At 59.4% G+C, this 56213-nt stretch carries 56 protein-coding genes (1 of these 56 running past the window's edge); 17 read left to right on the top strand and 39 right to left on the bottom strand.

The genetic code is table 11. From position 1 onward, the window contains the following. Positions 1–46 precede the first annotated feature (46 nt). Positions 47–1672, bottom strand: a complete 1626-nt coding sequence (locus BJ917_RS27955) for a methyl-accepting chemotaxis protein (protein WP_121105633.1) — start codon at positions 1670–1672, stop codon at positions 47–49. Positions 1673–1920: 248 nt separating this feature from the next. Here BJ917_RS27955 and BJ917_RS27950 point away from each other — a divergent pair, with 248 nt between their 5' ends. Together BJ917_RS27950 and BJ917_RS27945 are read left to right on the top strand one after the other, a co-directional pair. Further along, complete coding sequence (locus BJ917_RS27950) at positions 1921–2337, top strand: OsmC family protein (protein ID WP_096509646.1); 417 nt, start codon at positions 1921–1923, stop codon at positions 2335–2337. A gap of 62 nt (positions 2338–2399) precedes the next feature. Continuing rightward, positions 2400–3287, top strand: coding sequence for a pirin family protein (locus BJ917_RS27945; protein WP_121105631.1), 888 nt, complete (start codon positions 2400–2402; stop codon positions 3285–3287). Between the two features lie 132 nt (positions 3288–3419). On the opposite strand, the gene BJ917_RS27940 is transcribed toward BJ917_RS27945, so the two are convergent. The 4 genes from BJ917_RS27940 to BJ917_RS27925 all read right to left on the bottom strand — a co-directional run bounded on the left by BJ917_RS27940 (position 3420) and on the right by BJ917_RS27925 (position 7126). Next, positions 3420–4148: a dienelactone hydrolase family protein gene (locus tag BJ917_RS27940; protein WP_096509644.1), complete on the bottom strand. Its 729-nt coding sequence runs from the start codon at positions 4146–4148 to the stop codon at positions 3420–3422. Between the two features lie 66 nt (positions 4149–4214). After that, the gene (gene htpG / locus BJ917_RS27935) at positions 4215–6119 is read right to left on the bottom strand and encodes a molecular chaperone HtpG (protein ID WP_096515238.1); all 1905 of its coding nucleotides are present in this window, start codon (positions 6117–6119) and stop codon (positions 4215–4217) included. A gap of 81 nt (positions 6120–6200) precedes the next feature. Next, entirely contained in the window at positions 6201–6653 is a 453-nt protein-coding gene (locus tag BJ917_RS27930; protein ID WP_096509643.1) for a PaaI family thioesterase, read from the bottom strand. Then, a complete protein-coding gene (locus BJ917_RS27925; RefSeq protein ID WP_096509642.1) occupies positions 6650–7126 on the bottom strand; it encodes a PaaI family thioesterase in 477 nt (158 codons plus the stop codon). The genes BJ917_RS27930 and BJ917_RS27925 overlap by 4 nt, the downstream gene beginning before the upstream one ends. A gap of 162 nt (positions 7127–7288) precedes the next feature. Here BJ917_RS27925 and BJ917_RS27920 point away from each other — a divergent pair, with 162 nt between their 5' ends. Then, a complete protein-coding gene (locus BJ917_RS27920; RefSeq protein WP_096509641.1) occupies positions 7289–7525 on the top strand; it encodes a hypothetical protein in 237 nt (78 codons plus the stop codon). A gap of 79 nt (positions 7526–7604) precedes the next feature. Here BJ917_RS27920 and BJ917_RS27915 read toward each other — a convergent pair whose 3' ends face one another. From BJ917_RS27915 to sdhC, 12 genes are all read right to left on the bottom strand, one after another. After that, entirely contained in the window at positions 7605–8006 is a 402-nt protein-coding gene (locus BJ917_RS27915) for an MAPEG family protein (protein WP_096509640.1), read from the bottom strand. Beyond that, positions 8006–8743: a DUF599 domain-containing protein gene (locus tag BJ917_RS27910; RefSeq protein ID WP_096509639.1), complete on the bottom strand. Its 738-nt coding sequence runs from the start codon at positions 8741–8743 to the stop codon at positions 8006–8008. Before BJ917_RS27910 ends, BJ917_RS27915 begins: the two co-directional genes overlap by 1 nt. 270 nt (positions 8744–9013) lie before the next feature. Further along, a complete protein-coding gene (gene brnQ, locus BJ917_RS27905) occupies positions 9014–10327 on the bottom strand; it encodes a branched-chain amino acid transport system II carrier protein (protein WP_096509638.1) in 1314 nt (437 codons plus the stop codon). 429 nt (positions 10328–10756) lie between these two features. Beyond that, complete coding sequence (sucD, locus tag BJ917_RS27900) at positions 10757–11638, bottom strand: succinate--CoA ligase subunit alpha (protein WP_017127973.1); 882 nt, start codon at positions 11636–11638, stop codon at positions 10757–10759. After that, the gene (gene sucC, locus BJ917_RS27895) at positions 11638–12804 is read right to left on the bottom strand and encodes an ADP-forming succinate--CoA ligase subunit beta (RefSeq protein WP_007919879.1); all 1167 of its coding nucleotides are present in this window, start codon (positions 12802–12804) and stop codon (positions 11638–11640) included. The genes sucD and sucC overlap by 1 nt, the downstream gene beginning before the upstream one ends. A gap of 196 nt (positions 12805–13000) precedes the next feature. Continuing rightward, entirely contained in the window at positions 13001–14437 is a 1437-nt protein-coding gene (gene lpdA / locus BJ917_RS27890) for a dihydrolipoyl dehydrogenase (protein ID WP_096509637.1), read from the bottom strand. Between the two features lie 98 nt (positions 14438–14535). Further along, positions 14536–15756, bottom strand: coding sequence for a 2-oxoglutarate dehydrogenase complex dihydrolipoyllysine-residue succinyltransferase (gene odhB / locus BJ917_RS27885; RefSeq protein WP_096509636.1), 1221 nt, complete (start codon positions 15754–15756; stop codon positions 14536–14538). A gap of 42 nt (positions 15757–15798) precedes the next feature. Then, positions 15799–18630, bottom strand: coding sequence for a 2-oxoglutarate dehydrogenase E1 component (locus BJ917_RS27880; RefSeq protein WP_096509635.1), 2832 nt, complete (start codon positions 18628–18630; stop codon positions 15799–15801). Positions 18631–18891: 261 nt separating this feature from the next. Continuing rightward, positions 18892–19596, bottom strand: coding sequence for a succinate dehydrogenase iron-sulfur subunit (locus BJ917_RS27875; protein ID WP_007959035.1), 705 nt, complete (start codon positions 19594–19596; stop codon positions 18892–18894). Positions 19597–19607: 11 nt separating this feature from the next. Next, positions 19608–21380, bottom strand: a complete 1773-nt coding sequence (gene sdhA, locus BJ917_RS27870) for a succinate dehydrogenase flavoprotein subunit (RefSeq protein WP_096509634.1) — start codon at positions 21378–21380, stop codon at positions 19608–19610. A gap of 3 nt (positions 21381–21383) precedes the next feature. Further along, complete coding sequence (gene sdhD / locus BJ917_RS27865; RefSeq protein ID WP_007977503.1) at positions 21384–21752, bottom strand: succinate dehydrogenase, hydrophobic membrane anchor protein; 369 nt, start codon at positions 21750–21752, stop codon at positions 21384–21386. Then, entirely contained in the window at positions 21746–22120 is a 375-nt protein-coding gene (gene sdhC / locus BJ917_RS27860) for a succinate dehydrogenase, cytochrome b556 subunit (RefSeq protein ID WP_033052382.1), read from the bottom strand. The genes sdhD and sdhC overlap by 7 nt, the downstream gene beginning before the upstream one ends. A gap of 364 nt (positions 22121–22484) precedes the next feature. Between sdhC and gltA the strand changes: the two genes are divergently transcribed. Next, positions 22485–23774 (top strand): citrate synthase, encoded by a 1290-nt coding sequence (gltA, locus tag BJ917_RS27855; RefSeq protein ID WP_007977501.1) that lies wholly within the window; start codon positions 22485–22487, stop codon positions 23772–23774. 367 nt (positions 23775–24141) lie between these two features. Here gltA and BJ917_RS27850 read toward each other — a convergent pair whose 3' ends face one another. The 4 genes from BJ917_RS27850 to BJ917_RS27835 all read right to left on the bottom strand — a co-directional run bounded on the left by BJ917_RS27850 (position 24142) and on the right by BJ917_RS27835 (position 27468). Then, entirely contained in the window at positions 24142–25800 is a 1659-nt protein-coding gene (locus BJ917_RS27850) for a cation acetate symporter (protein WP_121105629.1), read from the bottom strand. Beyond that, positions 25797–26108 carry a DUF485 domain-containing protein gene (locus BJ917_RS27845; protein ID WP_096509632.1) on the bottom strand — a complete coding sequence of 104 codons (312 nt, stop codon included), beginning with the start codon at positions 26106–26108 and terminating at the stop codon, positions 25797–25799. Before BJ917_RS27845 ends, BJ917_RS27850 begins: the two co-directional genes overlap by 4 nt. Before the next feature lie 240 nt (positions 26109–26348). After that, a complete protein-coding gene (locus BJ917_RS27840) occupies positions 26349–27200 on the bottom strand; it encodes a glycine betaine ABC transporter substrate-binding protein (protein ID WP_096509631.1) in 852 nt (283 codons plus the stop codon). 106 nt (positions 27201–27306) lie between these two features. Continuing rightward, positions 27307–27468, bottom strand: a complete 162-nt coding sequence (locus tag BJ917_RS27835; RefSeq protein ID WP_254007487.1) for a hypothetical protein — start codon at positions 27466–27468, stop codon at positions 27307–27309. Positions 27469–27502: 34 nt separating this feature from the next. On the opposite strand from BJ917_RS27835, the gene BJ917_RS27830 reads away from it, so the two are divergent. Beyond that, the gene (locus BJ917_RS27830; RefSeq protein ID WP_121105627.1) at positions 27503–29098 is read left to right on the top strand and encodes a beta (1-6) glucans synthase; all 1596 of its coding nucleotides are present in this window, start codon (positions 27503–27505) and stop codon (positions 29096–29098) included. Positions 29099–29222: 124 nt separating this feature from the next. Here the strand turns inward: BJ917_RS27830 and BJ917_RS27825 are convergent, their stop codons facing one another. Further along, positions 29223–29591, bottom strand: coding sequence for a hypothetical protein (locus BJ917_RS27825; protein ID WP_121105625.1), 369 nt, complete (start codon positions 29589–29591; stop codon positions 29223–29225). Between the two features lie 226 nt (positions 29592–29817). Here BJ917_RS27825 and BJ917_RS27820 point away from each other — a divergent pair, with 226 nt between their 5' ends. Both BJ917_RS27820 and BJ917_RS27815 read left to right on the top strand, forming a co-directional pair. Then, the gene (locus BJ917_RS27820; protein WP_096509628.1) at positions 29818–31116 is read left to right on the top strand and encodes a serine/threonine protein kinase; all 1299 of its coding nucleotides are present in this window, start codon (positions 29818–29820) and stop codon (positions 31114–31116) included. After that, positions 31109–31897: a VacJ family lipoprotein gene (locus BJ917_RS27815; RefSeq protein WP_121105623.1), complete on the top strand. Its 789-nt coding sequence runs from the start codon at positions 31109–31111 to the stop codon at positions 31895–31897. Before BJ917_RS27820 ends, BJ917_RS27815 begins: the two co-directional genes overlap by 8 nt. Positions 31898–32025: 128 nt before the next feature. Here the strand turns inward: BJ917_RS27815 and BJ917_RS27810 are convergent, their stop codons facing one another. Next, positions 32026–32940 (bottom strand): DUF808 domain-containing protein, encoded by a 915-nt coding sequence (locus tag BJ917_RS27810; RefSeq protein WP_096509626.1) that lies wholly within the window; start codon positions 32938–32940, stop codon positions 32026–32028. Between the two features lie 134 nt (positions 32941–33074). Between BJ917_RS27810 and BJ917_RS27805 the strand changes: the two genes are divergently transcribed. Further along, entirely contained in the window at positions 33075–33680 is a 606-nt protein-coding gene (locus BJ917_RS27805) for a TetR/AcrR family transcriptional regulator (RefSeq protein ID WP_096509625.1), read from the top strand. Positions 33681–33811: 131 nt separating this feature from the next. On the opposite strand, the gene BJ917_RS27800 is transcribed toward BJ917_RS27805, so the two are convergent. Both BJ917_RS27800 and BJ917_RS27795 read right to left on the bottom strand, forming a co-directional pair. Beyond that, positions 33812–34270: a transposase gene (locus BJ917_RS27800; protein ID WP_121105621.1), complete on the bottom strand. Its 459-nt coding sequence runs from the start codon at positions 34268–34270 to the stop codon at positions 33812–33814. A 210-nt stretch (positions 34271–34480) separates the two neighbouring features. Beyond that, on the bottom strand, positions 34481–34921 hold the full coding sequence (locus BJ917_RS27795) for a heme-binding protein (protein WP_096509623.1): 441 nt from the start codon (positions 34919–34921) through the stop codon (positions 34481–34483). Between the two features lie 267 nt (positions 34922–35188). On the opposite strand from BJ917_RS27795, the gene gcl reads away from it, so the two are divergent. The 8 genes from gcl (at position 35189) to BJ917_RS27750 (ending at position 44922) form a co-directional block, all read left to right on the top strand. Beyond that, positions 35189–36964, top strand: a complete 1776-nt coding sequence (gene gcl / locus BJ917_RS27790; protein WP_121105619.1) for a glyoxylate carboligase — start codon at positions 35189–35191, stop codon at positions 36962–36964. Positions 36965–37101: 137 nt separating this feature from the next. Then, positions 37102–37884, top strand: a complete 783-nt coding sequence (gene hyi / locus BJ917_RS27780; protein WP_096509620.1) for a hydroxypyruvate isomerase — start codon at positions 37102–37104, stop codon at positions 37882–37884. Positions 37885–38052: 168 nt separating this feature from the next. Then, entirely contained in the window at positions 38053–38946 is an 894-nt protein-coding gene (locus BJ917_RS27775; protein ID WP_096509619.1) for a 2-hydroxy-3-oxopropionate reductase, read from the top strand. Between the two features lie 157 nt (positions 38947–39103). After that, complete coding sequence (locus BJ917_RS27770; protein ID WP_121105617.1) at positions 39104–40384, top strand: glycerate kinase; 1281 nt, start codon at positions 39104–39106, stop codon at positions 40382–40384. Beyond that, entirely contained in the window at positions 40374–41789 is a 1416-nt protein-coding gene (gene pyk, locus BJ917_RS27765; protein WP_121105615.1) for a pyruvate kinase, read from the top strand. Before BJ917_RS27770 ends, pyk begins: the two co-directional genes overlap by 11 nt. Before the next feature lie 149 nt (positions 41790–41938). Beyond that, positions 41939–42853 (top strand): urea transporter, encoded by a 915-nt coding sequence (locus BJ917_RS27760; protein ID WP_121105613.1) that lies wholly within the window; start codon positions 41939–41941, stop codon positions 42851–42853. A gap of 21 nt (positions 42854–42874) precedes the next feature. Continuing rightward, entirely contained in the window at positions 42875–43699 is an 825-nt protein-coding gene (locus tag BJ917_RS27755) for an ion transporter (RefSeq protein ID WP_096509615.1), read from the top strand. A 227-nt stretch (positions 43700–43926) separates the two neighbouring features. Then, positions 43927–44922, top strand: coding sequence for a sulfate ABC transporter substrate-binding protein (locus BJ917_RS27750; protein WP_096509614.1), 996 nt, complete (start codon positions 43927–43929; stop codon positions 44920–44922). 167 nt (positions 44923–45089) lie between these two features. Here BJ917_RS27750 and BJ917_RS27745 read toward each other — a convergent pair whose 3' ends face one another. Further along, positions 45090–45533 carry a hypothetical protein gene (locus tag BJ917_RS27745; protein WP_096509613.1) on the bottom strand — a complete coding sequence of 148 codons (444 nt, stop codon included), beginning with the start codon at positions 45531–45533 and terminating at the stop codon, positions 45090–45092. Positions 45534–45639: 106 nt separating this feature from the next. Then, positions 45640–46269: a hypothetical protein gene (locus BJ917_RS27740; protein ID WP_121105611.1), complete on the bottom strand. Its 630-nt coding sequence runs from the start codon at positions 46267–46269 to the stop codon at positions 45640–45642. A 235-nt stretch (positions 46270–46504) separates the two neighbouring features. Between BJ917_RS27740 and BJ917_RS27735 the strand changes: the two genes are divergently transcribed. Further along, entirely contained in the window at positions 46505–47710 is a 1206-nt protein-coding gene (locus tag BJ917_RS27735) for an MFS transporter (protein WP_121105609.1), read from the top strand. A 98-nt stretch (positions 47711–47808) separates the two neighbouring features. On the opposite strand, the gene BJ917_RS27730 is transcribed toward BJ917_RS27735, so the two are convergent. The 12 genes from BJ917_RS27730 to phnF form a co-directional block, all read right to left on the bottom strand. Next, positions 47809–48213: a type II toxin-antitoxin system HicB family antitoxin gene (locus tag BJ917_RS27730; protein ID WP_121105607.1), complete on the bottom strand. Its 405-nt coding sequence runs from the start codon at positions 48211–48213 to the stop codon at positions 47809–47811. Then, a complete protein-coding gene (locus BJ917_RS27725; RefSeq protein WP_121105673.1) occupies positions 48213–48425 on the bottom strand; it encodes a type II toxin-antitoxin system HicA family toxin in 213 nt (70 codons plus the stop codon). Before BJ917_RS27725 ends, BJ917_RS27730 begins: the two co-directional genes overlap by 1 nt. 236 nt (positions 48426–48661) lie before the next feature. Further along, positions 48662–49411 (bottom strand): phosphonate metabolism protein PhnP, encoded by a 750-nt coding sequence (gene phnP, locus BJ917_RS27720; RefSeq protein ID WP_121105605.1) that lies wholly within the window; start codon positions 49409–49411, stop codon positions 48662–48664. Continuing rightward, on the bottom strand, positions 49402–49968 hold the full coding sequence (gene phnN, locus BJ917_RS27715) for a phosphonate metabolism protein/1,5-bisphosphokinase (PRPP-forming) PhnN (protein ID WP_121105603.1): 567 nt from the start codon (positions 49966–49968) through the stop codon (positions 49402–49404). The genes phnP and phnN overlap by 10 nt, the downstream gene beginning before the upstream one ends. Next, complete coding sequence (locus tag BJ917_RS27710; protein ID WP_096509607.1) at positions 49968–51113, bottom strand: alpha-D-ribose 1-methylphosphonate 5-triphosphate diphosphatase; 1146 nt, start codon at positions 51111–51113, stop codon at positions 49968–49970. Before BJ917_RS27710 ends, phnN begins: the two co-directional genes overlap by 1 nt. Then, positions 51103–51822: a phosphonate C-P lyase system protein PhnL gene (gene phnL / locus BJ917_RS27705; RefSeq protein ID WP_096509606.1), complete on the bottom strand. Its 720-nt coding sequence runs from the start codon at positions 51820–51822 to the stop codon at positions 51103–51105. The genes BJ917_RS27710 and phnL overlap by 11 nt, the downstream gene beginning before the upstream one ends. Beyond that, the gene (gene phnK / locus BJ917_RS27700) at positions 51822–52628 is read right to left on the bottom strand and encodes a phosphonate C-P lyase system protein PhnK (protein ID WP_096509605.1); all 807 of its coding nucleotides are present in this window, start codon (positions 52626–52628) and stop codon (positions 51822–51824) included. Before phnK ends, phnL begins: the two co-directional genes overlap by 1 nt. Beyond that, on the bottom strand, positions 52625–53497 hold the full coding sequence (locus BJ917_RS27695) for an alpha-D-ribose 1-methylphosphonate 5-phosphate C-P-lyase PhnJ (protein WP_096509604.1): 873 nt from the start codon (positions 53495–53497) through the stop codon (positions 52625–52627). The genes phnK and BJ917_RS27695 overlap by 4 nt, the downstream gene beginning before the upstream one ends. Further along, a complete protein-coding gene (locus BJ917_RS27690; RefSeq protein WP_121105601.1) occupies positions 53490–54566 on the bottom strand; it encodes a carbon-phosphorus lyase complex subunit PhnI in 1077 nt (358 codons plus the stop codon). Before BJ917_RS27690 ends, BJ917_RS27695 begins: the two co-directional genes overlap by 8 nt. Continuing rightward, a complete protein-coding gene (gene phnH, locus BJ917_RS27685) occupies positions 54566–55156 on the bottom strand; it encodes a phosphonate C-P lyase system protein PhnH (RefSeq protein WP_121105599.1) in 591 nt (196 codons plus the stop codon). Before phnH ends, BJ917_RS27690 begins: the two co-directional genes overlap by 1 nt. Continuing rightward, on the bottom strand, positions 55156–55602 hold the full coding sequence (phnG, locus tag BJ917_RS27680) for a phosphonate C-P lyase system protein PhnG (protein WP_121105597.1): 447 nt from the start codon (positions 55600–55602) through the stop codon (positions 55156–55158). The genes phnH and phnG overlap by 1 nt, the downstream gene beginning before the upstream one ends. 14 nt (positions 55603–55616) lie before the next feature. Continuing rightward, positions 55617–56213: the 3' portion of a phosphonate metabolism transcriptional regulator PhnF gene (phnF, locus tag BJ917_RS27675; RefSeq protein ID WP_121105595.1), read on the bottom strand. 108 nt of this gene lie beyond the right edge of the window; the window shows 597 of its 705 coding nt (coding positions 109–705); its start codon lies off the right edge, out of view; it ends in the stop codon at positions 55617–55619.

The raw sequence follows: 56213 nt of genomic DNA, 5'->3' as shown, positions 1-56213 counted from the left end.
CCCGCCAATGCGGGGCTTTTTTTGTCCGGGATTCGGCTATCGATCCCTAGACCGAAAACCGCGCCACCAGGGTGTTCAGATCCACCGCCAACCGTGACAGCTCCTGGCTCGCTGCACTGGTCTGATTCGCCCCGGCCGAGCTTTGCAACGCCAGGTCGCGGATATTCGCCAGGTTGCGGTCCACTTCCCGCGCCACCGCCGCCTGTTCCTCCGAGGCACTGGCGATCACGGTGTTGCGCTCATTGATCAGGGTGAATGCCGACGCGATGTCTTCCAGTGCAATGCCCGCGGCCTTTGCCACTTCAAGGGTCGAGCGCGCCCTGGCATTGCTGTGCTGCATCGAGCTGACCGCCGAATCGGTGCCTTGCTGGATTCCAGTGATCATCTGCTCGATTTCCCGGGTTGATTGCTGAGTACGGTGCGCCAAGGCCCGCACCTCGTCGGCCACCACCGCGAACCCGCGCCCGGCATCCCCGGCCCGGGCCGCTTCAATGGCCGCGTTCAGGGCCAGCAAGTTGGTTTGCTCGGCAATCGAGCGAATCACGTCCAGGACTTTGCCGATGCTGTACACCTTCTGCGCCAGGTCTTCGACCTGCGAAGCGTTGGCGGTGACATCATCGGCCAGCATCTCGATAGACAACACGGTCTGGTGCACCTGCTCACGGCCATGCTGAGCAATGCGATCGGACTCGCGGGACGCTTCGGAGGTGGCCACGGCATTGCTTGCCACTTCCTCCACCGCCGCCGTCATCTGATTGACTGCCGTGGCGGCCTGATCGATTTCCAGGCTCTGCTGATGCAGGCCACGGGTGGCATCCTCGGTGACGCAGCTGAGTTCCTCCGAAGCAGAGGCCAATTGGCTGGATGACTCGGAAATACGCTGGATCGTTTCGCGCAGGTTCAGTTGCATACTCTTGAGCGAGTGCAACAGCCGCGCCGGCTCGTCGTCGCCGGTGACGCTGATGTCACCGGTCAGATCGCCACCAGCGACCACTTCGGCGACCTTCACTGATTGCGAAAGCGGCACCACGATACTGCGGGTCAACAATAAGGCCAGGCCAACGGTGGCAATCGCCGCCAGGCCGATCATTACCCCGACCCAGATCCGCGACTGGTTGAATACCTGGCGCCCCGCTTCGCTCGCCAGATTGGCGTTGTGCTTGTTCAAGCCGACCAGTTCCTTGAGCGTGAAGGTGATTTCATCGGCCAGCGGATTCATTTCACCGTTGAGAATGGCCGCTGCGTCCTCCACCCGTCCCTGGGCAGACCCCGCCATTACCTGACTCTGGAACTGCAGATACTTCTGCTCGGCGGTCTTGAAGCGATCGAACAAAATCCGCTCTTCAGGCAACACGATCAGCTTGTCATAGCGTTGCTGAGCATCGTTGAGAACGGCCTTCAAATCGTTGAGTTTACTGACGTTCTGAGCCAACGCCTGTGGATCGCGATTGATCAGCAAGCGCATGGTCAAGGCCCGCAGCCGCAACATGTCCTGACTCATATCACCGACCGCCATGACGCTGGGCAGCCAGTTGTCATCGACCTCATCGGCCTGTGCCCGCATATTCGACATCTGCAGTAGAGCGAACACCCCCAGCCCAAAAACCATCAATGCCAACAGGCCAAAACCCAGACTCGCACGCGGCGCAATATTGAGACTTCTTATACTCATTACTCTGGTTCCTTCCAAATGCGCTGCCTCAGGCAGCTGGTCTTTTAGACGATATCGGACTGTTGAAAATTTGCGTAAGACGAAAAGATGATATCAAAACGCTTCTACTGTATCGGTCAAAAGCGGTAACGATTCAGCGAAAAACCGGTACCACCCCGGATATCCGGAACATGTTTGCGCAGGAATGCTCTATACCTTCACGTTCCTTTTTGATCGAATGACCATTCCTGTCGCCCGCGAGGTTTCCCATGACTGTTACCGTCAACACCGTGTCCGCCGAAGGTTTTCGTCACACCGTGCAAATCGATGACCACGAACTCTTTGCCGACGTGCCCACCACTGCTGGCGGTGAAGGCTCGGCGCCGGAACCCCACGATTACTTCGATGCGGCGCTGGGTGCCTGCAAAGCCCTGACCCTGAAGCTGTATGCCAGGAAGAAGGACATCCCGCTGACCGGTGTCGGCGTCGAGGTCAAACGCGATAACAGCGAAGAGCAAAAAGGCAAATACGCGCTGCACGTCAAATTGACCCTCAAAGGTGTACTCACCGACGCTCAGCGTGAAGAACTGCACCGCGTGGCCGATCGCTGCCCGATTCACAAACTGATGACCACCAGCGAAGTCAGCATCGAAACCCATCTATCCGAAGGCGCGTTCAGCCAATAGCGGCAAGGGCTGTGCAAGCGGGTTATGCTCGAATGCATCACCCGCTCAGCCTGGAACGCACCATGAACACTCCGCTCGTGATCCGCCCCCGTGCCGAAGATGTCGAAGGCCAGCCCATCCTGCGTCCGTTGCCATCCGCCAAATGCCGCAATGTCGGGCCCTTCGTGTTTTTCGACCACATGCTGGAGACCCGCTACAGCGCGGGAGATGGCATGAACATTCGCCAACATCCGCACATTGGCCTGTCCACCCTCACCTACCTCTTTGAAGGCCAGCTCCAGCACAAGGACAGCCTCGGTTCGGATCAGGTGGTCAATGCCGGGGATGTCAGCTGGATGACCGCCGGCAGCGCCATCGCCCACGTCGAACGCACGCCCGAAGCCCTGAAAGAACGCGGTTTCACGATGCACGGCCTGCAGATCTGGCTGGCCTCGCCCAAGGACCGCGAACACGGTCCTGGCCATTACAGCCACCATCCCGCGTCTACGCTCCCGACCAGTGAAAACCTTGGCGTGAAAATCCGCATGATTGCCGGTTCAGGCTTTTGCCTGGAATCGCCGGTGCCCGTGCTTTCTCCCACGCTGTATGCCGAATTGCACCTGCAAACGGCGGCGACACTGCTGATTCCCACCGAGCATGAAGAACGTGCGCTGTACGTGTTAAGCGGTGAAGTGCAACTGGAGGGCGAACCGATAGAACCACACGCATTGGTGGTGCTGCCGGCCGGGGAAGAAATGACGTTGTTCGCCGAGAGCGATTGTCATGCCGTGTTGTTCGGCGGAGCACCGCTGGACGGTCCGCGGCGGATCAACTGGAACTTCGTGGCGAGCGACCCGGCGTTGATCGACGAAGCACGGCGACGCTGGGCGGCCGGGGACTGGCCAACGGTGCCGGGGGAAGTCGATCGGATTGAATTGCCAAAACACCGAAGCGAGCCCACTCCGTTGTAATGATCCTCGGTGTGAGTCACACCGCCATCGCGAGCAGGCCCGCTCCCACAGGGAAATGCATTCCATTGTGGGAGCGAGCCTGCTCGCGAAGAGGCCGGCACTCACACCGACCATGCCGGGGCAAAAAAGCAATCAGCCCTTGAACACTTCATCCAGCAGGTTATGCATCGAAGTGAACGCCCGCGCAGCGACCTTCGCGTCGTACATCATCATCCCCGGCACCTTGGCATGCGGGTCGGTGAACGAGTGGAAAGCCCCGCCGTAGCTGAGCAACTGCCAATCCACACCCGCGGCATTCATTTCATCTTCAAAAGCCGGCAATTGCTCTTTCGGCACCAATGGATCGGATGCTCCGTGCAATACCAGCACCTTGCCCTTGATGTTCTTCGCATCGGCCGGATTCGGGGTATCGAGGGTGCCATGGAACGAGACGGCGGCTTTCACCGGAGCACCGGTACGGGCGAGTTCCAGCGCGCAGCAACCACCAAAGCAGAAACCGAAGGTCGCCAGTTTCGACGTATCGACCGGCGCCTCACCTTGCTTCTGCAATTGCTCGAACGCCACCTGCATGCGCTTGCGCAGCAATGCACGGTCGTTCTTCAGCGGCATCATCGCCGCGCCCGCCTCATCGTTGTTCGTTGGACGAACCGATTGGCCGTAGAGGTCCGCGATCAGCACCACATAGCCCTTGGCCGCTACTGATTTGGCGATGTCCTCGGCACCGGCGCCGACGCCCATCCAGTTGGGTGCCATCAACAGTCCCGGGCGCGCACCTTTTTGGTCGGCATCGAAAGCCAAGCGGCTTTCGTAAGCCTGACCGTCAATCTGGTAGGCCACGGAACGTACAGTGATTTGGCTCATTTCTGACTCCTGATTTTCAACACCAGAATGAAAAAACCCGCCGAAGCGGGTTTTTCTACAACGCAGTTAAACCGACAGTTCAACCAACAGCTTGTTCAGACGACGCACATACGCCGCCGGGTCCTTCAAGCTGTCGCCGGCCGCCAGGGCCGCCTGATCGAAGAGGATGTGCGACAGGTCGCCAAAGCGCTCGTCGCTCTGCTCGTTGTCGAGCTTCTCGATCAGCGGGTGAGCCGGGTTGAATTCGAAAATCGGCTTCGAATCCGGCACCTTCTGGCCGCTGGCTTCCAGGATCTGACGCATTTGCAGGCCCAGGTCCTGCTCGCCGATGGCCAGGATCGCCGGAGAATCGGTCAGGCGATGGGAAACCCGTACTTCAGCAACGGATTCGCCCAGCGCTGTCTTGAGGCGCTCGACTAGACCTTCCTTGGACTTGGCGACTTCTTCCGCGGCTTTCTTGTCCTCTTCCGAGTCCAGGTTGCCCAGGTCCAGGTCACCGCGCGCCACATCGACAAAGCTCTTGCCGTCGAATTCGCTGAGGTAGCTCATCAGCCACTCGTCGATACGATCGGTCAGCAGCAGCACTTCGATGCCTTTCTTGCGGAAGACTTCCAGGTGCGGGCTGTTTTTAACCTGGGCGTAGGTTTCGCCGGTCAGGTAGTAAATCTTGTCCTGACCTTCCTTGGCGCGAGCCAGGTAGTCGGCCAGACCAACAACCTGCTCACCCTCGTCACCGTTGGTGGAGGCGAAACGCAGCAGGCCGGCAATTTTTTCCTTGTTGGCGAAGTCTTCTGCCGGGCCTTCTTTCATGACCTGACCGAAGTTCTTCCAGAAGCCCTTGTATTGCTCAGGCTCGTTCTTCGCCAGTTTTTCCAACATGTCCAGTACGCGCTTGGTCAGCGCCGACTTCATGGAATCGATGATCGGGTCTTTCTGCAGGATTTCCCGCGACACGTTCAGCGACAGATCGTTGGAGTCGACCACACCCTTGATGAAGCGCAGGTACAGCGGCAGGAACGATTCGGCCTGGTCCATGACGAACACACGCTGCACGTACAGCTTCAGACCTTTCGGCGCTTCACGCTGATACAGGTCGAAAGGTGCGCGGGCCGGCACATACAACAGCGAACTGTATTCCAGCTTGCCTTCAACCTTGTTGTGGCTCCAGCTCAGCGGGTTTTCGAAGTCGTGGGCGATGTGCTTGTAGAACTCCTGGTATTCCTCGTCCTTCACTTCAGTGCGAGGGCGAGTCCACAGGGCGCTGGCACGGTTGACGGTTTCCCATTCAACGGCCGGTTGCTCTTCGCCTTCGGCAGCGGCCACTTCTTTCGGCAACTCGATCGGCAAGGCGATGTGGTCGGAGTACTTCTTGATGATGTTGCGCAGGCGCCAGCCATCGGCGAACTCGTCTTCACCGGACTTCAGGTGCAGGACGATACGGGTGCCGCGCTCGACCTTGTCGATGGTGGCGACTTCGAACTCGCCCTCACCCTTGGAAGACCAATGCACGCCTTCGCTGGCCGGGCTACCGGCACGACGGCTGAACACGTCGACTTTGTCAGCGACGATGAACGCGGAGTAGAAGCCCACACCGAACTGACCGATCAGGTGCGAGTCTTTCTTCTGGTCGCCCGACAGGTTTTTCATGAAGTCGGCAGTGCCGGACTTGGCGATGGTCCCCAGGTGGGTGATCACATCTTCGCGGCTCATGCCGATGCCGTTGTCTTCGAGCGTGACGGTCTTGGCGTCCTTGTCGAAGCTCACACGGATCTTCAGTTCGGCGCCACCTTCCAGCAATTCAGGCTTGGCCAGCGCTTCGAAACGTAATTTGTCTACAGCGTCAGAGGCGTTCGAGATCAGTTCGCGAAGGAAGATTTCCTTGTTGGAATACAGCGAATGGATCATGAGGTGCAGCAGCTGCTTTACCTCGGTCTGGAAGCCCAGGGTTTCCTTTTGAGTTTCCACACTCATGGTCATCAAACTCCAATCAGATGGCATAAGCCGCGACCAAGAGGGTCGGCGGCGGGTTGTCATCAGAGTTGGGGGCTGCGTTCAGGATTTCAAGGGCTCCTCGAGTTTGAAATGCGCCCGGGCCGTGGCAATCGGCTCACCTTCGGTGGTTTGCCATGCGGTAATTGCGACGTTAGCCACCCGGCGTCCCTGGCGGCACACCTGGCATCGGGCCCAGGTATCGCGGAATTGACCCGCCCGCAGATAGTCGAGGGAAAAATCGATAATCTTCGGCACGCTCGGCGAGCCGGTCGCAATCAGCAGGTGCATGGCGGCTGCCAGCTCCATGAAACCGGCAATCACGCCGCCATGGATGGCGGGCAATAGAGGGTTGCCAATGTTGTCCTTGTTGGCCGGCAGACGAAACAGCAACTCATCCCCCACCCGCGAGCATTCGACACCGATCAGTGTCGCGTAGGGAATCATCTGCAGCAGTGAAGCGTAGTCACCCAGCTCGTGGGCCTGTCGCAATTGTTCCTGAAACGTGTCAGTCATTTCGCCTCTCCGGCAATAGCGCCGCCAAAGCCCTTGGTGCCCTTGATGCCCTTGCCCATGCGCATGAAAGTACCCACCACATGGGCAATCGGTTGTTCGGGATCGTCCTGATAAGCAAAGCCCCGGGCGAAAATCACGTCGGTGGTCACGCGGTAGCACTGGGCGAAACCATAGACATCTTTATGGGGTTCGGCGGCGTGCATGTAGTCGATACGCAGGTCGAGGGTCGGGCAGACTTCGAATTCCGGCAGCACACAGAGGGTGGACATGCCGCAGGCGGTGTCCATCAGCGTGGTCAGCGCGCCACCATGAATGACACCGGTTTGCGGGTTACCAACGATCTGCGGGCTGTAAGGCAAAACCACGGTGAGCCCTTCACTGCTGGCACTGTGAACACGCAGGCCGAGGACCTGACAATGTCTCAGTGCGGAAAGAAATCGCGTTGCACGCTCGAAAACGAGACTTTCAGCCATTTGATAAAAACCTCTTGTTTAGTATTCCGACAGTGCAGTAAACAGCACTGAAAAAAGTTCCGCATTAGAACAAACTTATATATCTGAACGACTTATGGAACTTAACCCTGAGGGCTGTGCTCGAAAGGCCAGTAAGATATTTTCCATCAGGAGAAACACCCCATGCGTAAGACTTTAGCTATTGCCTTGATGTTGACCGCTTCCCTCGGTCTCGCTGCCTGCGATAAAAAATCCGAGGACAAAGCTCAAGAAGCCAACAAACATGCTGAGCAAGCTCAGCAAGACATGAGCAAAGCTCAGGATAAAGTGAACGACGCAGCGAAAGAAAACGCCGAAGCTGCCAAAGCTCAGGCTGAATCGAACGAAGCAGCGGCAAAAGAAGCCGCTCCTAAAAACTAAATCGGTTTTTAGTCAGATAAAGGAAAACCCGCCAAGTGCGGGTTTTCTTTTGCCTTCAGGTTTGTTGGCCATGTAGGCGTCACAACAAAATCGTTCGAAAAGTCGGACTGATCATCAGCAACAGCGAACAGATTAAACCCACTAGCCAAACCAGGCTGCGCTGCCAGGCCAGATCTTTCCAGTAACACACCAAGTAGATAACTCGCGTGATCACGAAGATGATCGCCAGCAAATCAATAAGCCATCCTGCCGTCTGCGTGGTATGCGCCATCAACACGCCCACCGCGAACAATATGAAGGCTTCGAAACAATTCTGATGTGCCGCCACTGCACGGGCACCCAACCCCGTAAGTTGCGCCTGCTGTTGGCGCGGCAGGTGATTGTCGTAACCGCCCTGCTCTTTCATGGCCGTGGTCACGGGCATGCGCGCCACGTAGATCAGCACGGCACTGATAAACACACACCAGAACGGAATACTCATCAAGCAGCCTCTTTGATCACCTCGGGCAATGGCGCCTCTGTAGGGGTATAGACCATCACGTCCAGAACGTCGGAATGGAACTCGCGGCGATACAGCACGAACACAACGCCGGCACTCATCAACATGAACAACCAGGGGCTGACGAACCAGGCCAGCATGGTCATGCCGAAGTAATAGGATCGCAGGCCGAAGTTGAACTGGTTGGCCGCCATGGAGATGACACGGGCAGCACGGGCAGCGAAGGCTTTGCGCTCCTGCTCGGACACATGGCGCTCGCCGATCATCGGCGCCGAGCCAACCAGGATGGCCGCGAAGTTGTATTGGCGCATGCACCAACTGAAGGTAAAGAACGCATAGACGAACACTAGCGCCAAACACAGCAATTTGATCTCCGACATCCCTTGGGACGCCTGCTGCACCATCGGAATATCCGCCAGCAACGACACCGCTCGCTCGGAGGCCCCGAGCACCGTGAGAATGCCGGCCAGAATAATCAGGGTACTGGAGGCAAAGAACGACGCATTGCGCTCCAGGTTGCCAATCACGCTGGCGTCGGCGATGCGGTTGTCGCGCAGCAGCATGCGGCGCATCCAGTCTTCGCGGTAAAGATGCAGAACGCTGGCCAGGCACGCAGTGTCACGGCCCTTCCACGTTGCATAGCGGGTATATCCGCCCCAGCAGATGACGAACCAGAGCGCGGCGAGGATGTGGATCAGATTGGCTTGGATGAACGACATGCAGGTCCTTTTGATGACTAGGAAAGGCAAAACTGTGGGAGCGAGCCTGCTCGCGATAGCACTGGATCAGACAACATGTATGTTGAATTTAAAGCCGCCTTCGCGAGCAGGTTCGCTCCCACATTGGATTTTCGCAATGCTTCGACGTTAGCTTAAGGAAAAAGACACTGCCTCACGCCCATAAAAAATGCCCCGTATCTATTGATACGGGGCATTTCCATTTTTTGTAGAGAGCAGCTCAAAAGCCCGCTTGTGGCAGGCCCGTGAAGCTTAAGCCAAAGCTTCGACGCGTTTGCCCAGCAAGCGATCGCAGACCACGGCGACCACCAGGGTCATGACCGATGGTACCAGCCACGCCAACCCCTGCTCGCTCAGCGGCAAGTGGGCCAGCTGCGCCGGCATCCAGTCCGCCAGGCCGGCACCCTTGAGGGCATCGATCAGACCGAAGATGAACGACACCAGCATCACCGGACCGACGATACGGCCTTGCTCATGCCAGAAGTCCTTGCAGAAGCTCAGGGCTACCAAGGCGATGCATGGCGGATAGATCGCGGTCAGTACCGGAATCGAGAACGCGATCAGCTTGGTGAGGCCCAGGTTGGAGACCAACAGGGAAAACGCCGCCAGGATGATCACCAAGGTCTTGTAGGACAGTGGCAGTACACGGCTGAAGTATTCGGCGCACGCGCAGGTCAGGCCAACAGCCGTCACCAGACACGCCAGAGAGATCAGTACCGCAAGGAATCCGCTGCCCAGGGAGCCGAACGTGTGCTGCACGTAGGCGTGCAACACCGCCGCGCCGTTGGTCGCACCGACGGCCACTTCATGGCTGCCCGAACCGAGACGGAACAGGCTGATATACACCAGCGCCAGGCCCACGCCGGCAATCAGGCCGGCAATGATCGCGTAACGGGTAATCAATGCTGGCGACTCGACGCCGCGGGAGCGGATCGCGTTGACGATGACAATGCCGAACACCAGCGCGCCGAGGGTATCCATGGTCAGGTAACCATTGATGAAGCCCTGGGAGAACGGTGCCGCCACGTATTCAGGCGTTGCCTGACCAATGTCGCCCGCCGGCAAGGCGAATGCCGCGATGCCAAGAACGGCCAGGGCGATAATCTTCAACGGTGCGAGGAAACGTCCTACGGTATCCAGCAGACGGCCCGGATAGAGCGAGATGAAGAACACCAGCAGGAAATACACCGAGCTGTAGAGAAACAGCGCCAACGGGCTTTCGCCGGTCAGCGGCGCCAGGCCCACTTCGAACGACACGGTAGCGGTACGCGGCGTGGCAAACAGCGGCCCCACGGCGAGGTAGCACGCGGCGGCCAGCAGGCCACCGGCCAGTTTGCCGATCGGGCTGCTCAACGCATCCATGGCACCACCGACCTTGGCCAGCGCGACAACGGTGATCACCGGTAATCCTACCGCCGTGACCAGAAAGCCCAGCGCCGCCATCCAGACGTTAGGCCCGGACTGCAAACCGACGATAGGCGGGAAGATGATATTGCCGGCCCCGACGAACAGGGCAAACGTCATAAAACCAAGTGCCAGGATGTCCTGACCTTTCAACACTTTCATTAAGGAAATACCACACTACTGAATCGGAATTTAGAGAGGGGTTTCCCTTATGGGTGAGGGAAATGCAGTCGGTCCGAATAGGACTGACCCGTTTAGCGCGAAGCTACCTTGTGGGCGGCAGACGCAAAAATGGCGGCTAGCCTAACGAATTTGTCTGACAAACGCACTGTTTGAGGGCGAACTATCCGATACGCGACATCTTTGTGTCGCGTTTTCGCATGTTCATGGATATTGCCTGTAAGTCCGCCATCGCGGGCAAGCCCGCTCCCACAGGTTTTGCGGGGTAGACAAAATTGTATGAACGCAACAAATCCTTGTGGGAGCGGGCTTGCCCGCGAAGAGGCCAGCACAGCGAACGCAAATCGCAGAAACGACAAAGGCCACCCGAAGGTGGCCTTTGTTTGGTAAAGCGTCAGCTAAGCGCGAGGCTTACTTGACAGCCCAACCCGTCAGCTCGGCCAGGGCCTTGCCGATGTCTGCCAGCGAACGCACGGTTTTAACGCCTGCGTCTTGCAGCGCAGCGAATTTCTCGTCTGCAGTGCCTTTGCCGCCAGAGATGATTGCGCCAGCATGGCCCATGCGCTTGCCCGGAGGAGCAGTCACACCAGCGATGTAGGAAACAACCGGCTTGGTCACGTGTGCCTTGATGTAGGCAGCCGCTTCTTCTTCAGCCGAACCGCCGATCTCACCGATCATCACGATCGCTTCGGTCTTCGGGTCTTCCTGGAACAGCTTCAGGATGTCGATGAAGTTCGAACCCGGGATCGGGTCACCACCGATGCCGACGCAAGTCGACTGACCGAAACCGGCGTCAGTAGTCTGCTTCACGGCTTCGTAGGTCAGGGTGCCGGAACGGGAAACGATACCGACCTTGCCTGGCAAGTGAATGTGACCTGGCATGATGCCGATCTTGCATTCGCCTGGAGTGATCACGCCTGGGCAGTTAGGGCCGATCAGGATAACACCCAGCTCGTCGCACTTAACTTTAGCGTCCAGCATGTCCAGGGTAGGAATGCCTTCGGTGATGCACACGATCAGCTTGATACCGCCGAAAGCAGCTTCCAGGATCGAGTCCTTGCAGAAAGGAGCCGGAACGTAGATCACGCTGGCGGTGGCGCCAGTGGCAGCTACGGCGTCTTTCACGGTGTTGAACACTGGCAGACCCAGGTGCTCGGTGCCGCCTTTACCAGGAGTTACACCACCAACCATCTTGGTGCCGTACTCGATGGCTTGCTGGGTGTGGAAACTACCTTGCGAACCGGTAATACCCTGGCAGATAACTTTGGTGTCTTTATTGATCAGGACGCTCATTATTTGCCCTCCGCAGCTTTGACAACTTGTTGAGCAGCGTCGGTCAGGCTGGTAGCAGCGATGATGTTCAAACCGCTTTCTGCCAGTACTTTAGCGCCCAGCTCAGCGTTGTTGCCTTCAAGGCGAACAACAACCGGGATTTTCACGCCGACTTCTTTCACTGCACCGATGATGCCTTCGGCAATCATGTCGCAACGAACGATGCCGCCGAAGATGTTAACCAGTACTGCAGCGACGTTGGTGTCGGACAGAATGATTTTGAAAGCTTCGGTAACGCGTTCTTTGGTAGCACCGCCGCCCACGTCGAGGAAGTTGGCTGGTTTGCCGCCATGCAGGTTGACGATGTCCATGGTACCCATGGCCAGGCCAGCACCGTTGACCATGCAACCGATGTTGCCTTCCAGCGCTACGTAGTTCAGTTCGAACTTGGCAGCGTGCGCTTCGCGCGGATCGTCTTGCGACGGATCGTGGAAAGTCTTCAGCTTAGGCTGACGGTACATGGCGTTGGCGTCGATGTTGATCTTGGCGTCCAGGCAGTGCAGATCGCCGTCAGCCTTGATCACCAGCGGGTTCACTTCCAGCAGGGCCAGGTCGTGATCCTTGAACAGCTTGGCCAGACCTACGAAGATCTTGGCGAACTGGGCAACTTGCTTGCCTTCCAGACCCAGCTGGAATGCCAGCTCGCGACCCTGGAATGGCTGAGCGCCAACCAGTGGATCGATAGTGGCCTTCAGAATTTTTTCTGGAGTGTCGTGAGCGATTTTCTCGATGTCCACGCCACCTTCGGTGGAAGCCATGAACACGATGCGACGGCTCGAACGGTCAACGACAGCGCCCAGGTACAGCTCTTTAGCGATATCAGTGCACGATTCAACCAGGATCTTGGTGACTGGCTGACCATTGGCGTCAGTCTGGTAAGTCACCAGACGCTTGCCCAGCCACTGCTGTGCGAAGGCTTTGGCGTCTTCTTTGCTGCGAACCAGCTTTACGCCGCCCGCTTTACCGCGACCACCGGCGTGGACCTGGGCTTTGACAACCCACTCGCTGCCGCCGATTTTGTCGCAAGCTTCTGCTGCTGCTTCCGGGGTGTCTACCGCGTAACCGGTGGATACTGGCAGGCCGTACTCAGCGAACAGCTGCTTACCCTGATACTCGTGAAGATTCATGCTTATTACCGTCTTCGTTAGGTACTGCGCATTCGGTGCTGCACTCATTCAAGTGCCGCACCACCTGTGACTGCTGCTTGCATAGCCTTTCCGGATACCCGGTGCAGCTATGCAAGGCTGCGTCCAGCGGATATTCCGCGGTGAGTCTTGCATGCAAGGCTCACGACGGGCCATTCCGCCGTGGTTTCTTATTGTCTTAACGCTTCTTGCGGTTGGCGATGTGGATGGCGCCGCCATTCACTGCCAAAGCAGCTTCGTGCAAGGCTTCAGACAGGGTCGGATGGGAGAAAACCATCATGCCCAGGTCTTCAGCGCTGGTGCCGAATTCCATACCGATTGCGCCCTGCTGAACCAGTTCGGCAGCGCTTGGGCCAATCACGTGGACGCCCAATACGCGGTCTGTCTTGGCATCTGCGATGACCTTGACGAAACCGCCGGTATCGTTGGCAGCCATGGCACGGCCAGAGGCTGCGAACGGGAAGGTGCCGACGTTAACTTCTACGCCTTCAGCTTTCAAGGCCTGCTCGGTTTTACCGACCCACGCGATTTCCGGGTGAGTATAAATAACCGAAGGGATCAGGTCATAGTTCATCTGGGCCTTGTGGCCCTTGATGCGCTCGACAACCATGATGCCTTCTTCCGACGCCTTGTGCGCCAGCATCATGCCGCGAACCACGTCACCGATGGCGAAAACGCCCGGTACGGTGGTGGCGCAGTGATCGTCAACGTGCACGAAACCGCGCTCGTCCAGGGTCACGCCGCTGTCGGCAGCCAGCAGATCAGTGGTCACCGGACGGCGACCAACGGCTACGATCAGCTTGTCGAAAGTAATGGTCTGTTCGCCGTTGGCGTCGGTGTAGTTCACAACGACTTCGTCGCCGTTCACTTTGGAACCGGTCACGCGAGCGCCCAGCTTGATGTCCAGACCCTGTTTGGTCAGGGTTTTCAGCGCTTCCTTGGAAACAGCGGTGTCCGCTGCCATCAGGAAAGTGTCCAGGGCTTCCAGGACAACCACTTCAGAGCCCAGACGCGACCATACCGAACCCAGTTCCAGACCGATCACGCCAGCACCGATTACGCCCAGACGTTTAGGTACGGTTTGGAATTCCAGTGCGCCAGTCGAATCAACGATGACTTTCTGATCAACCGGAGCCGGTGGAATGTCGATCGGACGCGAACCTGGAGCCAGGATGACGTTTTCAGCTTCGATGACTTCAACCGAACCGTCTGGCTTGGTGACTTCGACTTTCTTGCCGGCCAGCAGTTTGCCGTGGCCCTGGATCGAAGTGACGCCGTTGGCCTTGAACAGGGTGGCAACACCGCCGGTCAGGTTCTTGACGATGCCAGCCTTGCGGCCAACCATCGCAGCGACGTCCATTTTGACTTCGCCAGTCGAAATGCCGTGGACGTTGAAGCTCTCTTTCGCTTCCTTGTATTTCCAGGAGCTGTCCAGCAGCGCCTTGGATGGAATGCAGCCTACGTTCAGGCAGGTGCCGCCCAGGGCTTGCTTGCCTTCAGCATCGGTGTACTTCTCGATGCAGGCAGTGCTCAGACCGAGTTGCGCGGCCTTGATGGCAGCCACGTAGCCGCCAGGGCCCGCACCGATCACTACTACGTCAAATTTCTGCGACATTCAAAAAATCCTCTTTAGCGAAAAGCTTCAAGCCGCGAGCTGCAAGCCAGGCTGCGGGTTTTCCGACAGCCTGGGCTTGCAGCTCATGGCTGCTTCTATCAGATATCCAGCAACAGACGAGCCGGGTCTTCCAGCAGGTTCTTGATGGTCACCAGGAAGGTCACAGCTTCTTTGCCATCGATCAGGCGGTGATCGTAGGACAGTGCCAGGTACATCATCGGACGGATAACGACCTGGCCGTTGATTGCCATAGGACGCTGGATGATGTTGTGCATGCCCAGAATCGCAGCCTGCGGCGGGTTGACGATCGGGGTCGACATCATCGAACCGAAGGTGCCGCCGTTGGTGATGGTGAACGTACCGCCAGTCATCTCTTCCATCGACAGTTTGCCGTCACGGGCTTTCTTGCCGAACGTAGCGATGCCGCCTTCGATTTCAGCCAGGCTCATCAGCTCGGCGTTACGCAGAACCGGTACAACCAGGCCGCGGTCGCTGGAAACAGCAACACCGACGTCAGCGTAGCCGTGGTAAACGATGTCCGCACCGTCGATCGACGCGTTGACAGCCGGGAAGCGTTTCAGCGCTTCGGTGGCAGCCTTCACGAAGAACGACATGAAGCCCAGGCGCACGCCGTTGTGGGACTTCTCGAACAGGTCCTTGTACTTCGAACGCAGGGCCATGACTTCGGTCATGTCGACTTCGTTGAAAGTGGTCAGCATCGCCATGTTCGATTGAGCTTCAACCAGACGCTCGGCAACCTTGGCACGCAGACGGGTCATCGGAACGCGTTTTTCAACGCGGTCGCCGGCAGCGAATACCGGAGCAGCAGCGGCAGGAGCAGCAGCCTTGGCAGGCGCGGCAGCTGGAGCGGCTTTCTTGGCGGCAACAGCTGCAACCACGTCTTCCTTGGTCACACGACCACCTTTGCCGGTGCCGGCAACGGAAGCGATGTTGATGCCGTTTTCTTCAGCCAGCTTGCGAGCAGCCGGTGCAGCAACAGGATCGTCTTCGCCTTCGCCAGCAGGGGCAGCGGCTTGGGCAGCTGCGGCCGGAGCGGCAGCAGGAGCAGCGGCAGCGGCGCCGCCTTCAACGATCGAGCCCAGCACTTCGTCGGACAGAACGGTGTCGCCTTCGTTCTTGACGATAGCGCCCAGCACGCCGTCAGCAGTGGCCAGAACTTCCAGTACGACTTTGTCGGTTTCGATGTCGACGATCAGTTCGTCACGCTTGACGGCGTCGCCCGGTTTTTTGTGCCAGGTGGCAACGGTGCCATCGGCAACCGATTCCGGGAAAGTGGGGGCTTTGATCTCGATAGCCATTATCTGTGGTTCCTTAAATTCGGTTTCAGGTGCGCGAAGGCGTTAAACAGTAAAGGCGTCTTGCAGCAGTTTTTCCTGCTGCTCGGCGTGCATCGATGCGTAACCGCATGCAGGTGCAGCAGAAGCCTCACGGCCCGCGTACTCGAGTACGAGAGACTTGTTGAGGTTGCTGATGCTGCGACGCATGTGGTGTTGGCTGCTGTACCAGGCACCCTGGTTCATTGGCTCTTCCTGGCACCAGACGGCATGCTTGGCGTTGGTGTAAGGAGCCAGGACTTCGTTCAAGTCGTCCTCAGGGAATGGGTACAACTGCTCGAGACGCACGATGGCGATATCGTCACGGCCTTCGGCACGGCGTTTTTCCAGCAGGTCGTAGTAGACCTTGCCGCTACACAGAACAATGCGCTCGACCTTTTTCGGGTCCAGTGCATCGATTTCCGGGATGACGGTCTGGAACGAACCTTCTGCCAGATCTTCCAGAGTCGAGATAGCCAGCTTGTGACGCAGCAGCGACTTCGGAGTCAGGACTACCAGTGGCTTGCGCAGCGGGCGGATCACCTGACGGCGCAGCAAGTGGTAGATCTGAGCCGGCGTTGTCGGCATGCACACCTGAATGTTGTGCTCGGCGCACAGCTGCAGGTAACGCTCCAGACGAGCCGAGGAGTGCTCAGGACCCTGACCTTCATAACCGTGCGGCAGCAGCATGGTCAGACCGCACAGACGGCCCCACTTGTGCTCGCCACTGGTGATGAACTGGTCAATCACCACCTGGGCACCGTTGGCGAAGTCGCCGAACTGGGCTTCCCAGATAACCAGGGCATTCGGCGTGGTGGTCGAGTAACCGTACTCGAACGCCAGCACCGCCTCTTCGGACAGGAACGAGTCGTACAGGTCGAACCGTGGCTGACCGTCGTACAGGTTCTGCAGCGGGATGTAGGTGCCCGCGTCCTTTTGGTTGTGCAATACGGCATGACGGTGCGAGAACGTACCGCGGCCGATGTCCTGGCCGGTCATGCGGATCGGGTGACCTTCGAATGCCAGGGTCGCGTACGCCATGGTTTCGGCGTAACCCCAGTTGATCGGCAGGCCGCCGGCTTGCATCTTCTGACGGTCTTCGTAGATCTTGGCAACCTGGCGCTGAACCACGAAGCCTTCCGGAATTTCCAGCAGCTTGGCGGACAGTTCCTGCAAGGTTTTCAGGTCGAAGCGAGTGTCGTGACGCGCTGTCCAGGCGTGACCCAGGTACGGACGCCAGTCCACGAACAACTCTTTGTTCGGCTCTTTGACCAGGCTTTTCACTACGTGCAGACCGTTGTCCAGCGCGTTGCGGTATTCGTCGACTTTCGCCTGAACACGCTCTGCGTCCAGTACACCGCTCTGGGTCAGACGATCGGCATACAGCTCACGGGTGGTGCGCTGCTTGGTGATCTGCTGATACATCAGCGGCTGGGTGCCGCTCGGTTCGTCAGCCTCGTTGTGGCCGCGACGACGGTAGCAGACCAGATCGATCACCACGTCACGCTTGAACTGCATGCGGTAGTCGATGGCCAGTTGGGTCACGAACAATACGGCTTCCGGATCATCACCATTCACATGGAGGATCGGCGCCTGGATCATTTTCGCGACGTCGGTGGCGTACTCGGTGGAACGCGAGTCCAGCGGGTTGCTGATGGTGAAACCGACCTGGTTGTTGATCACGATGTGCACGGTACCGCCGGTCTTGAAACCGCGGGTCTGCGACATCTGGAAGGTTTCCATCACCACGCCTTGACCGGCGAATGCCGCGTCACCGTGGATGGAGATCGGCAGAACCTTCTCACCGGTAGGGTCGTTGCGACGATCCTGACGGGCGCGAACCGAACCTTCGACCACCGGGGAAACGATTTCCAGGTGGGACGGGTTGAACGCCATGGCCAGGTGAACTTCACCGCCGGCGGTCATCACGTTGGACGAGAAGCCCTGGTGGTACTTAACGTCACCGGAACCCAGCTCGACCTTCTTCTTGCCTTCGAACTCGTCGAACAGCTCGCGCGGGTTCTTGCCGAAGGTATTGACCAGCACGTTCAGACGGCCACGGTGGGCCATGCCGATAACGATTTCCTTGGTGCCGTAGGAACCGGAACGCTGGATCAGTTCGTCCAGCATCGGAATCAGGCTCTCGCCGCCTTCCAGGCCGAAACGCTTGGTGCCCGGGTATTTGGTCCCCAGGTATTTTTCCAGGCCTTCACCGGCAGTGACGCGCTCGAGCAGGTGGCTCTTGATGTCAGCGGAGTACGTCGGACGGCCACGCACGCTTTCCAGACGCTGCTGGAACCACTGGCGCTGCTGGGAATCGGTGATGTGCGTGAATTCAGCGCCGATGGTGCGGCAATATGTCTGCTGCAACGCTTCGTGAATTTCGCGTAGGCTCGCTTCCTCTTTGCCGATGAACAGGTCGCCGGCACGGAAGGTCGTATCAAGATCGGCATTGGTCAAGCCGTAATGATTGATCGACAGGTCTGCAGGTGCAGTACGCTGCCACAGCCCCAGCGGGTCAAGCTGGGCTGCCTGGTGGCCACGCATACGGTAGGCCTGGATCAATCGCAGCACTTCAACTTGCTTCTTCTCGTGCTCACTGCTCACGCTGCCGGCGGAAACCGGTTGGGCGCGGCGCTGGTTCTTTGCCAGCAAGACGAAATGATCGCGAATCGTGGAGTGCGAAACATCGGTGGCAGAGTTGCCGTCGGCAGGCAACTTCTGAAAGTAGGTGCGCCACTCTTCTGGCACAGCGTTAGGGTCGTGCAGGTAGAGCTCGTAGAGCTCTTCCACATAGGCAGCGTTACTACCGGATAGGTAGGCGCTGTTCCACATGCGCTGCATCACGCTTTCTTGCATGCTTGGTCACCCTCGGTTAGGGGAACACCATCGGTGTCGACACCGAGCAAACTTGCAGAAGTCCGAATGCAGCGACCAAAACAAGCCACTAGGATCACACTGATAGTCCGGGTACCAGCCCGGATGCCCCTGCTTGTCTCATTTCTTCAAAATAAGAGCCGCAGCCTTTTAAGCTGCTGCTCTGGTTATAGCTACGACGCGGGTTGAAGCCCGCGCCTTAGCCTCTACGTTTACAGCGGTACTGCATTTACAACAGCTGAATCACACGCCGCTCGAGAGCAACATGTTACGGATGTGACCGATGGCCTTAGTCGGGTTCAGGCCTTTCGGACATACGTTGACGCAGTTCATGATCCCGCGGCAGCGGAATACGCTGAACGGGTCATCCAGCGAAGCCAGACGCTCGGACGTCTTGGTGTCACGGCTGTCTGCCAGGAAGCGGTACGCTTGCAGCAGGGCAGCTGGACCCAGGAACTTGTCCGGGTTCCACCAGAAGGACGGGCAAGAGGTCGAGCAGCAAGCGCACAGGATGCACTCGTACAGACCGTCGAGCTTTTCACGCTCTTCTGGGGACTGCAGACGCTCGATGGCCGGAGCCGGCGTATCGTTCTGCAGGAATGGCTTAACCTTCTCGTATTGCTTGTAGAAGATGCTCATATCGACGACCAGGTCACGGATAACCGGCAAACCTGGCAGAGGGCGAACGATCAACTTGTTACCTTTTACAACAGCGGACAGCGGCGTGATGCACGCCAGGCCGTTCTTGCCGTTGATGTTCATGCCGTCGGAGCCACAAACGCCTTCACGGCAGGAGCGACGATAGGAGAAACCTTCGTCCTGCTCTTTGATCAGCGCGAGCACGTCCAGCACCATCAGGTCTTTACCACCGGTATCGACCTGGAATTCCTGCATGAACGGCGCAGCGTCCTGATCAGGGTTGTAGCGATAAACACTGACTTGCAACATGGCGGCCACCCTTAGTAAGTCCGAATCTTGGGTTCAAACGTCGGAACTGTCTTCGGCGAGAAGTTCACGGCACGCTTGGCAACGCGCTTCTCACCCGGGAAGAACAGGGTGTGGCACAGCCAGTTTTCGTCGTCACGGTCTTCGAAGTCTTCACGGGCGTGAGCACCGCGGGACTCTTTACGTACTTCGGCAGCGATGGCGGTAGCTTCAGCCACTTCCAGCAGGTTTTGCAGCTCAAGAGCCTCGATACGCGCAGTGTTGAACGCCTGCGACTTGTCGTTGATCTTGACGTTGGCGATGCGCTTGCGCAGATCGGCCAGCTGGGCAATACCCTTCTGCATGTATTCGCCGGTACGGAATACACCGAAGTAGTTCTGCATGCAGTTTTGCAGCTCGCGACGCAGGGAAGCGACGTCTTCGCCATCGGTACGGCTGTTCAGTGCGTTGAGGCGCGCCAGAGCAGCTTCGATATCAGCTTCGGTGGCGTCGTCGTAGTCGATACCGTCGGTCAGCGCTTTTTCCAGGTGCAGACCGGCCGCACGACCGAAGACCACCAGGTCGAGCAACGAGTTGCCGCCCAGACGGTTGGCACCGTGAACCGATACGCACGCCACTTCACCCACTGCGAACAGGCCAGGGATGATGGTGTCGACGCCGTCGGCGTCCTGAGTGATCGCCTGGCCATGGATGTTGGTGGCAACGCCGCCCATCATATAGTGGCAGGTCGGAACAACCGGAACCGGAGCAACAACCGGGTCAACGTGAGCAAACGTTTTCGACAGTTCGCAGATACCTGGCAGACGGCTGTGCAGCACTTCCTCGCCCAGGTGGTCGAGCTTGAGCATTACGTGGTCGCCGTTCGGACCGCAACCGTTGCCGGCGATGATCTCTTTAACCATCGAACGGGCAACAACGTCACGACCGGCCAGGTCTTTCGCGTTCGGAGCATAACGCTCCATGAAACGCTCGCCGTGCTTGTTGATCAGGTATCCACCTTCACCACGGCAACCTTCAGTTACCAGTACACCGGCACCGGCGATCCCGGTCGGGTGGAACTGCCACATTTCGATGTCTTGTACCGGTACGCCTGCACGCAGAGCCATGCCGACGCCGTCACCGGTGTTGATCAGGGCGTTGGTGGTCGAAGCGTAGATACGACCTGCACCGCCGGTTGCCAGAACGGTTGCCTTGGCGCGGATGTAGGTGGTTTCGCCGGTTTCGATGCAGATCGCGATCACACCGACGAACTCGCCTTGCCCGTTTTTCACCAGGTCGACAGCGTAGTACTCGTTCAGGAACGTGGTGCCGGCTTTCAGGTTGCCCTGATAAAGCGTGTGCAGCAGCGCGTGACCGGTACGGTCGGAAGCGGCGCAAGTACGGGCAGCCTGCCCGCCTTTACCGTAGTCCTTCGACTGACCGCCGAACGGACGCTGGTAGATACGGCCGGTTTCGGTACGCGAGAACGGCAGACCCATGTGGTCGAGCTCGAAAACAGCGGCCGGGCCTTCCTGACACATGTATTCGATAGCGTCCTGGTCACCGATATAGTCGGAACCCTTGACGGTATCGTACATGTGCCAGCGCCAGTCATCGTTCGGGTCGGCCGACGCGATGGCGCAGGTGATGCCGCCCTGTGCCGACACAGTGTGCGAACGGGTCGGGAACACCTTGGTGATCACGGCAGTCTTGTGGCCGCCTTGCGCCAGTTGCAGCGCAGCGCGCATGCCGGCGCCGCCGCCACCAATAATGATGGCGTCGAAAGAAATCGTTGGAATGTTAGCCATGAATCAGATACCCCAGAGAATCTGCACACCCCAGACGAAGTAAGCGAACATCGCGACGCCGCATACTGCCTGGAAAAGGAAACGTACTGCAGTCGCGGACTTGCCCAGCGCCATTGGCGTCAGGTAGTCGGTCGCGATGGTCCACATGCCGACCCAGGCGTGAGCGCCGAGGGCAACAAGGGCCAGCAGACTGAAGATACGCATCCCGTTGTGGGCGAACAGGCCATGCCACTGGTCGTAGCCAATGCCCGGGTTCGCTGCGAGGTATCCGATCAGGAAGATGAAATAAGCCGCGAGGACAACCGCAGACACACGCTGTGCCATCCAGTCATAGAGGCCCGAACGCGAAAGGTTCGTAACGCTGGTTACCATATCCAAACTCCTGCCAGAACGATCAACACCACGGAAACGGCGATGATAATTTTCGAGCCCAGGCGGCCGCCTTCCAGCGTCTCACCGATGCCCATGTCCATAATCAAGTGGCGCACACCGGCTACCAGGTGATACAGAAGAGCGGACAGGAGGCCCCATGCTACGAACTTGGCCAGAGGACTGGTCAAGGTTGCCTTCACGTCGGCAAAACCTTCCTCGGAACCCAGGGATTTGCCCAATGCATAAAGCATGAAGCCAAGGCCCAGGAAGAGGATGATGCCGGAAACACGGTGAAGAAACGACGTAACGCCGGTGATGGGGAGTTTGATGGTCCTTAGGTCTAGGTTTACAGGTCGTTGGCTTTTCACGGCTTTTTTTTCACACTGAAGAGCCCCTAACAATCAGGGCAAAGTTGTTGGGGAGTGCACTGGTCAGGTAACCACCACCCAGGGATGCGACCCCCAATGAAAGCAAGCCCAAAAGCCCTTGGCGGTCGGTCGCCGAGTATAGACAGTTAGGCTACTAATGACAACGCAAACACCTAGCCCTAATAGCTGATTGCACAACGCGTATAAAAGGCGTAAATGGCAGGCAATTTCGAGAAAAAAGTCGGGTTAAAGCCTTCTGGAGCAAGACTTTAGGCAAATTGACATTCGAATTTATCTCACTATAGTGGTGCGGGCCCTGCGTGGGGGGTCTGTCTGATGATTTCAAGCATAAATAGGAGGCCACATGGCTGACAAAAAAGCGCAGTTGATCATCGAGGGCGCAGCCCCCGTCGAGCTGCCCATTTTAACCGGCACCGTTGGTCCCGATGTTATCGATGTTCGGGGCTTGACGGCCACGGGCCGTTTCACCTTTGACCCTGGTTTCATGTCGACCGCCTCCTGCGAGTCGAAGATCACCTATATCGACGGCGACAACGGCATTCTGTTGCACCGCGGCTACCCGATCGAACAGCTGGCTGAAAAGTCGGACTACCTGGAAACCTGCTATCTGCTGCTCAACGGCGAATTGCCGACCGCAGAACAGAAGGCCCAGTTCGTCAGCACCGTCAAGAACCACACCATGGTTCACGAGCAGCTCAAGACCTTCTTCAACGGTTTCCGTCGCGATGCCCACCCGATGGCCGTCATGTGCGGCGTAGTCGGCGCCCTCTCGGCCTTCTACCACGACTCCCTGGACATCAATAACCCGCAGCATCGCGAAATCTCCGCGATCCGCCTGGTTGCCAAGATGCCGACCCTGGCAGCGATGGTTTACAAGTACTCCATGGGTCAACCCATGATGTACCCGCGCAACGACCTGTCGTACGCGGAAAACTTCCTGCACATGATGTTCAACACCCCGTGCGAGATCAAACCGATCAGCCCGGTGCTCGCCAAGGCCATGGACCGGATCTTCATCCTCCACGCCGACCACGAGCAGAACGCGTCGACTTCCACCGTGCGCCTGGCGGGTTCTTCGGGTGCCAACCCGTTCGCCTGTATCGCCGCGGGTATCGCTGCACTGTGGGGCCCTGCCCACGGCGGCGCCAACGAAGCCGTTCTGACCATGCTGGATGAAATCGGCGATGTCTCGAACATCGACAAGTTCATCGCCAAGGCCAAGGACAAGAACGATCCGTTCAAGCTGATGGGCTTCGGTCACCGCGTTTACAAAAACCGCGACCCACGCGCCACCGTCATGAAGCAGACCTGCGACGAAGTGTTGAAGGAACTGGGCATCCAGAACGATCCGCAACTCGAACTGGCCATGCGCCTGGAAGAGATCGCCCTGACCGACCCGTACTTCATCGAACGTTCCCTGTACCCGAACGTCGACTTCTACTCGGGGATCATCCTCAAGGCGATCGGCATTCCAACCAGCATGTTCACCGTGATCTTCGCCCTGGCGCGGACCGTCGGCTGGATCTCCCACTGGAAAGAAATGCTCTCCAGCCCGTACAAGATCGGCCGCCCGCGCCAGTTGTACACCGGCTACGAGTCGCGTGACATCACCAAGCTGGAAGACCGCAAGTAATACCTGCCTTGCGATAACGTCCTGGTTGTACCGAGAACGGCCTCTATATAAATAGAGGCCGTTTTTGTTTGTGCATTATTTGGTTGATGGATCTTCCCTGGCGTTCGGACCCTCTGTGGGAGCGAGCCCGCTCGCGAAGGCGCCAGATCAATCAACATTTATGCCGCATGACCCACCGCCTTCGCGAGCAGGCTCGCTCCCACAATGGGACCGGATCTATCCGTTAAGTACCGCCCAACCGTAACGCAACCATCGCGGCCAAGCCTTGCTCCGACAACAAATGCGCGATAACCGCCCACAAAAAATGCCCCGATCTTTCGACCGGGGCATTTGCTTGCCGCTTGAAACTTGTAGTTTGTAACAGCTCTTAGTGCGAAACCGCCCCACTCGCCCCCAGACCGGTCTGCGAGCGAACGAATTGCGGGAAGAACAGCGCCCGCTCATTGTCAGCCGCCGTCGACTTGTCGGTGATCGAGAAGAACCAGATTCCGATAAAGGCAATGATCATCGAGAACAGCGCCGGGTACTCATACGGGAAGATTGCCTTCTCGTGATGCAGGATCTGCACCCAGATGGTCGGGCCGAGCACCATCAGGCCCACAGCACTCACCAGGCCCATCCAGCCGCCAATCATCGCGCCGCGGGTGGTCAGCTTCTTCCAGTACATGGAAAGCAGCAGGACCGGGAAGTTGCAGCTCGCTGCGATGGAGAACGCCAAGCCCACCATGAACGCAATGTTCTGGCTTTCGAACAGGATGCCCAGCCCGATCGCCAGCACCGCCAGCGCGATCGTGGTGATTTTCGAAACGCGGATTTCATCCTTCTCGTTGGCCTTGCCCTTCTTGATCACGCTGGCATACAGGTCGTGAGACACCGCCGACGCACCGGCCAGGGTCAAACCGGCAACCACTGCCAGAATGGTCGCGAACGCCACTGCCGAAATGAAGCCCAGGAAAATACTGCCACCGACCGCATTGGCCAGGTGCACCGCCGCCATGTTGTTACCGCCCAGCAACGCGCCAGCAGCATCTTTAAAGGCCGGGTTGGTGCTGACCAGCAGGATTGCGCCGAAGCCGATGATGAAGGTCAGGATGTAGAAGTAGCCAATGAAGCCGGTCGCGTACAGCACGCTTTTACGAGCTTCTTTCGCGTCACTCACGGTGAAGAAGCGCATCAGGATATGTGGCAGGCCAGCGGTACCGAACATCAGTGCCAGACCGAGGGAGAACGCCGAGATCGGATCTTTCACCAAGCCGCCCGGGCTCATGATCGCTTCAGCCTTCGGGTGAACCTTGATGGCTTCGGAGAACAGTGTGTTGAAGTCGAAGTTGACGTGCTTCATCACCATCAGCGCCATGAAAGAAGCGCCGGACAGCAGCAGGACCGCCTTGATGATCTGCACCCAGGTGGTCGCCAGCATGCCGCCGAACAGCACGTAGAGGCACATCAGAATACCGACCAGGATCACCGCAACGTGGTAGTCGAGACCGAACAGCAGCTGGATCAGCTTGCCGGCGCCCACCATTTGCGCGATCAGGTAGAACGCCACCACCACCAGCGAACCGCAAGCGGACAGCGAACGGATCTGGGTTTGCCCCAGGCGGTATGACGCCACGTCGGCAAAGGTGTATTTACCCAGGTTACGCAGGCGCTCGGCGATCAGGAACAGAATGATCGGCCAGCCCACCAGGAAGCCGATCGAATAGATCAGGCCATCGTAGCCGGAGGTGAACACCAGCGCGGAAATACCCAGGAAGGACGCCGCGGACATATAGTCACCGGCAATCGCGAGACCGTTCTGGAAACCGGTGATCTTGCCGCCCGCCGCATAGTAGTCGGCTGCCGACTTGTTGCGCTTGGAGGCCCAGTAGGTAATGCAAAGGGTTGCACCGACGAACACCACGAACATCAGGATCGCGGCGACGTTGAGCGGTTGTTTGTGTACTTCGCCGGTCAGGGCATCAGCGGCCCAGGCGCCAGGTGCAAAGGTTGCGATGCTCAAAAGAGCCATTAGACGCCGGATCATTGCTGAGCCTCCTTGAGAATCGCATTGTTCAGGTCGTCGAATTCGCCGTTGGCACGTCGTACGTAAATACCGGTCAGGACGAAGGCCGAAACAATCAGCCCGACACCGATCGGTATGCCCCAGGTAATCGAAGACCCGGGGCTGATTTTCGCCCCCAGCACTTGCGGCCCGTAAGCAATAAGAAGGATGAATCCGGAGTAAAGCCCTAGCATGATCGCGGAAAGAATCCAGGCGAATCGTTCCCTCTTGCTAACCAGCTCCTTGAAGCGCGGGCTGTTTTGAATCGAGAGGTAAATGCTGTCGTTCATTGTTTTTATCCTCGCAGCACAGATTGAGTTGGAACGGTATCCACTCTATGCGGCTACGGGGTAGGTTCCAGACGACCTTAGTCTTAGAACCACATGGCGTTTTCGCCAATTTCAAGCATGTACAAAATAAATGTGGGAGCGAGCCTGCTCGCGATGGCTTTGTGTCAGCCGACATCTCTGTCAACTGGCAGGCCGCTTTCGCGAGCAGGCTCGCTCCCACAGGGAAAAGCGAGGTGACTGTTATTTAGTCCAGGCGGCTACACGCTCAGGGTGTTTGGCAACCCAATCCTTCGCCGCGGCGTCAGGCTTGGCACCGTCCTGAATGGCCAGCATGACCTGACCGATTTCGTCCTTGGATTCCCACTGGAAGTTTTTCAGGAACTTGGCCACTTCCGGTGCTTTGGCCTCCAGGCCTTTGCTGCCGATGCTGTTCACGGTTTCAGCCGCGCCGTACACGCCTTTCGGGTCTTCGAGGAAGCGCAGTTTCCACTTGGCGAACATCCAGTGCGGCACCCAACCGGTCACTGCGATGGATTCGTTTTTCTTCTCGGCACGGGTCAGCTCGGCGATCATGCCGGCACCGGAACTGGCCTTGAGTTGATAACCGGTCAGGTCGTAATCCTTGATGGCTTGATCGGTCTTGAGCATCACGCCTGAACCGGCGTCGATGCCAACGATGCGATCCTTGAAGCTGTCGTCGGTTTTCAGGTCCTCGATGGTCTTGGCTTTAACGTACTCCGGCACGATCAGGCCGATTTTCGCGTCCTTGAAGTTCGGGCCGTAATCGACGACCTGATCCTTGTTCTTCGTCCAGTATTCGCCGTGGGTCACTGGCAGCCAGGCCGACAGCATGGCGTCGAGTTTGCCGGTGGCCACGCCTTGCCACATGATCCCGGTAGCGACTGCTTGCAGCTTCACGTCGTAACCGAGTTTCTGTCTGATCACTTCTGCGGCCACGTTGGTCGTGGCGACGCTGTCCGACCAGCCGTCGACATAACCGATGGTCACTTCCTTGCCGGCGGCACTGGCCACGGTAGAACTGATCGCCAGCACCAAAGCGGCACCTGCGCCCAAGAGTCGTCGCATCTTCATCGTTACTTCCCCGAAAGTGCTGCGCTCGACGGATGCCGAGTCGCTTAAACGTATTGTTATGGTGCACAGCGCCCCCATCACGCCTCACCGCAAACTCTTTCGATCATCAGTGCGATTTATCAACGAGGGTACTGACGCCTTCGATAATCAACCTGACGCACATCGCGACCTGCTCTGCCAGCGACCTCAAGGCATCGAGAAACGACATCAGAACGCCATTAAACTGTTGTTCAACAACGGCACTGGCCGATCCGCCCGAACTTTGCATGTCAAAATCATGCGGGCCCCCAAGCACGGTGCAAATGCAGGTAACATGCGCCGCTTTGCTCCCAGACGGCCTGACCATGCCCGCGACATCCCGCTTTCCTTTTTTGGCTTATCTATTTTCCTGTCTGCTGGGGCTTTTTGCCCTTGGCGGCTTTTGGTATGGCATTGGCAAACCGGTGATCCTGCCGGACGCGGCCAGCGCGACGCACAAGCTGCAATGCGCCTCCTACACCCCGTTCGACAAGGACCAGTCTCCCTTCGATGTGCCGTTCAATTTGCGCCCCGAGCGCATGGACGCCGACCTCGCGCTGCTGGCCAAAAGCTTCGAATGCATCCGCACCTACTCCATGACCGGCCTCGGAGCCCTGCCCGATCTGGCACGCAAGCACGGGTTGAAGCTGATGATCGGCGCCTGGGTCAACAGCAATCCGGTAGACACCGAGAAAGAAGTCGACCTGCTGATCGCCTCGGCCAACGCCAACGCGGACGTGGTGAGCGCGGTGATCGTCGGCAACGAAACCCTGCTGCGCAAGGAAGTCACCGGCGCCCAGTTGGCCAGGCTGATCAACAAGGTCAAAAGCCAGGTCAAACAGCCCGTCACTTATGCCGACGTCTGGGAGTTCTGGCTCAAGCACCCGGAAATCGCGCCGGCTGTGGATTTCCTGACCATCCACTTGCTGCCGTACTGGGAGGATGATCCTTCGAACATCGACGCGGCCCTGCAACATGTGGCCGAAGTACGCCAGGTGTTCGGCAACAAGTTCGCGCCCAAGGACGTGATGATTGGTGAAACCGGCTGGCCGAGTGAAGGCCGCCAGCGCGAAACCGCCCTGCCTAGCCGGGTCAACGAAGCCAAATTCATTCGTGGTTTTGTCACCATGGCCGAGCAGCACGGCTGGCACTACAACCTGATCGAAGCTTTCGACCAACCGTGGAAACGCGCCAATGAAGGTGCTGTCGGGGGTTACTGGGGATTGTTCGATGCAGATCGCCAGGACAAGGGCGTGCTGGCCGGCCCCGTGTCCAACGTACCTTATTGGTCGCAGTGGCTGATGGTGGGCGCTTTGATCTTCCTCGGCACGCTGATCCTCGGCGGTCGTGTGCGCAGCACCCGAGCAGCGCTGGTTCTGCCGTTGCTGGGAGCACTGGCGGCTTGCTCGATTGGCGCCTGGGGCGATCTGGCACGGGTTACAACCCGCTTTACCAGCGAATGGTTGTGGGTCGCGTTGTTGACGGCGCTAAACCTGTTGGTACTGGCTCATGCCGCACTGACATTGAGCCCTCGCAACGGATGGCGTGGACGAGCCTTCAATGCCCTCGAACGTCGATCAGGCTGGTTGTTGGCGGTGGCAGGGTTTGCCGCGACGGTGACGATGCTGGAGCTGGTGTTCGACCCGCGCTATCGCAGCTTCCCGAGTGTGGCGTTCATCGTGCCGGCGCTGGTCTACCTGTGCCGCCCGGTGAGCGTGCCACGCCGGGAAATCGCCCTGCTGACCTTCATCATCGGCGCGGGCATTGCGCCGCAGTTGTTTCGTGAAGGTTTGGAGAACCAGCAGGCCTGGGGCTGGGCGCTGGTAAGTGTATTGATGGTGGCGGCGTTGTGGCGTTGCTTGCGGGTTCGCAAAACCTGATTTTCAGTGCGCCCGCCGGCCCCTTCGCGAGCAGGCTCGCTCCACAATAGATCTTCAGTGAGCACAGAAACTGTGCAGGACGCAGATCAAATGTGAGAGCGAGCCTGCTCGCGAAGACGGGCGATCAGGCGTTACGGGTAGCCCTGACCAACCGCAACCCCGCAATCACCACCGCAAATACCGCCAACGTCGTGTTGTACAACGCCAGCGCCGGGAACCCGAGCACCAGCGCCAGCACCGCCAGCCACCACCCTGCCCGCCCTGGCAGCACAAAGCCGATCACCGCCGTTGCCAACGCAGCCCAGCCCAAAACCGCAAAGTGAATCAACAGACCCAGGTTCGAACGGACCTGACATTCCCAGCGGTTCGCCTCATCCACGCAGATGCCCACCCACTGCGCATCTTCCATGAAGCCATAACGCGCGCCATAACTGGCGGCCAGCCATAACGGCAGCAAAACAAGCAGCAGAATCACCGGCAGACGACGGGACATGAAGCACTCCAATTAAGCGAAAACGGCGGTCAGCTTAATCGCCCGGCCACCTTAAGCAAGCGCTAACAACAGTTAACTGGCCATCCAAACGCTGCAAAGTGTATCGTCCAGCTACTATTACTTTCGAGTTCAGGCCAGTTTGGTGCCGATGCGTGGCACTTTGGCGCAAATCCAGTGGTCATAGCCTGCGAACTTCATTCGGCACCATCCTCTAAGGGATCCAGTCATGCTCCGTTCCTTGCGCTTCGCCGCCCTGTTTGGCGGCCTTATCTTGAGTGCGTCCGCGCTGGCGCGGGATATCGACGCCGCCAGTTATGGCTATCCGCTGACCAACCCGTTCGAGGCAACCATCGCCACGACGCCGCCGGATTTGCGCCCGGAACTGCCGCTGGACGACGACATCAATCAATCGGATCGCAGCGTCACGTTGCGGCCTGAGCGTCAATTCGACTTGCCCGACAACTTCTGGCCGGTGAAAAAACTCACCTATCGCATCGCCACCCAGGATAAAGCCGCACCGCTGATTTTCCTGATCGCCGGCACCGGTGCGCGCTATGACAGTAACTTGAACGAATACCTGAAAAAGCTTTACTACAAGGCCGGCTATCACGTGGTGCAGTTGTCATCGCCCACCAGCTTTGACTTCATGAGCGCCGCTTCGCGCTTTGCCACCCCCGGCATCACCAAGGACGACGCCGAAGACATGTACCGTGTGATGCAGGCGGTGCGGGCGCAAAATCCGAAACTGCCGGTCACCGACTACTACCTGACGGGCTACAGCCTCGGCGCACTGGATGCGGCATTCGTGGCGCACCTGGACGAAACCCGCCGCAGCTTCAATTTCAAGAAAGTGCTGCTGCTCAATCCTCCGGTCAATCTCTACACCTCGATCACCAACCTGGACAAGCTTGTACAAACGGAAGTCAAGGGCATCACCAATACGACCACCTTCTATGAGCTGGTGCTGAACAAACTGACCCGCTACTTCCAGCAGAAAGGCTACATCGACCTCAACGATGCGCTGCTCTACGACTTCCAGCAGTCCAAGCAGCACCTGAGCAACGAACAGATGGCCATGCTCATCGGCACCTCGTTCCGTTTCTCCGCCGCCGACATCGCCTTCACTTCGGACCTGATCAACCGCCGCGGCCTCATCACTCCACCGAAAACGCCTATCACCGAAGGCACCAGCCTCACGCCCTACCTCAAGCGTGCGTTGCAGTGCGACTTCGACTGCTACATCACCGAACAGGTGATCCCGATGTGGCGCGCCCGCACCGACGGCGGCAGCCTGCTGCAACTGATCGACCAGGTGAGTTTGTATGCGCTGAAGGACTACCTGCACGACAGCCCGAAAATCGCCGTCATGCACAACGCCGACGATGTGATCCTCGGCCCCGGGGACCTCGGTTTCCTGCGCAGGACGTTTGGCGATCGCCTGACCGTTTACCCGCTGGGCGGCCACTGCGGCAACCTTAACTACCGCGTCAACAGCGACGCCATGCTGGAGTTCTTCCGTGGCTAAATACCTCCTGCTTATCGCCGCGTTACTCTGTGCAACCGCCGCCAATGCCGACAACAGCAAAGCCAACGCCCCCGTGGTCGTCGACAGCGACGGCTTCAAGGAGCCACTGAGCAAACTCAAGTTCAACCCGGGGCTGGATCAGCGCGAGTTCGAACGCTCGACCCTCAGCGCACTGAACGTCTACGACCCGCTGGAACAGTGGAACCGCCGCGTTTACCACTTCAATTACCGCTTCGACCAATGGGTGTTCCTGCCAGTGGTCAATGGCTACCGTTACGTCACCCCGAGCTTCTTGCGCACGGGTGTCAGCAACTTCTTCAACAACCTGGGCGACGTGCCGAACCTGTTGAACAGCCTGCTGCAATTCAAGGGCCAGCGCTCGATGGAAATTACCGGGCGCCTGTTGCTCAACACCACCATCGGCATCGCCGGCCTGTGGGACCCGGCCACCGCCATGGGCCTGCCGCGCCAGAAGGAAGACTTCGGACAGACCCTGGGTTTCTATGGTGTTTCAGGGGGCGCCTACTTCGTATTGCCGATCCTCGGCCCGTCGAACCTGCGTGACACGGGCGGTCTGATCGTCGATTTCAGCGCCGAGTCGGCCATCAACTTCCTCAACGTTGCCAATGTCAGCGAAAACCATCCGGAAATCTGGATCCTGCGCGGCGTCGACAAGCGCTACCAGACCAGCTTCCGCTATGGCCAACTGAACTCGCCGTTCGAGTACGAGAAGGTGCGCTACGTCTACACCGAGTCGCGCAAGTTGCAGATTGCCGAGTAATTCCGGCGACCACAAACCACTGTGGGAGTGAGCCTGCTCGCGATGAGGTCATGTCAGTCACCATCAAGGTTGTCTGACACACCGCCATCGCGAGCAGGCTCGCTCCCACATTTGGACAGAGCCAGGTTTTAGCCCTTGAGCGCTTTCCAGATTTTGCTGACAGCCATCACCCCGACCAGCACCACCGCACCCGCCACAATCCCCGCCACCCCGTTAAGCAACGTCGGCACGATAAACCCGGCACCGCCCGCCCCTGCGCTGACACTTTCGATCCAGTGATGCACCACCGGCACACCGTGGGTCAGGATCCCGCCACCCACCAGGAACATCGCCGCCGTGCCGATCACTGACAAGCTTTTCATCAGATACGGTGCCGCACGCAAAATCCCGCCACCGATGCTCTTGGCCATCTGCCCGGGCTTCTGAGTCAGCCATAGCCCCAGATCATCGAGCTTGACGATGCCTGCCACCAACCCGTAAACGCCGACGGTCATGACGATGGCGATGCCCGACAGCACGACGACTTGCTGGGTCAGCGCAGCATCGGCCACGACGCCGAGAGTGATGGCGATGATTTCCGCCGAGAGAATGAAGTCAGTGCGGATCGCGCCCTTGATCTTGTCCTTTTCAAAGGCCACCAGATCCACCGCCGGGTCCGCCACCGCCTCGACGAGTTCGGCATGCTCAGCCTGATCCTCGGCCTTGCTGTGCAGAAACTTGTGGGCGAGCTTCTCGAACCCTTCGAAGCACAAATAAGCGCCTCCGACCATCAACAATGGCGTGACCAACCACGGAATGAATGCGCTGATGGCCAACGCCGACGGCACCAGGATCAGCTTGTTGATGAACGAACCCTTGGCAACCGCCCAGACCACCGGAATTTCCCGCTCGGCACGCACGCCGCTGACCTGCTGGGCATTGAGCGCCAGATCGTCGCCCAGCACTCCGGCGGTCTTCTTGGCGGCCATTTTGGTCATCAACGCCACATCGTCCAGCACAGCGGCAATGTCGTCGATCAGCACCAGCAAACTGCTTCCTGCCATGAATCGGGTTTCCTTCTTGAATGAATGGCGTGCAGCATAGCGCGGCCGGGCGCGGCACGGAGCATTCTTGAGCGCCGCCGGAGGCCGGTGCTACCATGCGCAACCGCCAGTACAGGCAAGGAACCACCTGGTTTATGAGCACAATCCGCGAGCGCAACAAACAACTGATCCTGCGTGCCGCCAGTGAAGAATTTGCCGACAAGGGCTTCGCTGCAACCAAAACCAGCGACATCGCCGCCAAGGCGGGATTGCCCAAGCCCAACGTCTACTACTACTTCAAATCCAAGGAAAACCTCTACCGCGAGGTCCTGGAAAGCATCATCGAGCCAATCCTGCAGGCCTCGACACCGTTCAACCCCGACGGCGTACCCAGCGAAGTTCTGAGTGGCTACATCCGCTCGAAAATCCGTATTTCCCGTGACCTGCCGTTTGCCTCCAAGGTGTTTGCCAGCGAAATCATGCATGGCGCCCCTCACCTGAGCGCCGATCTGGTCGAACAGCTGAATGGCCAGGCCAGGCACAACATCGATTGCATCCAGACCTGGATCGACCGCGGCCAGATCGCCCCCATCGACCCCAACCACCTGATGTTCAGCATCTGGGCCGCCACCCAGACCTACGCCGACTTCGACTGGCAAATCACCGCCATCACCGGCAAGGCCAGACTGGATGAAGTGGACTATGAAGCGGCGGCGCAGACGATCATCCGGCTGGTGCTCAAGGGGTGTGAACCGGATTGATAGACCGCAGTGTGCCCATCGCTGGCAAGCCAGCTCCCACAGGGATTTGTGTCGCTCACAAAATTTGAATTCAACACAGAAACCTGTGGGAGCTGGCTTGCCAGCGATGGGGGCAATTCGGTCCAAAGTTGTTAAAGCCAAACCGCATCCCACAATGGATAGTCGCCAAGCTTCTCCACCAAACCCGCCCGCAATGGATTGGCCACCACATACCGCGCCAATTTCACCAGATCTTCCTCTCTTCGCAGCGCCCGGTCGTGATAGCCCTGCTGCCATAGAGGCCCGCTCCTGCCCCTGCAATGGTTCACTTCTCGAGTAATCAGGGACTTGGTCTCGCGCATCAGTCTGCGCAAGGAACAGTTTTCCAGCTCGACGAGCCAGTGAAAATGATCAGGCATGACTACCCAGGCCAAAGAGTTCGCCAGCCCAAGATTTTGCGCCCGGCGAAATTGACCAACAACCAATCTGCCCAAAGCGAAATCCGCAAAGATCGGCTCGCGATCAAGAGTGTTGGTGGTCAGTAGATAGATTCGGTTGGGTTCGGCATAGCGGCCGGTTCGCAGACGATGTGATGCGGGTAAATTGGGCATTCCTTTGCCTCTCTCATGATGAATTCATGAAAAGGCTAGCCCCGGAAATTCTGAGCAGTGATACACACTTATAGCTGGATGTGTCTGGCAGATAGCAATCGCTGGCAAGCCAGCTCCCACAGGGTCTGTTGGTGTCCGCCAAATATGTGAACACCCCAGTCCTTGTGGGAGCTGGTTTACCAGCGATGACATTAGTTCAGGCGATTGAGATCAAGCCACAACCCCCGCATCCGCCCTCAACCCCAACGCCTCGATCGCATTGATCGCGCACTGCTCATCAACATCCGACAGATCCCCGCTGATCCCCACCGCCCCCAGCACGTTCCCACCCTGATCGCGAATGAGCACACCACCCGGTGCTGGCACGACGCTGCCCTGCCCCAGGCTGTTTAACGCGGCGATGAAGGCCGGGCGTTGTTGTGCGTCCAGGGCCAACAGGCGCGAGCCTTTGCCCAGCGCGATGGCGCCCCAGGCCTTGCCGATGGCGACCTGCGGGCGCAGCAGGCTGGCGCCGTCTTCACGTTGCAGGGTGATCAGATGCCCACCGGCATCCAGCACTGCGATGGTCAAGGGCGCCGCGGAAATCGCGCGCCCTGCGGTGATGGCCTCGTTGACCAGGTTGACTGCGACTTTCAAGGTTAAAGCGCTCATGGTGCCGTCCTCATTTTGTTTTTCGGAAAGCCGGTGGACTGCTCTTTGTGCCGCAGTCCGATGCAACAAATAGAACACAATGAATTATTTTTTTGTATACAATAATTATCGAAAAGCGCCACATGCGACGAAAAGCCACAGTAGATCGGGCTTCCGACGAATGAAACAACCGCTTGAGAAAATGGATTGACCTGCGCCGTCCGCCGTGAATACACTCTGCGCAAAGCCACTTGTATACAATTACAAAACGTAAAGAGGCACAAAACCATGAGCAAAATGAGAGCAATCGAAGCCGCCGTTCTGGTGATGCGCCGTGAAGGGGTTGATACCGCTTTTGGCATCCCGGGTGCTGCCATCAACCCGCTGTACTCCGCCCTGCAAAAGGTCGGCGGCATCGATCACGTCCTCGCTCGCCATGTTGAAGGCGCGTCGCACATGGCCGAGGGCTACACCCGCACCAAGGCCGGTAATATCGGCGTGTGCATCGGCACCTCCGGTCCTGCCGGTACCGACATGGTCACCGGCCTGTACAGCGCCTCGGCCGACTCGATCCCGATCCTTTGCATCACGGGGCAAGCACCCCGCGCTCGCATGCACAAGGAAGACTTCCAGGCCGTCGACATCACCAGCATCGTCAAGCCGGTGACCAAATGGGCGACCACTGTTCTGGAACCGGGCCAGGTGCCTTACGCGTTCCAGAAAGCGTTCTATGAAATGCGCTCCGGCCGTCCAGGTCCGGTGCTGATCGACCTGCCGTTCGACGTGCAGATGGCCGAAATCGAGTTCGACATCGACGCTTATCAGCCGCTGCCACTGGCCAAGCCGAGCGCGACCCGCGTTCAGGTGGAAAAAGCCCTGGCCATGCTGGATCAGGCCGAGCGTCCGTTACTGGTAGCCGGTGGTGGCATCATCAATGCCGACGCCAGTGACCTGCTGGTGGAATTCGCCGAGCTGACCGGCATCCCGGTCATTCCGACCCTGATGGGCTGGGGCACCATTCCTGACGATCACCCGCTGATGGTCGGCATGGTCGGCTTGCAGACTTCGCACCGCTACGGCAACGCGACCTTGCTCAAATCCGACGTGGTACTGGGTGTCGGTAACCGTTGGGCCAACCGCCACACCGGTTCGGTCGACGTCTACACCGAAGGCCGCAAGTTCATTCACGTTGATATCGAACCGACCCAGATCGGCCGCGTGTTCACCCCGGACCTGGGCATCGTTTCCGACGCCGCTGCCGCGCTGACCGTGTTCATCGAAGTCGCTCGTGAATGGCAAGCCGCCGGCAAACTGAAAAACCGTAGCGCCTGGCTGCAAGACTGCCAGCAGCGCAAGGCCAGCCTGCAGCGCAAGACCCACTTCGACAACGTGCCGGTCAAGCCGCAGCGGGTTTACGAAGAGATGAACCAGGTGTTCGGCAAGGACACTTGCTACGTCAGTACCATCGGTCTGTCGCAGATTGCCGGCGCGCAGTTCCTGCACGTCTACAAGCCGCGTCACTGGATCAACTGCGGCCAGGCCGGTCCGTTGGGCTGGACCATTCCGGCGGCGCTGGGTGTGGTCAAGGCCGACCCGACCCGCAAGGTTGTCGCACTGTCGGGCGACTATGACTTCCAGTTCATGATCGAAGAGTTGGCGGTGGGCGCGCAGTTCAAGCTGCCGTACATTCATGTGGTGGTGAACAACTCGTACCTGGGTCTGATTCGTCAGGCACAGCGCGGTTTCGAGATGGATTACTGCGTGCAGCTGTCCTTCGATAACCTGAACGCGCCGGAACTCAACGGTTATGGCGTCGATCACGTCGCGGTTGCCGAAGGCCTGGGCTGCAAGGCACTGCGTGTGTTCGAACCGTCTGAAATCGCCCCTGCCCTGCGCAAGGCCGAACAGATGATCGAGGAGTTCAAGGTTCCGGTGATCGTCGAAATTATCCTGGAGCGCGTGACCAACATTTCCATGGGCACCGAGATCAACGCCGTCAACGAATTCGAAGACCTGGCGCTGGTCGGCAACGACGCACCGACTGCGATTTCCTTGCTCGACTAACTGCACATTGCCCCCATTGTGGGAGCGAGCCTGCTCGCGAAAAGGCCGGCACATTCAGCATTGATGTTGCCTGGCACACCGCTTTCGCGAGCAGGCTCGCTCCCACAGAGGGCTTCACCGATTTACAGGAGACCACCATGCCGCGTTTCGCAGCCAACCTGTCCATGCTGTTCACCGAACAGGACTTTCTTGCCCGTTTCGAAGCGGCCGCCAAGGCCGGCTTCAGTGGTGTCGAATACCTGTTCCCCTACGATTTCAGCTCCGCCGAAATCAAAGCCAAGCTCGACGCCAACGGCCTGACCCAAGTGCTGTTCAACCTGCCGGCCGGTGACTGGGGCAAGGGTGAGCGCGGTATCGCCTGCCTGCCGGACCGGGTCGAAGAATTTCGTGCCGGTGTCGATCTGGCGATCGCTTACGCGCAAGTGCTGGGCAACACCCAGGTCAACTGCCTGGCCGGCATCCGCCCGCAAGGCGTCGACGATGCCATCGTGGAAAAAACCTTCATTGCCAACCTCAAGTACGCGGCCGACAAGCTGCAAGCGGCGGGTATCAAACTGGTGATGGAAGCGATCAACACCCGCGACATCCCGGGCTTCTACCTGAACAACACCGCGCAAGCCCTGTCGATTCGCGAACAGGTCGGCAGCGCCAACCTGTTCCTGCAATACGACATCTATCACATGCAAATCATGGAAGGCGACCTGGCCCGCACCATGGCCGCGCACCTGGGCGAGATCAACCACATCCAGTTGGCCGACAACCCTGGGCGCAACGAACCGGGCACCGGTGAAATCAACTACCGCTTCCTGTTCGAACACCTGGACCGTATCGGTTATCAGGGCTGGGTCGGTTGCGAATACAAGCCGCTGACCACCACCGAAGCAGGCCTGGGCTGGCTCAAAACCCATAACGCGATCTGAACGAACAATACAAAACCCTGTGGGAGCGGGCTTGCCCGCGATGGCGGCAGCACACAAAACAAATATGTTGCCTGACCCACCGCCATCGCTGGCAAGCCAGCTCCCACAATGAATCTGCTGAGTCTCTAAGACTGCATTGCAGCATCAGAATAAAAAGAGGATTTTCTCATGGCTAAAATCGGATTTATCGGCACCGGCATCATGGGCCACCCAATGGCGGCGAACCTGCAGAAAGCCGGTCACAGCCTGTTCCTGTCCGCGCACCACGACGCTGCGCCTGCCGACCTGATCGCCGCTGGCGCCGTCGCCCTGGCGAACCCGAAAGAAGTCGCGCAAGAAGCCGAATTCATCATCGTCATGGTCCCGGATACCCCGCAGGTCGATGACGTGCTGTTCCGCGCCGATGGCGTTGCCGCCGGCGTCAGTAAAGGCAAGGTCGTGATTGACATGAGCTCGATCTCGCCCACCGCCACCAAGGCCTTCGCCGCAAAAATCAACGAAAAAGGTGCGCAGTACCTTGACGCGCCGGTGTCCGGCGGTGAAGTCGGTGCCAAGGCCGCAACCCTGAGCATCATGGTCGGTGGCGATGCCGATGCCTTCGAACGCGCCCTGCCGCTGTTCCAGGCCATGGGCAAGAACATCACCCTGGTCGGTGGCAATGGCGACGGTCAGACCGCGAAAGTGGCGAACCAGATCATCGTTGCGCTGAACATCCAGGCCGTGGCCGAAGCCCTGCTGTTCGCTTCGAAGAACGGTGCCGATCCCGCCAAGGTGCGTGAAGCGCTGATGGGCGGTTTCGCTTCCTCGAAGATCCTCGAAGTACACGGCGAGCGCATGATCAAGGGCACCTTCGATCCGGGCTTCCGCATCAGCCTGCACCAGAAGGACCTGAACCTGGCCCTGCAAGGCGCCAAGGAGTTGAACATCAACCTGCCGAACACCGCCAACACCCAGCAAGTGTTCAGCACCTGTGCGGCCATCGGCGGCAGCAACTGGGACCATTCGGCGCTGATCAAGGGCCTGGAGCACATGGCGAACTTCTCGATTCGCGATAAGAAGTAAGTCCCTGCCCTCGCCCCTGTGGGAGCAAGGCTTGCCCGCGATTGCATCGCCTCGGTGCAGCAGAAACACCGCAGCGTCTGCATCGCGGGCAAGCCTTGCTCCCACAGGGGCTATGCAAGCCTCGACATCCCAATAACAAGAATTCCGGGAGCCCGCCATGTCGGTCGATCCGCAACAATTCCTGCGCGAGCTGTTCGCCACAGCCATCGACGCGGCCCATCCGCAGCAAGTCCTCGAAGCCCATCTGCCTGCCGATCGCAGCGGTCGGGTGATCGTCATCGGCGCCGGCAAGGCCGCGGCCGCCATGGCCCAGGTGGTCGAGCGTTGCTGGCAGGGTGAAGTGTCCGGTCTGGTGGTCACGCGCTACGGTCACGGCGCCCCCTGCGAAAAAATCGAAGTGGTCGAAGCCGCGCACCCAGTCCCCGATGCAGCCGGTCAAGCCGTCGCCAAACGGGTGTTCGAACTGGTCAGCAACTTGAGCGAAACCGACCGCGTGATCTTTCTGCTGTCCGGTGGCGGCTCGGCATTGCTGGCGTTGCCCGCAGTCGGCATCACCCTGGCCGACAAGCAGTCGATCAACAAAGCCCTGCTCAAGTCCGGCGCCACCATCGGTGAGATGAACTGCGTGCGCAAGCACCTCTCGGCGATCAAGGGTGGGCGCCTGGGCAAGGCCTGCTGGCCTGCCACCGTGTACACCTACGCGATTTCCGATGTACCGGGCGACCTCGCCACGGTCATCGCCTCCGGCCCCACCGTGGCCGACCCGAGCACTTCGGCCGAAGCGCTGGCGATTCTCAAGCGCTACCACATCGACGTACCCGCCTCCGTGCGCACCTGGTTGCAAAACCCGGAATCGGAAACCGTCAAACCCGGTGACCCGAGCCTGGCTCGCAGTCACTTCCAGTTGATCGCACGTCCGCAGCAATCCCTTGAAGCAGCGGCCGTGAAATGCCGTCAGGCCGGATTCAGCCCGCTGATTCTCGGCGACCTGGAAGGCGAATCCCGCGAAGTGGCGAAAGTCCACGCCGGCATCGCCCGTCAGGTGGTGCAGCACGGTCAGCCGTTGGCGGCGCCTTGCGTGATTCTCTCCGGCGGTGAAACCACGGTCACCGTGCGCGGCAACGGCCGGGGCGGACGCAATGCCGAGTTCCTGCTGAGCCTGACCGACAGCCTCAAGGGCCTGCCCGGCGTCTATGCGCTGGCCGGCGACACCGATGGCATCGACGGCTCCGAAGACAACGCCGGCGCCATCATGACCCCGGACAGCTACGCCCGTGCCGCCGCCCTCGGCTTGAGCGCCAGCGACGAGTTGGACAATAACAATGGCTACGGCTATTTCGAGGCGCTGGATGCACTGATCGTCACCGAGCCGACCCGCACCAACGTCAATGACTTCCGCGCCATCCTGATTCTCGAGAGCCCTAAATATGACGCCTGACAAAAAGGTCAAAATCCTCGCCACCCTGGGTCCGGCTATCAACGGTATCGACGACATCCGTGAGCTGGTGCAGGCCGGGGTCAATATCTTTCGCCTGAACTTCAGCCACGGCGATCACGCCGATCACGCCCAGCGCTATCAATGGATCCGTGAAGTCGAGCGCCAGTTGAATTATCCGCTGGGCATTCTGATGGACCTGCAAGGTCCGAAGCTGCGGGTTGGCAGGTTTGCCGAGGGCAAAGTGCAACTGGTCCGCGGTCAAGCCCTGCGCCTGGACCTGGATGTCACGCCGGGCGATGAACGCCGGGTCAACCTGCCGCACCCGGAGATCATTGCAGCGCTGGAGCCGGGCATGGACCTGCTGCTGGACGACGGCAAGTTGCGACTGAGGGTGGTCACCAAATACGCCGACGCCATCGACACCACGGTGCTCAACGGCGGCGAGCTGTCGGACCGTAAAGGGGTTAACGTGCCGCAAGCGGTGCTCGACCTGAGCCCGCTGACCGCCAAGGATCGCCGCGACCTGAACTTCGGTCTGGAACTGGGGGTGGACTGGGTGGCGCTGTCGTTCGTGCAGCGCCCGGACGACATCCGCGAAGCCCGTACACTGATCGGCGACAAAGCCTTTTTGATGGCCAAGATCGAGAAGCCGTCGGCCGTCGAACAACTGCGGGAAATCGCCGAGTTGAGCGACGCAATCATGGTCGCCCGTGGCGATCTGGGCGTGGAAGTGCCGGCCGAAAGCGTGCCGCAGATTCAGAAGAACATCATCAGCACCTGCCGCCAGCTCGGCAAACCGGTGGTGGTGGCGACGCAGATGCTGGAATCGATGCGCTTCTCTCCGGCGCCCACTCGCGCCGAAGTCACCGATGTGGCCAACGCCGTGGCCGAAGGGGCTGACGCGGTGATGCTGTCGGCGGAAACCGCATCCGGCGAATACCCGCTCGAAGCCGTGCAGATGATGAGCAAGATCATCCGTCAGGTGGAAAACGGCCCGGACTATCAGGCCCAGCTCGACGTCAGCCGGCCGAAAGCCGAAGCCACGGTTTCCGATGCGATCAGTTGCGCGATCCGCCGCATCAGCAACGTGCTGCGGGTGGCGGTGCTGGTGAACTACAGCGAATCCGGCACCTCGAGCCTGCGGGCGGCGCGGGAACGGCCGACGGTGCCGATCCTCAACCTGACGCCCAATCTGCAAACCGCGCGTCGCTTGACCGTGGCCTGGGGCGTGCATTCGGTGGTCAATGATCGGCTGCGCCAAGTGGATGAGGTGTGCTCGACAGCGCTGGAGATTGCCCAGGCCCAGGGCATGGCGCAGCGTGGCGACACGTTATTGATCACGGCGGGTGTGCCCTTTGGGCAGCCGGGGTCGACTAACTCCTTGCGAATCGAGACGTTGATCTAGAGCGCACATACCGGCCTCTTCGCGAGCAGGCTCGCTCCCACAGTTGATTTGTGTACACCACAAACTCAATGACTGAACAAAGATTCAATGTGGGAGCGAGCCTGCTCGCGAAGGCGGCGACACGGTCTAACTGACTTTTTAGAACTGCCATGCCTGCCAATCACTTCAACACCCACTGCCCCGACTGGGCCGAGGCTTTGCTCAACGGTTTCAGTCAAATTTTCCTTCAGCGCCATCCGCTCTGCGGCTTGCTGTGCCTTTCAGCCATCCTGTTCACGGCGCCGGCGCTGCTCGGCGGTGCGTTGCTCGGCGGTGTCGCCGGATTACTCACCGCGCAACGGCGCAACTATGCAAAGGCCGATCGCCAGGCTGGCTTGTACAGCTACAACGGCGTGTTGCTTGGCCTGTTGCTGAGTCTGTACTTCCCGTGGTCGGCGGTGATGCCGCCGCTGATTCTGGCTGCCGGCGGCTTGAGTGCGATGATCACTCAACAGTGGCTCAAGCGCACCCGCGTCAACCAATACGTGCCCGCCTACACCGCGCCATTCGTGGGCCTGAGCTGGTTGCTGCTGTGTTTCGCCACGCCATCGCTACCGACACCCCTGATCGAATTGAACACACCGAACCTGTTGGCCGCATCGTTCAAAGGTATTGGCCAGGTGATGTTCCTCGATCATCCACTGGCCGGGGCGATGATTGCCGCCGGTTTGCTGATCGCCGATCGCCGTGCGTTCTGCTGGGCGCTGATAGCCTCGATCCTCGGCCTTGGCTCCAGCCTGCTGCACCACGAGACCGGCACCGCCCTGCTCGGCCTGGGCGGCTACAATGCCGTGCTGGCCGCCCTCGCCTTCAGCGCGCAACGCCAGCAACCCTGGCTGCCACTGCTTGGCATCGTATTGGCGCTGTTGCTGACGCCCATCTTTGCGGCCGCTGGTCTGGCCACGCTCACCGCACCGTTTATTCTCGCCTGCTGGCTGATCCGCACCGGCATTCAGATATTCGGCAAAACCACGGTCGACACCGCGCCTTGCGCTCACGGGGACAATCAACCTAGGCTGCGCTGATCTTCGAGTCAGGCGTTATCCATGGACAGCAGCAAACACTGGCGTGAACAGCTTTACGTCATGATTTTCCAGACCGACACCAAGGCTGGCCGGCGTTTCGATGGCATTTTGCTGTTGATCATCCTCGCCAGCCTGGTGGTCGTGATGCTCGACAGCATCAACACCATTCACCAGAACTACGCCGATGTGCTGGCGTACATTGAATGGGGCTTCACGGTCATCTTTCTCGGCGAGTACATCCTGCGGCTGTACTGCTCGCCCAAACCGTTGCGTTACGCCTTCAGTTTTTATGGACTGGTGGATTTGCTGGCGATCGTACCCGGCATCCTCGCCCTCTATTACGCCGATGCGCAGTACCTGCTGATTATCCGGATCATCCGGATGCTGCGGATTTTCCGCGTGCTCAAACTCGGCCCGTATCTCAAACAAGCGCATTACCTGCTCGATGCCCTGCGCGGCAGCAAACAGAAAATCCTCGTGTTCCTGCTCAGCGTCTGCACCCTGGTCACGGTGTTCGGCACGCTGATGTACGTGGTCGAAGGCCCGCAGCACGGCTTCACCAGCATTCCCAAAGGCATCTACTGGGCCATCGTGACGCTCACGACCGTCGGTTATGGCGACATCGTGCCAAAGACTGTGTTGGGCCAGGTGATCTCGTCGATGGTGATGATCACCGGTTATTCGATCATCGCCGTCCCCACCGGCATCTTTACCGCAGAGCTGGCCACTGCCATGCGCGGCGGGCAGCTGCAACACGACTGCCCGGTATGCAAGAAAAACAGCCACGAACACGAAGCATCGTTCTGCTCTCGCTGCGGGAATGCATTGTTCAAGAAAATGGAATAAGCAAAGAGCTTTTTTATCTTTAAAGGCCTATGCGAGCCCGGCTATAGTCGCTGGCAAAATGGTATCCCTCTCTACACATTACCCCCTGTAGGAGCGAGCCTGCTCGCGATGGTCTTTAACGATAACGTGGGCTGTCTGAATGCCCGCGTTGTCTTGACGTTTTTCGCGAGCAGGCTCGCTCCTACAGGGGGCGGCTGCTCATACATACATAGAACAAGGAATTCGCAGTGAAAAAACTCTTTGGCGCCTCACTTCTGGCCGCTGGCCTGGCCTTGACCAGCATGGCTCAGGCCGCACCGACCCTGCTTAACGTTTCCTACGACGTGATGCGCGATTTCTACAAAGACTACAACACTGCGTTCCAGAAACACTGGCAAGCCGAGCACAACGAAAACATCACCCTGCAAATGTCTTTCGGCGGTTCCAGCAAGCAGGCACGCTCGGTCATCGACGGCTTGCCCGCTGACGTCATCACCATGAACATGGCCACCGACATCAATGCCTTGGCGGACAACGGCAAACTGGTCCCGGACAACTGGGTCACACGCCTGCCGAACAACAGCGCGCCGTTCACCTCCGCCACAGTGTTCATCGTGCGCAAGGGCAACCCCAAAGCCCTGAAAGACTGGCCGGATCTGCTCAAGGATGGCGTACAAGTCATCGTGCCGAACCCGAAAACCTCGGGTAACGGTCGCTATACCTACCTGTCGGCCTGGGGCTACGTGCTAAAGAACGGCGGTGACGAAAACAAGGCCAAGGCATTTGTCGGCAAGCTGTTCAAGCAAGCGCCAGTGCTCGATACCGGCGGCCGCGCCGCTACGACCACCTTCATGACCAACCAGATCGGCGATGTGCTGGTGACCTTCGAAAACGAAGCGGAAATGATCGCCCGCGAATTCGGTCGCGACCAGTTCGAAGTCATCTACCCAAGCGTCTCCGCCGAAGCCGAGCCGCCGGTGTCGGTGGTCGACAAATCGGTTGACAAGAAAGGTACCCGCGCCGCCGCCGAGGAATACCTGAAGTACCTTTGGTCGCCGGAAGGCCAGGAAATCGCTGCGGCCAACTACCTGCGTCCACGTGATCCGGCGGTATTGGCGAAGTACACCGACCGTTTCCCGAAAGTAGACTTCCTGTCGGTCGAGAAAACTTTCGGCGACTGGCGCACCGTGCAGAAAACCCACTTCAATGATGGCGGGATTTTCGATCAGATTTATGCGCAGTAAGCGCTGAAAATGAAAAGGCGACCTGAAGAGGTCGCCTTTTTTATTGGTAAAACACCGAACTACTGTAGAAGCGAGCCTGCTCGCGATGGACCTCAATGATAACGCTGGGAGACTGACGCCCCGCGGTGTCCTGTCGTCCATCGCGAGCAGGCTCGCTCCTACAGGGTTCAGCTCAGGTTGCCGCAAAAAATCGCCTGGTGACCATCCCCCGGACTTTCACGCACCACCAACGCATAGCCCCCCGCTCGAAGCGTCTCGACCGCTACCGGTGCGCTTTTCCAGAAATATTGCATCGACGCTTGCGAATAGAACCGCGCATTCGGACCGTCGTTCAAGTCATAGGCCGGTTTTGCACCCAGGCTCCCACAGCTTCCCTGATAGATGTAGGCCTGCAAACGGCCTGGCAATGCGCTGCCCTGGGGTTCGCCACTGACAGCAAACCAGAACACGGTTGCATGACCATCGGGCATCATGATTGGCCGGGCGATATTTCCGGCATTGATGGAAGTAGCGTTCAGGGGAACGTTGGTGACTTGACTGTCGGGTACTGTCGAGCACCCGGAGATCGTCCCAACCGCTACCACCAACGCCAGCGAAGATACGATTTTCATCGTGAGACTCCCGCTTTGTAAGGACGCGTTGAAGTGATCCCCCTGTAGATTTTAGCTGGCGCGCAAAAGCTGGCATTTCTTCGGATGGTCGGTCGCCTGGTGACCATTACATTGGCGGTGTCACCCCATCCTTGCCTGCCGAAATCGACTGTGCCGTGAGCGTTCCATCCGCACTTTGGGTCACGAACGTGACAATTTTCACGCCCACCTTCAGCAAGCTGCGATCCCCCGGCACCAGGTTGACGATAGGGACATCTTCCGGCACCAGAATTTTCTGCTGGCCACCCTTGTAGTTGACGGTCAATACCCGGCCATTGCTGACGACCAGATCGCCGACACTGCCGTTGGTCATGCTGCTGCCCTTGGCCAGATCAAAGGGGCGATGGCCGTCGCCGCTGCCCGCCAGTTCCGGCGGGAAGACATGGACCTCCAACGCCTTCAGGCTGCCATCCTCTTGAGGAATGGCTGCCGAACCAATGTAGCTGCCGGGCTTGATATCTTCGATGTTCGCCAGGGTAACCGCGCGGATTTTGGTGTCATTGGTCAGGTTGATGACCACATTTTCGCCACTGTTGGCGTGGACTTTCAGAACGTCCGGGCTCACGCCGGTAATCTCGCCACGTACACCAATGCGCATGCCGGGTGCATCTTGTGCCTGGGCCGGGCCTGCGGTGAACAAGCCGATCAGGGTGACCATTGAAACGCCGCGAAGAACGTGACGAAACATCGGATTCATGGGAGTGACTTCCTGTGATGAAACGTGAAAAGAGAACATAAGCACGCTATCGAACAAGATGTAAGTGAATGTATCATCAGCCCCTGAAATTTTGACGCAACGCTCATCGGCGAACGGCACGCACGTTCGTCACTCATTCCGCAATGGAATGATTGCTATCACTCCAATCTCTCTTCCGCCGTATTGACCAGGCCATTAGCCTGCGCGCATTCCCTTCCGTTCAGCGAGACACGTTATGAACCCAGCGACCCAGGTGCCCCACGGCACCGCGACAATGACCCGAGGCATGGTGCTGCTATTCGCCTTCTGTTGCGGGGCGATCGTGGCCAACATCTACTACGCGCAGCCGATCATCGGCCTGATCGCGCCGGACGTCGGCCTGAGCAACACCCTGGCCAGCTTCATCGTTTCGCTGACCCAGATTGGTTATGCGTTGGGCCTGTTCTTTCTGGTGCCTTTGGGTGACTTGCTGGAGAACCGCCGGTTGATGATCATCACCACGGTGGTGGCCATTGCCAGTCTGTTGGGCGCAGCCTTTACCGATCAGCCGAATGTGTTTTTGCTGATCTCGTTGCTGGTGGGCTTCAGTTCGGTGTCGGTGCAGATCCTGATTCCGCTGGCTGCTCACCTGGCGCCGGAAGAGTCTCGCGGCCGCGTGGTCGGCGGGATCATGGGCGGTCTTCTGTTGGGAATCCTGTTGGCGCGACCAGTGTCCAGTGTGGTGGCCGATCACTTCGGCTGGCGCGCGATGTTTGTGATTGCGGCGCTGTTAATGGCAGCGATCAGCATCGTGCTGGCGGTGACCATTCCCAAGCGCCAACCTGATCACAGTGCGTCCTATGGACAGTTGCTCGGCTCGCTGTGGACGCTGCTGCGCCAGCAACCCGTGCTGCGTCAACGCGCGTTTTACCAGGGTTGCATGTTCGCCACGTTCAGCCTGTTCTGGACCGCGGTGCCGCTGGAGCTGGCGCGTAACCATGGCTTGTCGCAATCGCAAATCGCGATTTTCGCGCTGGTCGGCGCCATTGGCGCCATCGCCGCGCCCATCGCCGGTCGACTCGCAGACGCCGGCCATACACGCATCGCTTCCTTGCTGGCGCTGCTGTTCGCCAGCCTGAGCTTCCTGCCAGCGTTCATTCATCCGGCTTACAGCGTTATCGGTCTGGCCGTGACCGGCGTGGTGCTCGACTTTTGTGTGCAGATGAACATGGTCCTCGGCCAACGCGCGGTCTACGCCCTCGATGCCAAAAGCCGCAGCCGCCTGAATGCGTTGTACATGACCAGCATCTTTATTGGCGGTGCGTTTGGCTCTTCGGTGGCCAGTGCGGTGTATGAACAGGGCGGCTGGTTGTGGATCGTGGTGGTGGGTAGTGCGTTTCCATTGGTGGCGTTGTTGCGGTTTTTGAGTGTTTCGGAGAAGCGTTCGCTGGCGACTGCGTAATTCCTAAAAAGCATCGCCGGCAAGCCTTGCTCCCACAGGTTATGCGTTAACCCTGTGGGAGCAAGGCTTGCCCGCGATGACGGTGTTGCTGACACCCCTCAATACCGAACCAGCTTCTCCATCGCCGCATCCGCCAGGAACGACGAGCGACTTTTGACGTTGTGTTCGCGCACATAACGGTCGATTCGCTGGATCACATAGCCCGGCAGCGTCACGTTGACCTTCTCGGTCTTGCCCATATAGGGCGAAATGTCGATTTCCAGCATGCCCCAGCCCATCTCGATGAAATCGGGATTTGCGAGATGTTCAACCATGGACGTCGGCATCGGAATCGGCTCTCCACTCGCCGCGATCTCTTGCAGCATGATGTGGACAATCTCGACCGCCGCGTTATAGGCATCTTCAAAGGTATCCCCGGCGGTTACCGCGCCTGGAATATCGGGGATCTGAATACCGATGGCGGTGTTCTCATCGCCCCACTCGATACAGATTGGATATTGCATTATGGATCTCCTGCGTAACTGGCCAGCGGGCAAAAAAGCCCGGCTCGCCTCCTGATGCTCTTGACCGTCCCCACCGGTAAATCCTTTTTCGGGTGAGGAACGGGAATCGTGTATGGGTTGTAGCGGTGAATGAAGATGTGATGACTGCCAGTGATTCGGTCCAACGTCCAACCTGCTTCCATCATCTCCTTGATCAATAGCCTGCTTTGCACCATCCGCCTCCTTGCTCCGGCCCGAATAAAAGTAACTCCAGAGTTATATTTACTCAAGCACAAAAATCCGCAACGCGACGTTTGGCTGTTTTACAGGGTGTAATTGAGTGGATGACAGCCCCTTGTGGGAGCGAGCCTGCTCGCGAAGACGGCGGCACAGTCAACAAAGCTGTGATTGAAAGTCCGCTTTCGCGAGCAGGCTCGCTCCCACAAGGATCGGGTATGTCCGGTCCCTCCTAAAGCACAACCCCATCAATCCCCACACTGACATTGCCCGGCAGCTCACCACGATGCTCGATCAACCACGCATCCAGCGTATGCCCCACATGGGTCAATACCGCCGACTCAGGTTGCAATTCTTCAATGCACTGCAACGCCAGGTTCAGGTCATTGTGATTACGCGGTGCCAGTGGCTGCGGCGGCATGGAGCAGTCGAGTACCAGCAAGTCCAGTGGCTGACGTTGCAGCCAGGCCTCGGTGGCCGGTGGCAGCCCCACCGTATCGGTCAGGTAGGCGATGCGCCGCCCCTCGCCTTCGAGCAGATAGCCGAAAGTCAGTTTGGAATGCAGCAGTGGCAACGCGGTGACACTCAACGCGTCGAAACAACGGGTTTCAAATGCCTCGAACGGCTGGCTGAAGTCGAGAATCCCCGGATGCTTGTAGAGGTCCGCCAGGCCTTCCGGGTCCGTTGGCCCGTGTACCGGAATCACCAGGCCCTGCCCCCAACGCAGATGCAGCAAACCCTGGGCATGGTCAGCGTGGTAGTGGGTCTGGAAGATGCCGTTGAAACTGCGCGGCGGGAAGCGTTCGGTGAGGTTTGGCAGGCCGCTGTCGATCAGCCAGCGCTGGTCGCCGCATTCGATCAATGCGCAGCAGGGTTGTCGTCGCCAACGTGCCTCGATGCCCGCACGTACACAGGCCTGACATTCACAGCCGTACACCGGCACTTGCCGGGCATCGCCGGTGCCCAGCAGCGTCAGGCGCATGCTGCGGGCTCGTCGAGGCAAGCCAGCAGGCCTTCGACCGTGCGCTCCAGCGGCCCGGAGTTGTCGAGCAGGTGCACTTTCGGGTCTTCGGCGAGCAGGCGTTCGCCGAAGCGGGCATTGCGCGCCAGCCGCTGATCGATCTCGGCCACGGACTCACGCCCCCGCGCCAGCAGGCGCTGGCGCAGCACGGCCTCGTTCACAGTCAGCAACACCACGAGCACGGTGGGATAGCGTTCGCGGGTTTGCGGCAGATGCCCGCGTGAGCCATTGACCAGCACGTCGTCCCCTGCCGCCAGCCAATCGTCGATCTCCCGAGGGATGCCATAGGCCAGGCCATTGGCCTGCCAGCTCAGGGCAAATGCGCCCTGGGCCTGCATCTCGCTGAACTGTTGCATGCTGACACCCAGTGCCGCTTCCCCCACGGCTTCCGCCGAACGAGTGATGACCCGCCGCACGATACGGCAGCCGCGCTCGGCCAGCCGCGTGCGTGCGGCATCCAGCAGGCTGTCCTTGCCCGAACCGGAAGGCCCGATGAGATAGATCAACCTGCCTGACATCAAAACACCCTCTTCGCTTGTCGCCATACTTGCTGGATCACCGGCAATCCATCCTGACTGCGTGCCTGCACCAGATCGGCGCGCAGGCCCGGGGCGATTTCGCCGCGATCACTCAGTCCTGCGGCATGGGCCGGGGCCAGGCTGACCATGCGCATCGCTTCGGGCAGGCCGATCCGCTCGCTCTGCGCCGCCAGTGCAAAGGCGGCCTGCAACAGGCTCGCCGGGTAGTAGTCACTGGACAAGATGTCCAGCAGCCCTTCTGCCGCCAGGTCTGCGGCCGCCACGTTACCCGAGTGCGAACCGCCGCGCACGATGTTCGGCGCACCCATCAACACTTTCATATTCCATTCCTTGCAACCGCGCGCCGCTTCGACCGTGGTCGGGAACTCGGCGATGGTCATGCCGTAGCGCGCCGATTCCTCGACGTGGGCCAGCGTCGCATCGTCATGACTGGCCACCGACAGGCCGAGCGCCAGGCAATGCTCGACAATCGCCGCCCGATAGCGGTCGCTGTACTCGCGAGAGTTGGCCATTTGCAAGGTAATGAATTCGTCCATCTGCGTGGTCGTCAGGTGATATTTGCCCATGTAGTACTCACGGTACTTGGACTCCAGCACGAATTGGCGCTGACCCGGCGAATGGTCCATCACCGACACCAGTTGCACCAGCGGATGCTCCACCAGATCGCGGAACACGCTCAGGGTATCCGGGTGGCACAGCTCGCAGCGCAGGTGCAGCCGGTGCTCGGCGCGCGTCAGCCCGGCATCGGAAGCGCTGGAGATCGCTTCGAGCATCGCCGGCAGTTTCTGCATGCGGTTGCCCTTGGGATTCACGTCGCCGATGGACACCGCGTCGAACACCGTGGTGATGCCGGCCGCGACGATCTGTGCATCGTGGCTGAGCACCGCCGAACGCGAAGGCCAGTCCACGCCGGGGCGCGGGGTCATGTGTTTTTCCAGGTTGTCGGTGTGCAGCTCGACAAGGCCCGGCAGCAGGTAATCGCCGTTGAGGTCCTGGGCCTGGGGCAAGCGGCTCGGGCCTTCGGCCACATCAGCGATCACGCCATCGCGCAGCAGTACGGTGCCGTAGAACACGCGGTCAGCGGTGACCAGTTGGGCATTGCTGAGGATCTGTTCAACGGGCATCGGCGTATTCCTCTTGGTTCACTGCGGCAGGCGTCATGTCGAGATGGCGGTCGGCAACCGCCTCGCGGGCAACGCGGTCGTGGAAAATGCCGATCAGCGCTGCACCGGCTTGCTTGGCTTCGTTCATCAGCTCCAGCACCACCTGACGGTTGTTGTCGTCGAGTGAGGCCGTCGGCTCGTCAAGCAACATCACCGGCCACGCCACCATGAAGCCACGGGCGATGTTGACCCGCTGCTGTTCGCCACCAGAGAAGGTGCCGGGTGCCAGTTGCCACAGGCGTTGCGGAATGTTCAGGCGAGTGAGCAGCAGTTCGGCCCGGGATTGCGCCAGGTGTCTGGACCAGCCACGGGCCAGGGCCGGCTCCATCACCACGTCCAGGCAGGCGACTCGCGGTATCACCCGCAGGAACTGGCTGACATAACCCAAGGTACGCTGGCGCACCTGGAGAATGTCCCGGGGCTCGGCGCCCACCAGCTCCAGCCACTGGCCGTCGTGCTGAACGCGAATGCTGCCGCCTGCCGGCAGGTAGTTGCCATACAGGGTGCGCAGCAAGGTGCTTTTACCGGCACCGGACTGGCCGTGCAGCACCAGGCATTCGCCGCCCGCCACGCTGAAATCCACACCGCGCAGCACGTTGAGGACCACGCCGTTCTGCTGATGCAGGGTGAAGGTTTTCGAGAGGTCACGGACCTCGATCAAGGTATTCATCATGGCTGCAACACCGAAGACACCAGCAGTTGAGAGTAAGGATGCTGCGGATCGTCGAGGATCTGGTCGGTCAGCCCGGTTTCTACCACCCGCGAGCGACGCATCACCATCAGGCGATCCGCCAGCAGCCGCGCCACCGCCAGATCATGGGTGACGATCACCACCGCCAGATCCAGCTCGCGCACCAGCCCGCGCAAGAGGTCGAGCAAGCGCGCCTGCACCGACACATCGAGGCCGCCTGTAGGCTCGTCCATGAACACCAGGCGCGGGCTCGACACCAGGTTGCGGGCGATTTGCAGGCGCTGTTGCATGCCGCCGGAAAAGGTCCGGGGCAAGTCGTCGATGCGCTGCGGATCGATTTCCACCTGGCTCAACCAGTCCAGACCCGCCCCACGCAGTTGCTGGTAATTGCGTACGCCTTGGGCCATCAAGCGCTCGCCGATGTTGGCGCCGGCTGAAACACCCATGCGCAAACCATCTCGCGGGTTCTGTTCGACGAAGCCCCATTCGGTGCGCAGCAAGGTACGGCGTTCGGCTTCGCTGGCGCTGTACAGGTCTAGCCATCGGCCCTGCTTGTCGCGGTAACCGATGCGACCGTTTTGTGGCGGCAGACGCCCGCTGAGCAGCGAAAGCAAGGTCGATTTACCGGAACCGGACTCGCCGACAATCCCCAGCACTTCGCCGGGATAAAGGTCGAAGCTGACGTCCTGACAGCCCTTCTCCGGGCCGTACAACAGCGACAGGTCACGTACTTGCAGCAAGGGTTCGGTGGACACCGACAGATCGTTTTTCAGCGCCTGGTTCATTGGCCCTGCTCCTGCTGGCTGACGCGCTGGGCGCAGTAATAGGTGTCGGAACAGACGAAGCTCTGGGTGCCGGCGTCGTCGAGGATCAGCTCGTCGAGGAACGACTCATGGCTGCCGCAAATGGCGCAGCACTCGTCCCATTGCTGGGCTTCGAAGGGGTGGTCCTCGAAGTCGAGGCTGACGACTTTGGTGTACGGCGGTACCGCGTACAGGCGCTTCTCGCGGCCGGCGCCGAACAACATCAGCGCCGGGCTCATGTCGAGTTTCGGGTTGTCGAATTTGGGGATCGGCGAGGGGTCCATCACGTAGCGTTCATCGACCATCACCGGGTAGGCGTAGGCGGTGGCGATGTGGCCGAAGGTGGCGATGTCCTCGTAAAGTTTGACGTGCATGACCCCGTAATCGTTGAGGGCGTGCATGGTCCGGGTCTCAGTTTCCGACGGTTCGATAAAGCGCAACGGCTCGGGGATCGGCACTTGGTAAACCATGATCTGATCGGCGTGCAGCGGCGTTTCCGGGATGCGGTGGCGGGTCTGGATCACCGTCGCGTCCGGGGTGATTTCGGTAGTCGCGACGCCGGCGGTGCGGGCGAAGAAGCGGCGGATCGACACGGCGTTGGTGGTGTCGTCGGCGCCCTGGTCGATGACCTTGAGCACGTCATCGTCGCCAAGAATTGCCGCGGTCAATTGCATGCCGCCGGTGCCCCAGCCGTAAGGCAACGGCATCTCGCGACCGCCGAACGGCACCTGATAGCCGGGGATCGCCACGGCCTTGAGCAAGGCGCGACGGATCATGCGTTTGGTCTGTTCATCGAGGTAGGCGAAGTTGTACGCCGCGTCGCGCACGGGTGCCTGAATCAAGTCATTCATGGTTGCTGCCCTCGGCAGGCTTGCGCAGTTTGCGGATCAGTTCCAGTTCGGCCTGGAAGTCCACGTAGTGAGGCAGTTTGAGGTGCGAGACGAAACCGGCGGCCTCGACGTTGTCGCAGTGCATCAGCACGAATTCTTCCTGCTGCGCCGGGGACTCGATCTCTTCGTTGAACTCCTTGGCGCGCAGTGCGCGGTCGACCAGCGCCATGCCCATGGCCTTGCGCTCGGCATGTCCGAAGGCCAGGCCATAGCCGCGGGTGAACTGCGCCAGCTCCGTGGCCGAGCCGACGAACTGGTTGACCATCTCGCACTCGGTGACTTCGATGCTGCCCAGGCAGATCGGGAAACCCAGCTCTTCAGGATCGATCCACACCTCGACATCACCGATGCGGATTTCCCCGGCGAACGGGTGGTTGCGGCCATAACCGCGCTGGGTCGAATAACCCAGCGCCAGCAGAAATCCTTCATCGCCACGGGCCAGCGCTTGCAAGCGTTCGGCGCGGCTGGCGGGTAATTCCAGCGGGTCGCGGGTGATGTCGGCGACGGTTTCGTTGTTGTCGGACTCGTTCTTGATCAGCCCTTCCTTGGCCAGCAGACCGAGAACACGCGGGCAGGCTTCAAGGCAGGCATTCGGGGTGGTTTGCGGCCCCGGGTATTCACCTTCGGCCAGCAGGGCAAAGTCGAGCAGACGATGGGTGTAATCGAAGGTCGGCCCCAACAGTTGCCCGCCGGGCACGTCCTTGAAGGTGGCGGACAAACGGCGGTTGAGCAGCATATTCGACGTGTCGATCGGCAGGCTCGGGCTGAAGCGCGGCAACGTGGTGCGATAGGCGCGCAGCAGGAAGATCGCTTCCACCAGATCCCCCGCCGCCTGCTTGATCGCCAGCGCCGCGAGCTCTTCGTCGTACAGCGAGCCTTCACTCATCACCCGCGCCACCGCCAACGGCAGTTGCTGGCGGATCTGTTCAACGCTCAATTCAGCGACCGAGGTATCGCCCCGGCGCTTTTTCGCCAGCAGACGGTGGGCGTTGTCGATGGCCTGTTCGCCACCCTTGACGGCTACGTACATCAGACACGCTCCTGTGTGATGCGAGTGCTGCGCGGCAGGCCGATCAGGTCATGGTCGGCGGTAAAAAACAGATCCAGCCCACGGGGGAATTCGTTGCGCCGTTCACGTTCACGCCAGAAGCCATCGGTCACCGGCAACGTGACGGCGTGTTCGGTTTCAATCCCCGGCCCGCGCCAACTCACCCCTGCCCCGCCAGCGAGGCTGGGCAACTGAACCAGCAAAGTGCAGGACTGATCGGGGTAGCGATCGTTGCCGTGATCGAAGCCGCTGAGGTCTTGCAGGTCGTCGGCGGCGAGCAAGGCAAAGCGCGCCTCTTCACGATGGACGGTCAGCGGGCAGCCACAGTGGAACGCCAGATTGGCGCGGATCAGCGGCGTGTCGAACGACGGCGCCAGCCACAGCGGCGTGTCCACATCCAGCAGCGCCAGGCACAAGGCGTAGGTCGCAGGCATAAGACCTTCCAGGCTCGGCGTGGCGTGCAGGGTCTGGATCAGACCAGGACCTGCCAATGCCTTGAGTGCCGCGCGAAAGCCGCGCTGGGCATCCAGCACCGGCTCGGCGAACGCCGGTTGCAACAACTGTGCGCTCATCAGTTTTCTCCTCGCACGAGGGTGAAGAATTCGACTTTGGTGGCAGCGGTGTCCGCCTCTTTTTGCGCGCGACGTTCGGCCTGGGACTGGGCCAGCGGCGTGATCACCTGGTCGAGCCAATGGCGCTGCTGCGCGCCTTGCAAATGTGCGTCGGCGAGCGCCGCCAGTTCGGCGTGGACCTTGTCGCGGCCCGCCAGGTAGCTGTAGCCGGTACGGCCATCGGCCAGGCGCACCACGCAACGGGTCACGCTCATTTCGCCGACATTGAATGGCGCGCCGTTGCCGCCCATGCGGCCACGCACCAGAGTCATGCCGATTTCCGGGGCGCGGATCAGTTGGTATTCAACATCCCGCAGCGCCGCTTCGTGGGGCTGCAATTCGCTGCGACGGGCGCGGGCCAGCACGCCGATCCAATGCTGGCGCGCAGTGTGAGAAGCAGGGTTCATCGGTTGGTTCTCCATCAGGTGACGACCTGGTACTGGAAGCGATCCGAACGGCTGGTGGACTGCGCGAGCTCCACCGCACGGCCGTCGCGATCACGGGAAAGGGTGAACACACTCAGCGCCGGCAAGTGCCGGGGCATCATCAGCAGCGCGGCTTCTTCGCGGTTGGGCAAGCGGGCGCCGATCAGGCTCTGGGTGCGTGTCAGCGGCAGATCGCGTTCACTGAGGTACTGGCGCAGCGAGCCACCGGTGTAGTCCGCCAGCAACGGTGCGTGGCTGGCGCAGTAGCGATGGCGGATCAGGCTGACCGGTTGCCCGTCGAGCTTGCGCAGGGTCTGCAATTCGATCATCGGCGCCATTTCGGCAAGGCCCAGATGCTCGGCCTCTTCACGGCTGGCGAAGCAGTAACGGCGCTTGAGCAGCAGCGCCTCGACCCCCAGACCCTGCGCCGACAACGACTGGCTGTAGGCACTGTCGGCAGCCATCGGATAAATCAGCGGGCGCTCCAGCACCTGGGTGCCCTTGCCCTGGCGGCGCAGCAGGCTGCCTTCGAACACCAGTTCATCGATGGCGCGACGCAGGGTGTGGCGGTTGACACCGAAGCGTTCGGCCAG

This window comes from Pseudomonas sp. WPR_5_2 (assembly GCF_003634475.1).
In the GTDB taxonomy this organism is placed as follows: domain Bacteria; phylum Pseudomonadota; class Gammaproteobacteria; order Pseudomonadales; family Pseudomonadaceae; genus Aquipseudomonas; species Aquipseudomonas izuensis.
This window is presented reverse-complemented; position numbering and strand designations above follow the sequence as displayed.

What these genes read in the sequence shown, in the direction of transcription:
- BJ917_RS27875 (WP_007959035.1), bottom strand. Translation starts at nt 19,596, where the DNA reads ATGTTGCAAGTCAGTGTTTATCGCTACAACCCTGATCAGGACGCTGCG.
- phnN (WP_121105603.1), bottom strand. Translation starts at nt 49,968, where the DNA reads ATGTCAGGCAGGTTGATCTATCTCATCGGGCCTTCCGGTTCGGGCAAG.
- lpdA (WP_096509637.1), bottom strand. Translation starts at nt 14,437, where the DNA reads ATGTCGCAGAAATTTGACGTAGTAGTGATCGGTGCGGGCCCTGGCGGC.
- BJ917_RS27810 (WP_096509626.1), bottom strand. Translation starts at nt 32,940, where the DNA reads ATGGCAGGAAGCAGTTTGCTGGTGCTGATCGACGACATTGCCGCTGTG.
- sdhD (WP_007977503.1), bottom strand. Translation starts at nt 21,752, where the DNA reads ATGGTAACCAGCGTTACGAACCTTTCGCGTTCGGGCCTCTATGACTGG.
- pyk (WP_121105615.1), top strand. Translation starts at nt 40,374, where the DNA reads ATGACGCCTGACAAAAAGGTCAAAATCCTCGCCACCCTGGGTCCGGCT.
- BJ917_RS27730 (WP_121105607.1), bottom strand. Translation starts at nt 48,213, where the DNA reads ATGCAATATCCAATCTGTATCGAGTGGGGCGATGAGAACACCGCCATC.
- hyi (WP_096509620.1), top strand. Translation starts at nt 37,102, where the DNA reads ATGCCGCGTTTCGCAGCCAACCTGTCCATGCTGTTCACCGAACAGGAC.
- phnP (WP_121105605.1), bottom strand. Translation starts at nt 49,411, where the DNA reads ATGCGCCTGACGCTGCTGGGCACCGGCGATGCCCGGCAAGTGCCGGTG.
- htpG (WP_096515238.1), bottom strand. Translation starts at nt 6,119, where the DNA reads ATGAGTGTGGAAACTCAAAAGGAAACCCTGGGCTTCCAGACCGAGGTA.
- BJ917_RS27825 (WP_121105625.1), bottom strand. Translation starts at nt 29,591, where the DNA reads ATGTCCCGTCGTCTGCCGGTGATTCTGCTGCTTGTTTTGCTGCCGTTA.
- phnG (WP_121105597.1), bottom strand. Translation starts at nt 55,602, where the DNA reads ATGAACCCTGCTTCTCACACTGCGCGCCAGCATTGGATCGGCGTGCTG.
- BJ917_RS27710 (WP_096509607.1), bottom strand. Translation starts at nt 51,113, where the DNA reads ATGCCCGTTGAACAGATCCTCAGCAATGCCCAACTGGTCACCGCTGAC.
- BJ917_RS27915 (WP_096509640.1), bottom strand. Translation starts at nt 8,006, where the DNA reads ATGAGTATTCCGTTCTGGTGTGTGTTTATCAGTGCCGTGCTGATCTAC.
- gcl (WP_121105619.1), top strand. Translation starts at nt 35,189, where the DNA reads ATGAGCAAAATGAGAGCAATCGAAGCCGCCGTTCTGGTGATGCGCCGT.
- BJ917_RS27940 (WP_096509644.1), bottom strand. Translation starts at nt 4,148, where the DNA reads ATGAGCCAAATCACTGTACGTTCCGTGGCCTACCAGATTGACGGTCAG.
- BJ917_RS27880 (WP_096509635.1), bottom strand. Translation starts at nt 18,630, where the DNA reads ATGCAAGAAAGCGTGATGCAGCGCATGTGGAACAGCGCCTACCTATCC.
- BJ917_RS27760 (WP_121105613.1), top strand. Translation starts at nt 41,939, where the DNA reads ATGCCTGCCAATCACTTCAACACCCACTGCCCCGACTGGGCCGAGGCT.
- BJ917_RS27840 (WP_096509631.1), bottom strand. Translation starts at nt 27,200, where the DNA reads ATGAAGATGCGACGACTCTTGGGCGCAGGTGCCGCTTTGGTGCTGGCG.
- BJ917_RS27850 (WP_121105629.1), bottom strand. Translation starts at nt 25,800, where the DNA reads ATGATCCGGCGTCTAATGGCTCTTTTGAGCATCGCAACCTTTGCACCT.
- sucC (WP_007919879.1), bottom strand. Translation starts at nt 12,804, where the DNA reads ATGAATCTTCACGAGTATCAGGGTAAGCAGCTGTTCGCTGAGTACGGC.
- phnH (WP_121105599.1), bottom strand. Translation starts at nt 55,156, where the DNA reads ATGAGCGCACAGTTGTTGCAACCGGCGTTCGCCGAGCCGGTGCTGGAT.
- BJ917_RS27910 (WP_096509639.1), bottom strand. Translation starts at nt 8,743, where the DNA reads ATGTCGTTCATCCAAGCCAATCTGATCCACATCCTCGCCGCGCTCTGG.
- BJ917_RS27930 (WP_096509643.1), bottom strand. Translation starts at nt 6,653, where the DNA reads ATGACTGACACGTTTCAGGAACAATTGCGACAGGCCCACGAGCTGGGT.
- BJ917_RS27770 (WP_121105617.1), top strand. Translation starts at nt 39,104, where the DNA reads ATGTCGGTCGATCCGCAACAATTCCTGCGCGAGCTGTTCGCCACAGCC.
- gltA (WP_007977501.1), top strand. Translation starts at nt 22,485, where the DNA reads ATGGCTGACAAAAAAGCGCAGTTGATCATCGAGGGCGCAGCCCCCGTC.
- BJ917_RS27955 (WP_121105633.1), bottom strand. Translation starts at nt 1,672, where the DNA reads ATGAGTATAAGAAGTCTCAATATTGCGCCGCGTGCGAGTCTGGGTTTT.
- BJ917_RS27830 (WP_121105627.1), top strand. Translation starts at nt 27,503, where the DNA reads ATGCAGGTAACATGCGCCGCTTTGCTCCCAGACGGCCTGACCATGCCC.
- BJ917_RS27925 (WP_096509642.1), bottom strand. Translation starts at nt 7,126, where the DNA reads ATGGCTGAAAGTCTCGTTTTCGAGCGTGCAACGCGATTTCTTTCCGCA.
- BJ917_RS27945 (WP_121105631.1), top strand. Translation starts at nt 2,400, where the DNA reads ATGAACACTCCGCTCGTGATCCGCCCCCGTGCCGAAGATGTCGAAGGC.
- BJ917_RS27950 (WP_096509646.1), top strand. Translation starts at nt 1,921, where the DNA reads ATGACTGTTACCGTCAACACCGTGTCCGCCGAAGGTTTTCGTCACACC.
- BJ917_RS27845 (WP_096509632.1), bottom strand. Translation starts at nt 26,108, where the DNA reads ATGAACGACAGCATTTACCTCTCGATTCAAAACAGCCCGCGCTTCAAG.
- BJ917_RS27920 (WP_096509641.1), top strand. Translation starts at nt 7,289, where the DNA reads ATGCGTAAGACTTTAGCTATTGCCTTGATGTTGACCGCTTCCCTCGGT.
- sucD (WP_017127973.1), bottom strand. Translation starts at nt 11,638, where the DNA reads ATGAGCGTCCTGATCAATAAAGACACCAAAGTTATCTGCCAGGGTATT.
- BJ917_RS27795 (WP_096509623.1), bottom strand. Translation starts at nt 34,921, where the DNA reads ATGAGCGCTTTAACCTTGAAAGTCGCAGTCAACCTGGTCAACGAGGCC.
- sdhA (WP_096509634.1), bottom strand. Translation starts at nt 21,380, where the DNA reads ATGGCTAACATTCCAACGATTTCTTTCGACGCCATCATTATTGGTGGC.
- phnK (WP_096509605.1), bottom strand. Translation starts at nt 52,628, where the DNA reads ATGAACCAGGCGCTGAAAAACGATCTGTCGGTGTCCACCGAACCCTTG.
- BJ917_RS27775 (WP_096509619.1), top strand. Translation starts at nt 38,053, where the DNA reads ATGGCTAAAATCGGATTTATCGGCACCGGCATCATGGGCCACCCAATG.
- BJ917_RS27695 (WP_096509604.1), bottom strand. Translation starts at nt 53,497, where the DNA reads ATGAATGACTTGATTCAGGCACCCGTGCGCGACGCGGCGTACAACTTC.
- BJ917_RS27800 (WP_121105621.1), bottom strand. Translation starts at nt 34,270, where the DNA reads ATGCCCAATTTACCCGCATCACATCGTCTGCGAACCGGCCGCTATGCC.
- BJ917_RS27755 (WP_096509615.1), top strand. Translation starts at nt 42,875, where the DNA reads ATGGACAGCAGCAAACACTGGCGTGAACAGCTTTACGTCATGATTTTC.
- BJ917_RS27735 (WP_121105609.1), top strand. Translation starts at nt 46,505, where the DNA reads ATGAACCCAGCGACCCAGGTGCCCCACGGCACCGCGACAATGACCCGA.
- BJ917_RS27805 (WP_096509625.1), top strand. Translation starts at nt 33,075, where the DNA reads ATGAGCACAATCCGCGAGCGCAACAAACAACTGATCCTGCGTGCCGCC.
- brnQ (WP_096509638.1), bottom strand. Translation starts at nt 10,327, where the DNA reads ATGAAAGTGTTGAAAGGTCAGGACATCCTGGCACTTGGTTTTATGACG.
- BJ917_RS27835 (WP_254007487.1), bottom strand. Translation starts at nt 27,468, where the DNA reads ATGCAAAGTTCGGGCGGATCGGCCAGTGCCGTTGTTGAACAACAGTTT.
- BJ917_RS27740 (WP_121105611.1), bottom strand. Translation starts at nt 46,269, where the DNA reads ATGAATCCGATGTTTCGTCACGTTCTTCGCGGCGTTTCAATGGTCACC.
- BJ917_RS27690 (WP_121105601.1), bottom strand. Translation starts at nt 54,566, where the DNA reads ATGTACGTAGCCGTCAAGGGTGGCGAACAGGCCATCGACAACGCCCAC.
- odhB (WP_096509636.1), bottom strand. Translation starts at nt 15,756, where the DNA reads ATGGCTATCGAGATCAAAGCCCCCACTTTCCCGGAATCGGTTGCCGAT.
- phnL (WP_096509606.1), bottom strand. Translation starts at nt 51,822, where the DNA reads ATGAATACCTTGATCGAGGTCCGTGACCTCTCGAAAACCTTCACCCTG.
- BJ917_RS27820 (WP_096509628.1), top strand. Translation starts at nt 29,818, where the DNA reads ATGCTCCGTTCCTTGCGCTTCGCCGCCCTGTTTGGCGGCCTTATCTTG.
- BJ917_RS27745 (WP_096509613.1), bottom strand. Translation starts at nt 45,533, where the DNA reads ATGAAAATCGTATCTTCGCTGGCGTTGGTGGTAGCGGTTGGGACGATC.